Raw genomic sequence first — 57,671 nt, 5'->3', positions numbered from 1 at the left:
TTCTATTTGTCGCTGGATGTCCTCTTTCTCCCTGGCTACGATGTCCTGCTGCTGTTTTACCAGCAGTTTCTCTTGCTGCAGCCGGCTCATATCTTGCATCAGTTTTGCATTGGCCAGACTAAGGTCCTTAATTCTTTCGTTTAACAAATACTCCTCAGACTGCCCGCCAACCTCTTTAAAAGAGTTCCACAATACTAAGCCTGCTATATTTTCTAACTTGATACCGTTTAAATACCCTATGGTAGGAGCAATATCGCAAAGGCTTACCGGAGGAATGACGGCACTCTCCTTAAAAGGCAGCCCCTTCATGATTAAAGGCGGTGCCCCCAGGGTGCCGGTAATGATGATCATACTGTTTTCGTAGCTGTTTTCGTCATGCAGTTTTTTCAACAACCTGCCTATGTGAGTATCTGTTCTGGTCACCGCCGTCTTATATTCATTGCTGTCGGCCCCGTATTTATCCAGTATACCGTGAAGTTCGGGCAATACAACAATGTTTAAGTAGGCTTGGCTCTGGGACCATTCATGTAAAAGGTTATTGATAACCAATTCATCTTTACCGTTAAAGGGACCGCTGCAGTGATAACCACCCCTGGCCAATAAAGGCTTTAATTCATCAGACACACCAAAAAAAGCTGTATTTATTTTTTTTTCTTCCATGATGGCCTGAATAGTTTTTCCTGCCGGACGGCTTCCTGATTTAATAAACTTATGCTGTTCCGGCAGCATTCCCGTTAATATTGATGCCACTGTGGCCTGGCTGGTATCGGGAAACACTGTTACCACTTCGGCGGCTCTCACCCCTGCATTGGCCATTCCGTTGATATTGGGAGCAGAGGTTTTTTGCAATGTTGCCGCCTGCAGGCCATCCACAATGATGAGAAAAATTTTACTGGTTACCCTCGGTGCGTCAAGTTTTTCCGGCACTGCCGGATTGTTGGTCACCGGATTAGCTCTAACCGGTGATGCAGTAATAAAAAATATTAAAAAAACGGTAATACAGTATAACAGTCGTTGGCCATACATAACCTTCCCACCTCCGGGCTGGCAATTTTAATAAAATGTATATCAGAATTTGTCCACATTATGACCATTTTTTTCCTATCTTTCTTGACAAGTTCCCCGTTAAATGAATATATTAATTTTTTTTGGTCAAAAATATTAATACTCCGCTTTGGTGAGTTCTATCTCTCCCCGTCCAGCAATATGGCTGGACTGTTTTTTTATTCTGATTTCACTATTGCCAAAGCCATCATAATTTGTTACAATAGCATTTGTCAGAAAAACAAAATCGGGGTGTGGCGCAGCTTGGTAGCGCACCTGCCTTGGGAGCAGGGGGTCGCACGTTCAAATCGTGTCACCCCGACCAAACGAAAAGACCGTCAGTCCGGTGCGGACTGACGGTCTTTCGTTTACTTGTTAGGTCACTGGGCAACTTGTTGTGGATTGGTTTGTTTGCCGTGAATGGCCTTCTTCTTAAACCTGCCGCCTTGTACGTCATGTACCTCCTCAATGGCCAGAAAAGCCTCCGGATCAAAATCATAAACAATACTTCTTAATTTTGCTATTTCCAACCGTGTAACTACAGTATACAGTACTTCTTTATCCTCTTGAGTATAGCCGCCCTTGGCATAAAAATGGGTAACCCCCCGGCCCAAACGGTGCAAAATGGCTTCGGATATTTCATGTGAGCGATCGGAAATAATCATCACTGATTTGGATTCATCAAAACCTTCTAATACCAAATCAATGGTTTTATAAGCAATAAAATAGGCAATGAGGGAATACATGGCATTTTCCCAGCCGTACACAAAACCGGCGCTGCCTAAAATAAAAATATTAAAAAACATCACTACTTCTCCCACAGAAAAACAAAAACGCGGGCTGATAATAAGGGCAGTAATTTCCGTACCATCCAGTGAGCCGCCATAACGTAAAATAAGGCCCACCCCTACCCCCAGCACAATACCGCCAAAAACCGTTCCTAACAGGATGTCCCTGGTGAAGGCAGGAAACGAATGCAGCACAGTGGTAAAGTAAGCCAAAGCCGATACTGAGTAAAGCGTAGATAAGGCAAAAGTTTTCCCTATGTGAAGATAACCCAGAACTAAAAAAGGTATGTTTAAGCCGACAATAAAAATTGCCAGCGGCAATTTGGTCAAATAGCTGGCCATAATAGAAATTCCAATAATTCCGCCGTCAACTAATTTATTAGGAATGATAAATAATTCAAGTCCGACAGCGGTGATTAATGCGCCCAAAGTTAGGAAAAACACCCTTTTACACAACTTATAGCATTGTTTTCTGACCATAGAACTCTCCTTTCTGTATTATAAGCCCCTTAGAATATTATAAAAAAATTTATCTAAAACATCAATTCAGCCAAAAACAAAAAACACCAGGTCAAACCGGTGTTTAAATTACTTGATAAATTGTAGGTCTTTTAGGCTGCGGTATTTTCTCTTTTGACTTTGAGAAACGGTTTTCTGCTCCTCATAAAGCTGCATGAAAGCGTTAATTTCTTCTTCGGTTATTTTTTTGTTGATTTGTAAATAATTCAAAAAACACATGAGCATGTCTTCATTTTCACTTAGCAGTTCGTGCAGCTTAAAAATGGCCATGACCCCCAATCTATGTCACATAAAATACAAAGTCATTAATAAGACAAATACTACATTTCACAAGCTTTTCCTGCTAAGCTTTGACAAAAAACATTCTATATCGAAAAGTTTTAATTTTCATATAAAATAATTTAAGTTTTTTAATTATCTTCTTGTACATTTTCTTTTACAGATAACCTGCATTGCCTGATAATGCTGATAACCTCATCTTCGGTAAGCCGCCCGGTATCTATTAAATATTGCAAAAAGGCAATAAATTTTTCCCTGTCTTTAGAGATTTGTTCCAGCAAAGCTTGCAATTTGCAAACCTCCCTTGCCCTGCGATTATACTATAGATTGTTTCTACTTTTATCAAAAAACTCCTGCCGCCTATGGTTAACCCTAAAAATAATTTTCAGAATATTGCATTGGTTTAGTGTTTATTTAAAACAGAACAACAAAAGAAGCTGCCCTCAAACAGGTTATTTTGCTAACCTCTTGGGACAGCCTTTAATTTAGCACATGTTTAATTTATAGCCTTCCGATTTCCTTAACCCAGCCAAAGGGGTCCGTTTCTTTTCCATATTGAATGTTTACCAGCTTGTCATACAGTTTTTGCGTTACAGGCCCAACTTGATTATTGTTAATGACATATTCTTTATCTTTAAAGAACAGTGATCCGACAGGTGAAATTACTGCGGCTGTGCCTGAACCAAAAGCCTCAGTAATTTCACCGTTGGCTATTCCCTCAATTACTTCGTCTATGCTGACGGGCCTTTCCTCGGTGGCTAAACCCAGGTATTGGGCCAGTTCCAGAACGGAAGCCCGGGTTATTCCGGGCAAAATAGACCCGGTTAAGGCAGGGGTGACCAGTTTGTCACCAAAAACAAAGAACATGTTCATAGCTCCGACTTCTTCAACATACTTGCGTTCCCGGGCATCCAGCCACAATACCTGGGAAAAGCCTTTCTGCTGGGCCAGGTAGCCTGCCATTAAGCTGGCTGCATAGTTGCCGCCGGTTTTAATATCTCCGACACCGCCCACAGCAGCCCGCACAAAAGTATCTTCTACATAAAGCCTGACAGGTTTAAAGCCCTCTTTATAATAAGCACCCACCGGGCTCAAAATAATGTAAAACAAATATTCAGCGGAAGGATGCACCCCTAAAAACGGCTCAGTGGCAATCATGGTAGGCCGAATGTACAAAGATGTGCCCGGGGCCCGGGGGATCCACCTCTTTTCTGCCACCACCAGCTCAGCGATGGCCTGCAGCATATCTTGTTCCGGAATGGTTGGCATAACCAACCGTTCCGCCGAACGGTTCATTCTTTTAACATTTTGTTCCGGCCGGAACAAAAGAATTCTGCCGTCTTCCGAGGCGTAGGCTTTCATTCCTTCAAATATTTCCTGTGCATAGTGAAATACACAGGCAGAGGGATCCAGGCTGAAGTTCCTGTATTTTTCTATAGTTGGTTCAACCCAGGCTTTATCTTGATACCGCATGGTAAACATACGGTCAGTAAAAATGCGCCCAAAACCCAATTGAGATGCATCTTGAAATAACGGTTTAAGTTCTTGTTCTTGCAGCGGTTGTACTGTGATCTTCATTCTTTCTCACTCCCTGATATTCTGCCAACGGCTAATTTTAAAAACAATATTCGCTTTGCATGTTCATTTATCCTGTTAGCACGGACAAAATAAATTTTTCACAAAAACTTATTGATAATTTATAATCTGTTTATTGCAGTTCCTCTTCCAATACCTGGGTATAAAGTTCACGTAAGCGGTTCACCAGTTTTTTCACCAGTTCCGCATCCTCTTGCAAGGCCGCCCTTTCAATATCCGCGCCCAGGTCTGAAAATTCCGGAAAACCATACGCCCCGCCAGAACCTTTTAAGCCGTGACCGATATACCTGACAGTTGTAAAATCATGCACCAAGGCAGCATGTTTAAGCTTAGCCATTTCTTCCGCCAAATCCTGTAAATACCAGGGCACCAGGGATTCAACCCCCTGCTCTCTGACGCGCTGCTTTTTATCCCTTGTACGGTGAGAAATAAACTTGTCAATGGTGCGCAACAACACATCGCGCTTAACAGGCTTGGCCAGATAGCCGTCACAGCCGGCCGCCAAGCATTTTTCTTCATCTCCTTTCATGGCATGAGCCGTCAGGGCTATAATGGGGATATCCTGATATTTTTTCTGACTGCGAATTTGCCGCGTGGCTTCATAACCGTCCATAACAGGCATTTGCATATCCATCAAGATAAGGTCAAAGCGATTCCGTTCAAGAGCTTGCAGAGCTTGCAAGCCGTTTTCGGCCACTGTTACCTGGAATTCAGCCGCCAGCAGCTGTACCATTAAACGCTGGTTAAAATGGTTATCCTCCGCCAACAAGATACGAACACGCTGCTGCCCCGCCTGTTGCATACTTTTTCCGGCAATGCCGTTTTTAATTAGCTGCGCCAGCTCTTCCAGCAAGATGTCAGCCCGTACAAAACTTTTGTTTAAAATTCTTTCATATTTATCGTTTAATTTTTGGTAGTCAATCTCTGTTAATTCTTTGCCTGTATTGATTAAGACAGGAATATGCTTAAATTGCTGTGCGGCCCGCAGCCTGTTAAGAAACTCAAAACCGTCCACTTGCGGCATCATCAGATCTAAAATAACGGCATGAGCTTTACCGCCGCTAAAAATATATGCCAGAGCCTCCTCAGCATTTAGAAAGCTGTGGGTCTGGTAGCCGGCACGGCCCACCACATTATGCAAAAATTCCAGTACCGGTTTGTCGTCATCAACCAGCACTACATGAGTGTCCTGGATCTGGCGTGACATGGTCAGTTTATTGAGACGCTTGATGAGATTTTGACCCGACACCGGTTTCTGAATAAAATCCACCGCGCCCAGCGAAAAGGCCTTATCCTTTTCGGGCAGCACAGTACAAACAACAACAGGAATATCCTGGGTTTGTTCGTGTCTTTTAATCTTTTCCAATACTTCCCAGCCACTCAGGTCTGGCAGCAAGATATCTAAAATAATGACATCCGGCCGGTAAATCTTGGCCATGGTCAGGGCTTGTTTGCCCTGGTCCGTGGCAATTACCCGGTAACCTGCTTTTTCCAGGTAATTGGCAATTAACTGCTGACTGGTCCAATCATCTTCCACCAGCAGCACAACTCCCATTGTTTCCTGATCCGGTTCTTTTAAAGGCAGCGATCCTTCAACGGCCAGTACAGTTAACGGTAAGGTCAAGGTGAATTGGGAGCCGCTGTTCTCTTCACTGGCAACCGTAATCCGGCCGCCCATCAGTTGGGCAAGGTTCCGGCTGATGGTGAGGCCCAGGCCTGTGCCGCCGTATTTTCTGGTGGTGGAACCGTCGGCCTGAGTGAAGGCTTGAAAGATAAGCTCCAGTTTGTCCTTAGGGATACCGATGCCGGTATCTTCTACAATAAACTTAAGTTTGATTTCATTTTCCTGCACCGGACCTTCACCGGCAACACTAATTTTAACATAGCCCCGGTGGGTAAATTTAGCAGCATTAGACAGCAGGTTGTTTAATATTTGACGAATCCTGGTGGGATCACCCTTAAAATAATCCGGCAGGTCTTGCTGCAGTTGGATGATCATTTCAACATTACGCGCCGCCAGTTTGGGTTCAACCAGGCTGACTGCTTCATGGATGAGCTTGCGCAAACTAAAATCGGTCCTTTCGAGCACCAATTTGCCGGACTCAATTTTAGACAAATCCAATATATCATTAATAAGTTCCAGCAATTGTTCACCGCACTGTTGAATTACTTTAACGCTTTCCGTCTGCTCATGGGTCAGATTTTGCTGCAATAATACCTCGGCAAAACCAAGAATCCCGTTCATAGGGGTCCTTATTTCATGGCTCATGTTAGCCAGAAATTCCGATTTGGCCCGACTTGCCTGTTCGGCCGCCAGCCGTGCTTGTTCTGCCTGTCTTTTGGCTTCCGCTACCTCGGTAACGTCAACCATCATTAATAATATGCCGTCATAGATATTATCACGGTAAATCGGCTGGATACTCATAATCACATCCATATTATTTAACCGTCGGGTAACGGTGGTGCGGGGGTGATCAGGCCGGGTACGATAAAGCTGCACCAGAGATGTAAGTTTTTCCAGGGTATCGCCGCTGTGCAGCTCCCAGATCCTCCTGCCGATCAATTCCTGGCGTGTTTTTCCCATCATCAAGGCACACTGCTCATTAACCTCGGTAATCACATCATCTGCATTGGCCAAGGCAATAGAGGCATTCATTGCCGAAACAATCGCCCTCAGCTTGGCAGCCTCCCGCTCGGTTTCTTCCCGGGCCTGCTGTAATTTCAATTGGGTTAGTTTATGGTTGGTTATATCTCTGGATGCCACATAAAAACCAATAATTTTACCGCCGGGAAGCCGGATGGGATTGGCATGTACATAGAGAATGTGATTTTTTTGGCTTAACTCGCCCCGCCAGGAATCACCCCGCATCAAAGACAGCAGCAATTTTTCCCCGCCCCGGTATACATCTTCAATACCCATGCCATAAATATCCTCTTGACGGCAACCCAATAACCCAAGAGCAGCCGGATTGGCATATATTAACCGGGCGCTTGCGTCAAAAATAGTAACACATTCAATGGAACTGTTATTGGCATGCATGTGTAAACGCAAAGTTTGTTCCATCAGGGTACGCTCGGTAATATCCACAAAAACGCACACACCGCCGGCGTACCGACCGCTTGCATCATGCAAAAAAGAGCCGCTGGTCAGGATGCGCCGGCGTCCCCGCCGGGTATTAACCTCAACCTCAATATCTTTATAACAACCACCTTTTTTCATAGCCTGGTAGAGGTGACAGTTTTCTTTTTGACACCGGCAGCCCAACAGTTGAGCGCAGCTCATGCCAATAATTTCATCCGGTCTGATTTCAAAATAAGCAGCGGCAGCCGCGTTTATTTCGGTAATCTCCATCTTGTCATCAACCACAAATACACACTCGGTCATGCTTTCAAAGATGGTTCTTAGCTTGTTTTTTTCATTGGTTAGGGTGCGGTTGGCTGCCTGCAGCTCAAGCAGCCGGGAATCAGGTCCTTCCCCGACCCATTCACTGCAAAAACTAATTTCAAAGCGGTCAAAAAAAATGTTCAAGGCCTCACCGGCCTGTGCTTTTTCTTCTTTGGACAAATTACTTTCGTTAACAACATCTAAATATGACCGTCGATAATACTTAAACAAACCTAAAAACATGGCTAAGGTAATACCCATGGCTCGGTGAGTTCTGGCACTTTTAATACCCAATTGCACAGCAGGGTGCTCGCTTGCCGTTTCAGCAACCCGGACAGTCTCGGTTGCACAGTTATCAAAGTAATCAGTCAGGCATTTAATTATTTCTTGTACAGAAATACGCCAATTTTCCCGGCGGGTAGAATTAAAGCGCGTAAAATCACCGGCCTTGGCGTAATCAATTAAACTGGCCACAATCTTGTCTTCGTTTTGGGTGAGTAATTGTATTATCTTGTTTCTCACACCGCTACCCCCCACCGTTTTTACTGTCGGTAAACCTGCCGGTGTGTATACCACCCGGCCGACAACCTGTTGATGCACCGGTAACAGCCTTGATCAGCAAAAGAAGCCTTTTCGGCAGTCTGTATCTTTGATGATATCAAATATGTATTGATTTTGCTTAACTTAAATATTACAAAAAAATAAATTTTCCTGTGTCGACCATATGGCATATAACCGGGCCGGCCTGACAATTGTCAGGCCGGCCCGGTTAATCAACTATTTAATAATTGATTTCAGGTTTTCGGTGGCTGCAAAAAGCTCTTGAGAAGCGGCAGCAATCTGTTGGGCCACGGCAGCAGAGGAATTAGCCAGCTCATGAATTTGTTCCGACTCCTGCCGAAGGTTGCTGATTAGTTTTTCCAATTCTTTTTGATGCTGCGCCACCTGCTCTTGATAAGTATGGATAGCCTTTAATTTTTCATGGGTATCAGAAGACAGCTTCATTACTTCGCCGGCCACCACCGCGAAACCCCGCCCGTGTTCACCGGCCCGGGCTGCTTCAATTTGCGCATTAAGACTCAACATCTTGGTTTGGTCCGCAATGGCCGCTATGTTATGTGCTACTTCCGTAAAAAAGCTGAAAGTTTCCATTACAGCCTTTACCTTCTCATGCAGCTGTTTGATTTCCTCATCATGGGTTTCAATATTGCCCAACAGGCGACCGGCCATGTCAGCATTATTCTGGTTCCCGGATACAATCTCGTTAGTTGTTGCAATTAACGCTTCCGTATTGGCAAGCACCACTTCATTTACTTTACGGGCTGCCTCATGCAGCTGTTCGGCCCGTTCCTTTTGATAAACAATACAACCACCCGCTGTGTTCTCCTGGTTATATACGGCTATGGCCCGCTCCCGACAGCTCCTGTAACCGCAGGCCCGGCAATTTAACTCATCCTCCGGAGTAAATTTGCCGTCCTGCTGCAAGATAGCCCTTAACTCCTGTTCGGAGGGCATTTTTCTCATGTACTTGCGGTTTTGCCAGGAGCGCCAAAAGCGTTTTTCTTGGATCAACTTTTCGACAACAGCCAGCCACTCTTTAAATTCCGGAGCCTGGACCGTGTTTTTTACCACAAAACGGTATCCGTTATATTTTTTAAATAAACCTTTTTTTTGCATTTTGGCAAAACGATGCCGGGTATAGTCTGCCACAATTTTTTTGTTTTCCAGCAGGCTGCCTTTTACTCCCATGGCTTTACCCACAATGCAGCCTTCGCAGTACAAAATATCAATTAATAAAGGGTAACCCTTTAAATTATTGTCTTTCTTTTTGTCCAAAGCCATGTGCTTGAGAAACTCAATACTCCTGTCCTCGCCCTCTAAAATTAAAATATCATCCCCGATAGGATTTAATTCCAGCTTACCTGAAAATTGCTCCAGCGTTTTGGTAAGCCCGCCGGAAATGGGAAACCCTGCCCCGTATAAGGCCTCAATGCCGTCACCCTCTATTGGCGGCAGGACGGATGGCTTAATGTTGGCATTATCCAGCCAGTTGCACAGCTCTTCAAATCTCAAGACAGCGTCAAACAATCCCAGCTGTTCATCCAGCAGTTCGGATTTTTTAGCCACGCAGGGACTGGCTCCGATAATGGCCGCCTTATCCTTGGTCCAATGCTTCACCAGTAAGGCCTGGGCAGCCATCGGGCTTAACACCGGCGCAAATTCTTCAATTAATTCCGGCACATGTTTTTCCACATAATTCATCAGGGAAGGACAAGGACTGGTAATAACATGGGTGTTTTCTCTGCCCTTTTCGTTAATTCGTTGTGCAAGGTAATCCAGGTATACTTTGGTTACCACATCGGCGCCAAAACCGGCTTCATACACCAAACTGAAACCTAACTTTTTCATGGCTGCAGCAAATTGTTCCGGCGAGCAGCCATATCTTTTTTTAGCTACAATAACATAAGAGGGAGCCAGCACCAGTGCGCATTGCCTGGCAGCCAGCAATTGCTGTACCGCCTGGGTGCTGTCTAAATATCTTTTGGCCCCCTTGCTGCACACGCCGATACAAAGGCCACAGCTAAGGCAACTGTCAGCAATAATTTCTGCTTTGCCCTGGTCTGTTTTTATGGACTTGGTATGGCAGACTTGCAAGCAGGCAGAACACAGGCGGCACCGTTCTTTATCTGTATAAACCACTTGCTTCAGCATAGTTTCCCCCTTATGACACGAAAGATTATGATGCGAAATACTATTTTAAAGACATCTTAGCACATATTTCCTAATCATTCTACATTATTTTACTAATTAACAGAAAATTAAACATAATAAAGTATTTATCACACTAAAATAACACCCAAATTTTTTTATTAAAAATACTTGCTACAGCCAAAATGTTTTGTTATAATAAGTTTCGTCGCTGGTTAATACCTTACGGCCCCTTGGTCAAGTGGTCTAAGACACCGCCCTTTCACGGCGGTAACACGGGTTCGAATCCCGTAGGGGTCACCATTTTAGCGGAGGGATTCCCGAGTGGCCAAAGGGAGCAGACTGTAAATCTGCCGTCAGATGACTTCGAAGGTTCGAATCCTTCTCCCTCCACCATAATGGGGCGTCGCCAAGCGGTAAGGCACCGGTCTTTGGAATCGGCATTCGTTGGTTCGAATCCAGCCGCCCCAGCCATTTAAAAGACTGTCTTTATAAGATCTTCAAGGATCTTTTAAAGACAGTCTTTCTTTTTAATATAAAAGAGGTGCCGTCATACCAGGCCGGCCCCCTTTGGTTGAAATAAATATCTTAAACAGTCTGAACAGGCCGTCTTAATGTTCCTGCCCTTCTTAAGTGGCGGGTTGATTAATACCGCTGAGGCGCTGTCTTTTCTTCATTTCCCCTGCCCGGCCGGTTTCCCAGATGGCTTGGTAGCCGACGGTTTCCCTCATGCTGCCCACATGTTTGAGCGAACCCCTTATTCTTTTGCGCATGGTTAATTTCCTCCAAGTAGTTTTTAATATTGTTTTCTGTTCCGTTTCATTTTATTTAAGTCTAATATAAATTTAATTTAAAACTAAAGAATTGTCAGTTATCTTTCAGTATAAATCGTCAAAATGTGACATAATAACATTACACTTGAAAGTTAGGCCTCTTTTCCCGGTAAATATGCGCCGGGGCTTTTTTTGCAAAACAAAAGTTTTATAATTTTAGCCCTTGCACAAACAAATAATCTTTGCTATAATCACTATTGCATTGAGCAAGCAGTTTATCAATTATTAAGCGGCAGTGGCGGAATTGGCAGACGCGTAAGATTCAGGTTCTTATGTGCAGTACGCACGTGGGGGTTCAAGTCCCTTCTGCCGCACCAAAAAACACCTCGCAGGTTAACTGCGGGGTATTTTTTCTTTGCTGGTTTCGCCGGAGGAATATTATGCCGGTCGGGTAAAATAAATGTTAAAATTTTATTATATTACTCTTGCATGTTAAATATTATTACGCTATAATAACATTTGTCGGCGGGCAAGGCGCCCGTTGCAAAATAAATATGCGGCAGTGGCGGAATTGGCAGACGCGTAAGATTCAGGTTCTTATGTGCAGTACGCACGTGGGGGTTCAAGTCCCTTCTGCCGCACCAAAAAAACATCCGGCTTATCGCCGGATGTTTTTTGTTGACAACATTACGGCAATTTAAAAATCCCCTGTTGTGATTTGCTAAAGCACCGGCGGCATGCAGCCTTTGCTTAACTTCTGCCAAGGTGTCCGCAACGTAATTAAACGTAATTAATAGATGTAACTGTCTTAAATCAGCCCCTTTACACTTCTACATGTTTTTCTCCGGCACGAATTTTGCTGTTTATAACTTCTACCAGAAACATGGTAGAAAATACATGGTAAAGTTCTCCTACTACGCCTTCAACCGAACCCGGCCGGTCATGCAGAGGGCTTTTGAGAACAATGGCAAAACCATAACGTTCTTCCATGCTGCGGATAAATTCTTTAATTATTTGTTCTCTGCATTCACTGCTGCCGATGTGCTGCCATACTGCCCCGGCATTAACCTGACAACCGGCAATTTCCCCTGCTAAAGCTAAAAAATCCTTGCGAAAGGCTGTAAAGGCAGGCTTTTCAAGCTGACCTATTTTCACTTTGCCACCTCCCGACTTAACGTTAAGATAATAACTGCATAGTTATATTATTTATTATAGGATTAATTTATCTTTTAGCAAGCATGTCCCGGCTGAAGCAGGCTGTTGACAAAGGTATGCCAAAATCTCGAGGCGGCTTTATGATTCCTGGCCGGCAACAAAGCACCGGCCATTGTACTTAACAAAACAGACAGCGGGTTGGCGCCCTCACGTGAACGCCAACCCAACTTACCAATTACCACTTATTTATTTCCGGACACTTCATTTTTAACAGGTTAAAGGAAAAGGGAGCAAAGTATTTTTCCCGGTTGCTGCATTTTTCGTTGGCACAAACAAGAACCGGTATCGATTCAGCATGACAAACCTCCAGGTCATCCTTCACATCAACGTTAACCAATCTCTCTACCAGGTTACAGCCGCAATCAGGGCACTTTTTAATAAATTGGGTCAATTGAATCGCCTCCTCATGGTTAGTGTGAAAAGTATTACCCGGATAATTATTGATTAAATATTCAGTTAGTTTATATTATTTAGTATATTATATTCCTGATAACAACCTTAAAGCAATATTATTATGTCATAAATAAATATATGTTATATACTAATAGTCATAATAAACCGACCCCCGCAAACAAACAGAGGGTCGGCCGGCAAGGCAACCCCTTACCTTGCCCCGGGTGTCGGTTTGTCCAGTGGTTTTGTTGACACCTTTGCCCGTTAACCTTTCCGCGCATCCCACAAGCGACGGGTGGGTTTACTGATATTATGGCCGCTCATTCTTTCATTATTCTGTTATTGTTCCAGGGCGGCGGCAAATTGAGGAAAACTGTTGTAAAACACCAAATCATCCACCCGAAAGATACTCCTATGTTTCTCCAGCAATTTTTTTAACGGATAGCCTTCCGCTGTGTCCACAATAACTACTTTTTGAAGTGATTTATTATTTACCATCGCCTTGCGAAACAGCCAATTTGACCTGAAATCGGTGGCGGGAAAGGAATAACCAATGACAATGATTTCTTTGGCCTGCTGCAAAGCATTTCTGGCTTGCCGCCATAAATGCGGGATAAAGGGAATGGACTGGTAGTTTTTCATTAGGGTGGGTGGGATGATCACCCTGCTTAGCCTGTGGCAGCAGTGAGCAGCCGTGCATTGAATCATATTGGCCATACCATGAATAATTATGCTTTGCCCCTTGGCGTTTCGGTGCTCATAGGCATACAATTGACCGCACTGCGGGCAATACAGCCAGTTTAAGGACCCATGTAATTTTAACAGTTTAACATTTGAACTGCCGGCCGCTGGGTCAGGCAAGCTGCTCCGGCGATGCGCGCTGCTTAAGGAAACACAATTAATTCCATAGCCGTCCTTGATATACCATTTGCTATTGCTGCTAACCAGATGGCGCAAAGCATAATCCATTAATAACTCATAATTAAATGAGATGACGGTATCGCCAGGTTTTAATGATTGGGCAATGCTATGGTGATAGGGGCATGGTTTGCCGTACAAAATCTTATCGAAGGTCAGCGCCATTAATAACAGGTACTCTTCATAGGCCAGCAATAAACTGTCTTGCTCCTCTCTGTCCTCCTCCATTTCAATGTTTAACAGGGTTAGAACTTCTTCCATATCCAGATTGGCCCGGTCAATTTGTTCCCGGTTAATGCCCCAAAATTTTTTAATAAAATTAAATATATGGCGGAAGTCTAATGCCTCATCAGCAAAATAACGGTCTTTAATTTTGTGAATATCAATAACACGCATGGCTTTCTGGAAAAAGTTTTTCGCCACCGGGCTGGTTTCTCTCAGATAAGAACCTGTATAGGCTGCTGCGGCCCCCGCCCCCAAAACATACACTTTGGTCACTGGATGCCTCCTTAAATCCAAACCGTCTTTTTTATTATGAACCGGAATAAAAAAAATAACCGGTCACAGTTTCCGGTTAAGAAATAAAAAACCTGATTATCTGAGCAGCTAAGAATACTCCGCCAAACACACAGATAGTTTGGGCAGTCCTCCTGGCAGCCGGCGTATCTTCATGCTCCAGCCACGCCAACACTTCTTCGGTTAAGGACACTTCCGGCTGAGTGACCTTTGAATCAGCGGCTGCAGGCTGATAAGCCACGGGCAATTGAGCTCCTTTTATCATATTCTAATCACTCCCGAACATTTGTTTTATTAATATGATTTTAATACCAAACAAATGTTCTTGTCAATTACATCTAAAAAATCCTGTCATAATTTAGTGACAGGATTTTTTAGATGGATTACTGTTTACACTTAACGTTGTAAGGGATAATTCGTTTTTCCCATGTGCGCAGGGTTACGTGCGTATTATGGTTTTCTACAATATACTGCGGTAATACCGGCGTCTTACCGTAACCGTTGGGAGCGTTGATAATATAAGTGGGAACCGCCAAACCGGAAGTATAACCCCGTAACTGCTCCATAATATTTATGCCGTCATTAACACCGGTGATAAAATGCCTGGTTCCCTTGACAGCCTTGGCGTGAAAAATATAATAGGGGCGCACCCTGATTTGCAACAGTTTATGGTTTAGCCGTTTCATTACATCCGGGTCATTGTTAATGTCTTTTAACAGGACGGCCTGGTTGCCTAATACTACCCCTGCTTTAATCAACATATCACAGGCTTTTTTGGCTTCAGGAGTAACTTCCAGGGGGTGATTAAACTGTGTGTTAATATAAATGGGCGGGTATTTTTCTAAGACGGCGCATAGTTCCGGGGTAATTCTTTGGGGCAGAGTAACCGGTGTACGGGTACCGATCCGCTTGATTTCAACATGGGGAATTTGATCTAATTGGCTTAACAACCAATCCAGTTGTTTATCTGATAACAGCAAAGCATCGCCGCCGGTAATTAATACATCTCTGATTTCTTTATTCTCCCGCACATATTGCAGGGCGGCTTCTAATATTTTACGTGGTTTGTGTAAATCAAGCTCACCGATATTGCGGCGGCGCTGGCAGTGCCGACAGTACATGGCACACTGGTTGGTAACATTAATAATTAAACGGTCTGGATAACGCCTGGTGACTGCCGGGGCAGGCGAGGTAAATTCTTCCCCCATAGGATCTTCCAGACCCGAACGATCTTGCACTTCCTCAATACTGGGTACAGCCTGCCGCCACACCGGTCCGTTTATACCACCGGCCATGGCCAAAGCCATATAGTAGGGTGAAACCGCCCACCTGTACTGACGCCCTACCCGTTGAACAGCTTGCAGTTCTGCAGCATCTAAATTAAGCAGTTGACTTATTACGGTGACGTCGCTGATGCGATTAGCCATTTGCCAGTGCCAGTCATGCCATTGGTCTTCAGTGGCCTGCAAAACCTGCAGCAGCTTGTGTTTTGCCTGTTGATATGCTTCCTGCACCTCAAAGCCACTGGGGATGTTAGCTTTGTTTTTTAAATAACCGTCAATACGAGATCTCAGTTCTTTTGCCCTTTGCAATGCAATAAGCCTTTTCTTGCTCTCCAGTTGCACTTCTTCCTGCCGTAAATTAACAGACACTTGCATCCTCCCTTTCTTTATAGCTTACGAAGTTAGCTGACGGGTTCGGGTCGAAAGGTTAAAACCCTACCTGCACACAAGCACAGGATTCACCCCATAAATGGTTCCTCCGCTCCCATCCCGGGATTAAGCTATTTTTTTCCAGGCAACGCCATTAAAAAAACAAGTTGCCTGTTCCATTATATCATAAAATGACTGTTACAACAATAAAAACGAGGGCTAATCATCCCCCGTTTCAGAATACGGCAAACCATGTCTGCCCTGCCGGCACAAAAATTCTTTATGTTTTTCATCCGGTGCGGTGGTCCTGGCTAAACCCGGATTAATCCCTGCCGGAGAGCAGGATCCAGGCGGCCATAAATGGTTAAAATATCACCCGCTTGAATGACGCTGTCTGGCTTGGGGTCCAAAATATCTTCCTGGCCCACACGCTGGATCGCCAGCACTTTTTGGTTGCATAATTTGCTTTGGGACAAAGTTTGTCCAACTAAAGGCGAATCCGGCACCACTTTCCAATCTTCTATTTTATACAACTTGGTTTCCAAAAGAAGTGTGTGTTCCATTAATTCTTCTGTCAACCGTGAGATTTCATGATTCAGTCGATCTCTTTCCTTGACCAGTTGGTGCAATCTCTCGTGAATACTAACCAATGCCTGCCGTTGATCAAAATCATCCAAATATTTTCCGGCCGCCGCCACTGACTTTACCACCACCCCTACGCCGGCAGCCACTTCAACAATTCCCGCTTCCTGCAAGAGAGTTAAAGCCCGCCGAATGGTTTCCGGCGATACGTTATATTTGCCTGCCAGGGTAGACCGACCAAAAATTTTATGTCCTTCCGGATATTCGCCCCGTACAATGCGGTCTGCCAAGTCTGCTGCAATGGTCAAATACCGCGCCACATGCACCTCGTTGTTTGACAAGAGAAAAACCCCCTGAAGTATTATGCTAAGTTAATATTATAACTTGCCCGCAAAAAATACAAAAGTGGGTAAATCACCCACTTTTCAGACTGTAGACAAAGGTTGTAAAACAAAGTAAGGTGATTTATGATCCCCTGTCGGCGACTTGTCGAAGCACCGGTTACAGCACTTGATGAGCGAAAGGAGCCATTGGGGTGGCGCCCACAGGACGTGGGCGCCAGCCGAACCGGGCCAGGAGGGCCCGTTTGAGGCGACCCCAATGGCCACCGTAGCGAATCATAGTGCTGTCGGTGCGTAGACCGGAGCCAAAGGGGATCATAAACCACCGCTAATATTTGTTGACACGCTGAAAAGTGGGTAAATCACCCACTTTTGTACGCACTTAGAAATTGCCTAGAAATACAGGTCTCTTTCCCCGGCTTCAATTTGTTTAAGACGTTCTTCTGTAATTTTTCTGATTTGCGGGTTGCTGATTTCGGCCAGGTGCCGGCGAATGGTTTCTTCTCCCACTGCCCTGGTCTCAGGCGAAGCATAGTCAAGCAGGTATTCTTTAAAGGTAAGGATAGCATTGGGCTGGCAAACGTTTTGAATTTCACCGCTTTTGGCCAGGGCCATGAACCTGTCGCCGGTGCGCCCTTTACGGTAGCAGGCTGTGCAGTAGCTGGGCAGCCAACCGGATTGGCAGACGCTGCGCAATACCTCATCCGGTGTACGGTGGTCATCCACGCTGAACTGCGGGGCATCTTGTTCGCCGCCGCACCGGCTGCCACCCTCAGCCAGGCATTGCTGACGCTGCAGTTCCCGTTTGTAGCCGCCTACGCCGGTACAGGAGCCGGCAGAAATTTGTGATATGCCGTAGTTCAACAACATATCACGATAAGCGGGCCGTTCCCGGGTGGAAATAATCATGCCGGTATAGGGAACTGCCAGGCGAATAATAGCTACCAGTTTCATAAACTGGTCGTCATTTACTAAATAGGGGAAGCTGTTGTAATCCACTCCCAGGGCCGGCCGTAAGCGCGGCACCGAAATGGTATGCGGACCTACACCGAAACGTTCTTCCAAATGCAAAGCATGCATCAACAGACCCAAAACTTCAAATTTGTAATCGTACAGGCCAAACAGTACACCAAAGCCAACATCATCAATACCGGCCATCATAGCCCGGTCGTGGGCGGTGGTATGCCAATCATAATCAGCCTTGGGGCCGCTGGGGTGCATCTTTTGATAAGTGGCCCGGTGATAGGTTTCCTGGAATAAGATATAAGTACCAATGCCGGCATCTTTCAGTTTCTTATAATCTTCAATAGTGGTGGCGGCAATATTGACGTTGCAGCGGCGGATGCTGCCATTGTCAAATTTAATACTGTAAATTGTGTTTAAGCATTCCAGCACATACTCAATCGGACATTCTCCCGGGTGTTCGCCGGCTTCCAAGGCCAACCTCTTGTGTCCCATTGATTCCAAAATTTTTACTTCTTCTGCCACTTCCTCCTGGGTTAATTTGCGGCGTTTAAACTTGTTATCCCGGCGGTAGCCGCAATAAACACAGTTATTGACACAGTGATCACTGATATACAGCGGGGCAAACAAGACCAGACGTTTGCCGTAAATCTTCAGCTTTATTTCCCTAGCCACTTCATACATTAAAGACAGCAGTTCTTCATCTTCATTTTGCAGCAAAACGGCTACTTCTTCCGGCGTCAGCCCCCGGGCCTGCCGTGCCTTTTCAATTATCTCTCTGACGCAGGCCGCCGGAGCTTGTTTAGCTTCCTCCAGCATACGGTTGATTTCTTCTTCCTTAATAAAATCTGCCGGTTCCCACTGGTTATGATAAATCTCCGCCTTGTTAATTGCCATCAGGCTCACCTTACCTTTCTCCGGCCCAAGTGTCCGGACTTTTTTTAAATATTTCCTTGGGGCTGTCGCCCCGACCCGTACTAATATACCGCCCCGCTTCTTTTACCAGCCTGGCTATCTTTTCGTGAGATTCCTCCGGGTTTTCTTTACTCCCGGCCTTTTCCGGATAAATTTGATACAATTGGCGATAGCCGGCCGGTGACAAATTAGGCATGATTACATTGGCACCGCAGGCCAGGGCCATCCGGCGTCCTGCCGGGTGCAAGGTGCCGATGGCGGTGGTGGCCGGCAGGTGGGTTTGCGGCAGGAGGATTCTTGCCACTGCCAGGGTTTTTAGGGTTTGCTTTAAATCTCCGGCCGGACTGTCCTTTAACGGTGTCTGGTGATGGGGAATAAAAGGTCCGATGCCGGCCATTTCCACATCCAATTCCTTTAAGAGCAGGAGGTCATCCGCCAAAGTTTCCACCGTCTGTCCCGGCAGCCCTACCATATTGCCGGAGCCAACCTGGTAACCCAATTCGCGCAGCCATTTCAGCCGCTTGATCCGTTCTGCCAGCGAGGTGCCCGGCCGCAGGCCGGCAAACAACGCGGCATCCGCTGTTTCGTGTTTTAGCAAATAGCGATCCGCACCTGCTTCTCTCATGAGTTCATAATCACGCCGGCTGCGTTCGCCCACACAAACGGTGACAGCAAAGTCACCTGCTTCCTTGACTTGGCGGATCATCTCAGCCAATTGTTCACCTGAATAGGCGGGATCCTCCCCGGCCTGTAAAACGATGGTACCGTAACCTAAATCAGCAGCATATTTGGCGGTAGCCACAATTTCCGGCAGCGGTATGCGGTAACGGCGAATGGCCCGGTTGCTGCGCCGCAATCCGCAGTAGTGGCAGTCGTTACGGCAGAAATTAGAAAACTCAATAATGCCCCGCAGGTGTACTGCATTACCAAAATTTTTCTGCCGCACCGCATCGGCCAGTTCAAATAATTTTGCTTCCTCTTCTCCCGCTTGGGCTTGCAGCAGCACTGTAAGATCTGCTCTGGTTAGTTGGCTGCCATCGGCTGCCTTGTTAAATGCTTTGATAAAATCTTGCCGCACAGGCAATCCCCCTTTGTGGGCAAATTAATCTAAATCATCCAGCATCTCTTGTAACACCGGGAAGGGGGACAGGGCCCGTCTGAGAATGCCTTGCACATAGGCTATGCACACCCCGTAATTAACAATAGGAACACCCGCCTGTTGCACCTGCATAATGCGGGACAGCATTTCCCGCCGGTTAATCATACAGGAGCCGCAGTGCACCACCAGCTTATATTCCGACAGATCCGCCGGGAACCGGTGCCCGCTGCACCAATGAAAATCCAAATCACCGCCCACAATCTGGCGCAGCCAGCGTGGTATCTTGACGGTACCGATATCGTCTTCCATCCGGTGATGGGTGCATGCCTCGGCTATCAGCACTTTATCACCCGGCTTTAATTTTTCAATAGCTTTTGCCCCTGCCACCAGGGTTTCTAAATCCCCTTTATAACGGGCAAACAGGATAGAAAAGGAAGTTAACAGGACATCCGGCGGCGTATCAGCATCTGCTTTGAGAAAAGCCTGGGAGTCGGTAATCACAATCCTGGGTTTTTTATTTAAAGATGCTATACACTCCTTTAATTCCCTTTCCTTTACTACATAGGCCATGGCATCGTGATCCAAAATATCCCGGATGGTTTGCACCTGGGGCAAAATTAACCGCCCCTTGGGCGCCGCCAGATCAATAGGTACAACCAGTACAGCCACGTCCCCGGGATTCAGCAGGTCACCTACAATTGTCTGGTCATCCCAAGCGGGGGGGGCGGCTTTGATTATTGCTATTTTCAATTCAGAGATACCGGTACCGGTAAGAGCGCTCACCGCCACCGGTTCCAGTGCCAGTTTTTCTTTAATTTCATCAACTTGCTGCTGATTTACCGGATATTGGTCTGTTTTATTCAGTACCGCCACTACCGGCAGCTTTTTGGTTTGGCAGCGGGATACAATGTCCTGTTCAAATTCGCTTAGCCCGGCGCCGGCATCCATTACCAGCAGTACCAGGTCAGCTTTATTTAATACTTCAAGAGACCGCTGTACTCTAAGTTCGCCCAGTTGTCCGGTATCATCAATGCCCGCAGTGTCAATAATTACCACCGGACCCACCGGCAAAATCTCCATGGCTTTGTACACCGGGTCAGTGGTGGTACCTGGCACATGGGATACAACAGCAATATCCTGGTTGGTCAGTGCATTTATCAAACTGGACTTACCGGCGTTGCGCCGCCCGAAGATAGCTATATGAAGCCGATTTCCTCTTGGTGTGCTGTCCATCAGGTTACCCCCTTCAGATTATACTGGCTTTTGGCTTTGCGCTTGCCCGCCATCCCCGGCCGGGTCACTTCCTCCGGTCTTAGCAGTTGATCCAATTCAGCTTCTGTAAATAAGCCCGCTTGCAAAATCACATCCCTCACCGGGCGACCGCTTCTTAAAGCGGCTTTAGCCAGTTCAGAAGCCGTATCATAGCCCACCAGGGGCATGAGGGCGGTAATCACGCCTACACTGTTGTGCAGGTGGGCCAAACATTTTTCAGGTACCGCTTGAATCCCTTTAATACAACGTTCCGCTAACAGGTTTATGGCCTTGCTGAGGGTTTCCAGGGCCGGCAACAGATTGGCAGCCACCAGGGGCAGGAAAGCATTCAGTTCCAACTGCCCCGCCTGTACCGCCAGGGTAATGGCCAAATCCTGAGCCATGGCCTGGTAGGCCACCTGGGTAATCATTTCCGGCAATACCGGGTTTACTTTTCCCGGCATAATAGAGGAACCGGCTTGCAGGTCCGGCAGTCTGATTTCTCCCAGGCCCGCCCGGGGACCGGAGGCCAGGAGCCGCAAATCCCCGGCTATTTTAACCAGGCTGGCAGCATTAGCCTTGACCAGTCCCGCCACCTCTACAAAAACATCAGCATTTTGCGTACCGTCAATCATATTTTCGTTACGGGCCAATCCCAGTCCGGTTAAGGCCCTGAGCCGTTCAATCACCGAGTAGATGTATTTGCGCTCGGCATTCAGCCCGGTCCCTACCGCTGTGCCGCCCAGGTTAACTTGCCGCAAACGTTCTTCCACCTTGTATAAGCGCCAGCGATCCCGGGCAATGGCTTCTGCCCAGGCGGCAAACTCCTGGCCCAGGGTAATTGGCACGGCATCCTGCAACTGGGTGCGGCCAACCTTTAATACCCCGGCAAATTCTGCCTCTTTTGCCTGCAGGGCCCCCTGCAAATTGGCACAGGCCTGGGAGAGGCGTGCCAGCAAACGGATAGCGGCAATCCGCAGGGCGGTAGGGTATACATCGTTGGTTGACTGGGACATGTTAACGTGATTTACCGGGTGCACCAGAGAATAATCGCCTTTCCTGCCACCTAAAATTTCGATGGCCCGGTTGGCAATTACTTCGTTAACATTCATGTTAGTGGAAGTACCCGCTCCTCCTTGCAGGGCATCCACAATAAACTGATCGGCCAGTTTCCCTTCTGCCACCTCTGCCGCCGCCTGAAAAACAGCGCTGCCCAGGTTGGGCTCCAACAAGCCTAGTGCTATGTTGGTTTCGGCAGCTGCCTGTTTTACCACAGCCATTGCTTTGATAAGTTCAGGATGCACCCTTTGCCCTGATACATTAAAGTTTTCTGCTGCCCGTGCCGTATGAATACCATAATAGGCTGCCGCCGGAATTTCTTTGGGGCCGATAAGATCTTGCTCAATGCGGTACTGCAGCTTGCTCACCCCCTAATATTTTGTGCTGAGGGCAGATTTTACCTGAACTCCCTTGATATTGCCCAACTTGCCTGTCATGGCCCCGATTTCATCATTGGTGCCTTCCACGATGAGGGAAATAACAGAAAGGCCCCTTTCTTTATGGGGTATGCCCATGCGGCCGATAATAATTTCTGAGTACCGGCTCAGAATGTTATTTATCTCCGGAGCTTTGTTGCGATCTTCAATCACAATGCCCACCACCCCGATACGACGATGCAAAGCAGCCACCTCCAAAAATAAAACCCGTCACATGCCGGAGAAAGGCAGAGACGGGTAGTGTACACCCCAAAAGGCGTACCCCTTGGTCCAAGGCCGCCGGCCTTTCTCCTCAGGGAAACACTATGCGTTGTCATACCCTCCAAACCGGGTTAACCCGTATTTGTCAGGTGTTAATTTAATTATACTTATATAAAATTATCAGTCAATTTATTTTAGCTATTTTAGCAAGAATTTAATTTTTTTGTAATAACACAAAACAAAAAAATACAAAGTTTGACATTCTGGCTAACAAAGGAATATTTTACCCCGGTGTAGAATATCTAACTAACCGTTTTAGGACAGACACCTGTTATTGATAAAGACGTTAAAACTTAGGCTCCAGCCCAAGTCCAATTTAACACACGAGGAGTGATTTTAATGGCCGTTGGTCAAGAAGAGCAGCTGGTAGTGTTTCAACTTAACGATCAGCAATATGCCCTTCCTATTCACGAAACCCAGGAAATTATCCGCATGGCGGAAGTGACCCGCCTGCCCAATACCAGTTATTATATTGAAGGCATTATTAATTTGCGCGGCACCATCCTGCCGGTAATCAGCCTTAACCGCCGCCTTGGCCTGCCGGAAACCGAACAAAACGAAGATACCCGGATCATTGTGGTGGAAAACAAGGGCAATAAGGTGGGGATGATTGTAGACAGTGTTCTCGAGGTGGGACGGTATACGGAAAATGAAGTGGAACCTCCCAACATGATCGGGGACAATGTGGATTTCCTTAAGGGTGTCGTCAAGAAGGGGGACCAGCTCTGGCTGCTGATAAATTTAGATACGGTACTGTAATCCGTCTAAAAGCACAGCCAGGGCTGTGCTTTTCGAGTGTCGACAAATATTATCGGTGGTTTATGATCCCCTTTGGCTCCGGTCTACGCACCGACAGGGGATCATAAAACCACCTCGCTTTGTTTTACACCTTTGTCTACAGTCTGAAGCACAGCCAAGGCTGTGCTTTTGCTCAGGTAGCTAAATTGTAACTGCTGTGCCGCTGGCGGTTACCATCAGCATGCCTTCCCGAATTACTTCATAGTCCAGGTCAACACCTACCACCGCATTGGCCCCTAAGCGGCGGGCCTGTTCAGTCATTTCTTCCAGGGCCAGCTGCCGGGCATGGGCTAATTTGCCTTCGTAGGCACCGCTGCGTCCGCCCACAATATCCGTAATGCTGGCAAAAATATCCCTGACTATGTTGGCCCCCATAATGGCTTCCCCGCAAACCAAACCATAATACTGCCGGATTGGTTTCCCTTCAACAGTGGGGGTAGTGGTAATAATCATGTCAAAAACCTCCTCTTATTTTTTTAAACAAAGGACAGGTTCGCTGTCCCAACCTGTCCTTACATTTTGGCAGTATTATTATATTTGAGACGCCGCTTTAAATGCATGGTAAGCTGCTTCTACGGTACGTTCAATATCGCTGTCGGTATGGGCGGTGGAAATAAAGAGTGCCTCAAACTGGGAAGGAGCTAAATAAATACCTTGTTCCAGCATGCATTTAAAGAAAACGGCGTAACGCTTGGTATCTGAAGTGGATGCGCCGGCAAAATCACGCACCGGCTGCCCGGTAAAGAAACAGGTTTGCAGCGATTCTACCCGGTTAAGGCAGGCAGGCACCCCGGCCGCCTGAGCGGCCTGGCTTAAACCCTGGGCCAGCAAGCCAGACTTACGGTTTAGTTCCTCATAAACCCCCGGCTGCTGCAACTGTTCCAGGGTGGCAATACCGGCTGTCATAGCCAGCGGATTGCCGGACAGTGTACCGGCCTGGTAAACCGGACCGGCGGGTGAAACCATTTGCATGATTTCCCGGCGACCCCCGTAAGCGCCAACCGGCAACCCGCCGCCAATGATTTTGCCCAGGCAGGTTAAATCCGGCAGCACGTTATAATATGTTTGGGCCCCGCCATATCCAAGACGGAAGCCGGTAATTACTTCATCAAAAATTAACAAAGCACCATACTTATGACAAAGATCACGCAATCCCTGCAAGAATCCTTCGGCAGGCGGCACAATGCCCATATTGCCGGCCAATGGTTCCACAATTACCGCTGCAATTTCAGAACCTGCTTCAACAAAAATTTTCTCCAGCAGGGCCAGATCATTATAGCGGGCATTGATAGTATGCCCGGCAAGTTCCAGGGGCACACCCGGGCTGGTAGGCACGCCGTGGGTTAGGGCTCCCGATCCGGCCTTAATTAACAGGGAATCATGGTGGCCATGATAACAGCCTTCAAATTTAACAATTTTACTGCGGTTGGTATATGCCCTGGCTAAACGCAGGGCACTCATGGTGGCTTCCGTACCGGAATTGACCATGCGCACCATTTCCACCGAAGGTAACGCTTCCACTACCATTTGGGCCAGGGTTAGCTCTAAATCGGTAGGAGCCCCGTAGGTGGTGCCCCTTTCCAAACAGCGCTGAACCGCATGCATTACAGCCGGGTGACGGTGCCCCAAAATAAGGGGCCCCCAGGAGCAAACATAATCAATATACTCGTTGCCGTCTACATCCCACAGGCGGCAGCCGTTAGCCCTGGCAATAAAGGGAGGGGTCATGCCCACTGACTTGAAAGCCCGCACCGGACTGTTGACCCCGCCTGGAATCACCATTTGAGCCTGGGCAAACAACTCGTTGGATTTTTGATAACTGGGAGCCATGGAAATCCTCCTAATCCATGAAATATTTCATACTGCTTTTCTTCAGTTCAGCAACACTATATAAAAGGCGGTAGTTATCTACGCCTGCTATATCAGCCAGCTTCTTGGCAATCTGCCGGCAGGCTTCCCGGCTGCGACCATGAATCATTGTATAAAAATTATAGGGCCACTGGGGTAAAGCTGCGCGCTGGTAACAGTGGGTTACTTCAGGCAGCCGGGCCATGCGCTCCCCCACTTCTGCTATTTTTTCCTCCGGTATCTGCCAGACAATCATGGCGTTAGCCGTATAGCCTACCCGGTGATGCCGCAGGGCAGCTCCAATGCGTCTCATAATGCCTGCTTGTTGAATGGCATGAACCCTGGCCAAAAATTCTTCTTCTGTAATGCCCAGCCTTTTGGCCAATGCTTCAAAGGGTCGGCTGACCAGCGGCAAACCCGCCTGCAATTCCATTATGATGCGTTTATCCAGCTCACTTAAGGTCATATTCTCCCTCGCCTAATTTAGTCTTCATCAGTAACGTCAAATTTTACCAGCACTTTAAAAAATCTCTGGGACGGTAGGTTTATAATTTCTTCTATACCCGTCTTGGCACGGATTTCACTAAGAATTTGCTCCACCTTGGCTGACGACCGGGCCAAAATGGTAAACCACATATTGTATTCGTGATCCCGCAAATAATTATGGGTAATTCCTACATAACTGTTAATGACGGCCGCAACTTCGTCAATACGTTCCGGCGGCACCTTAATGGCACACAGGGTACCCTTGTACCCCAGTTTACGGGAATCAAAAACCCCTCCCAGGCGTCGCAGCACATCCTGCCGCATTAACCGTTCCAGGCGTTGCAAAACCTCCTGCTCAGTAATCCCCAATTTTTCAGCCAACGCCAGGTAAGGCTGCGGGCAAATGGGGAATTCTGTCTGTACCAGATTGAGAAGTCGCCTGTCCAGATGATCCAGCTGCATTTAATACCCCTTTCGACCGTGGTATAAGCACCATGGTTCCTCAGCCATATAATCTCCGTGATAAAAATAAGCCCTGGCCCGGCAGCCGCCGCAAATTTTTTTGTAGCCGCAGGTACCGCAGCCTCCTTTATACTCAAGGGAGCGCAGTTCCTTGAGTACAGGGCTGTGCTGCCAGATATCCACAAAGGAAGTTTCTTTTACATTACCCAATGGAATATTTAAATAGGCACAGGGCTGTACATCCCCCTTAGGGCTGATAATGCAATAGGAGGTACCGGCCAGGCAGCCCCGCTGAAAACGCACCGCAACCCCCATTTGTCTGGCAATGCGCATAAACTGAGGGGCACAGGTAGGCTTCAATTCAATGTCTACTTGCTTTTGTTTTTCCATAATGCGCTGCAGCAAACCCTCGTACTGTTCTGCCCGCAGGGATTCCTCTTCAATATTAACCGCCCGTCCGGTAGGTACCAGGAAGAAAAAGTGATGGGCCACAGCCCCCTCACGCACTGCCAGGTCGGTTAATTCCTCCGCTTCGTGATAATTCCAGTCCAGTACCGTGGTATGAACCTGAAAGGGCAGACCGGCCCGGCGGCAATTGCGCATCCCCTCCACCGCCGCCTGCCAGCAGCCTGCCTGCGCCCGAAAGCGGTCATGTTTTTCCGGGTCGGCGCTGTCTAAACTGATCCCAATGCCGGCCGCCCCGCATTCTTTCAACTGCTGCGCCGCTTCGAGAGTGATCAGGGTGCCGTTGCTGCCAAGCACCGGACGCAGCCCCTGCGACTTGGCGTAAGCCACCAGTTCATATATATCCGGCCGCATCAAAGGTTCCCCGCCGCTAAAAATCATAATCTTAAAGCCTGCAGCGGCAATTTCATTGATTAATTTTTTACCTTGTTCTGTATTGAGTTCTTCCTCCGCCCGTATGCCGGCATCCCGGTAGCAGTGAGCGCAATAAAGATTGCAGGCATTGGTAGTATTCCAGGAAATAATCAAATTGTTAAACCCCCTTTAACCAGCGGGCAACCTCCAGGGCATGATAAGTTATGATAATATCTGCACCGGCTCGTTTGAGACCGGTCAATGTCTCCAGGACAATTCTCCGTTCATCAAGCCACCCCTTTTGGGCAGCTGCTTTCACCATAGCGTACTCACCGCTTACATTATAAGCTGCTACAGGATAGCCGGTCTGCTCTTTAATACGGCGAATTATATCCATATAAGCCAGTGCCGGTTTCACCATAACAATATCCGCCCCTTCTGCAATGTCCTGGGCGGTTTCCCGCAGGGCTTCATCTCCGTTAGCCGGGTCCATTTGATAGGTTTTGCGGTCACCAAACTGCGGGGCAGAACCGGCCACCTCCCGGAAGGGGCCGTAGTAAGCTGAAGCATATTTGGCCGAGTAAGCCATGATCGGAATATCTGAATAGCCCTCAGCATCCAAGCGGGCCCGGATAGCTGCCACCCGCCCGTCCATCATATCGGACGGGGCCACCATATCTGCCCCTGCCTGCACATGCGACAGGGCGGTTTGGGCAAGCAAAGCCAAGGTAGTATCGTTGTCCACCCTTTGTCCTTTAATTAAGCCGCAGTGACCATGACTGGTATATTCGCACAGGCAAACATCGGTTATCACCAGCAGGTTGGGAAAGGCCTGCTTAATGGCGCGTACCGCCTGCTGCACAACACCGTCGGGATCATAGGCGCCTGACCCCACCTCGTCCTTGGTTGCCGGCACGCCAAACACAATCACACCGGGAATGCCCAGCTCCTGCACTTTTTTTACTTCTTCCAGCAGCAGATCCACAGAAAGATTATAAACACCCGGCATGCTGTCAAAGGCCCGGCGCACCCCCTGACCACAGGTAGCAAACACCGGGTAGATGAGATCATCTACAGTTAAGCGGTTCTCCCGCACCAACCGTCTGACCTGTTCGTTCATCCTTAAGCGACGGTGCCTGACATGAGGAAAAACAGACAAGGTAAAAACACCCCCGTTAGCTTGATTTAAGCGTGACTTATTTCTTCATCCGTTAGGTAACAAGCCGGATCTTCGGCCCAAAAATCGCCGTAAACCGCCTCTGCCCGGGCCCGGAAATTACCGTTGCATAAATCCAACCATTTGCACCTGGCACAGCGCCCCTTTAATAAAGGCTTGCGGTTCTTCAAACCGGCCAGGATGGGATGGCTGAGGTCCGTCCAAATATCACTGAATTTTCTTTGCCGCACATTGCCAAAACAGTGATTGCGGGAAAACTGGTCTGCATGAACATTGCCCTCCCAGTCCACCTCGCCTATAGCAATACCGGTCCGGTTACCGCCATTGCAGGATAACAAACGGTAAACTTGCCGGGCTCGTTCAGGGTCATCCTGAAGCAATTTAAGATAAATATAGACGGCATCAGCATGGTTATCAACCGTTAAGATTTCTTTATTAAAACCCCGGCGGTGCAAGTCAAGGGTGCGTTCAATAATTAAATCAAGGGCAGCTCTGCTCTCCCCATGAGTTAGATCCTCCTTAACCATTTCACTGCCGCGACCGGTATAAACTAAGTGGTAAAAACATACTCTGGGAATGTTTTCTTTTTCTACCAGATCAAAAATATTGTTTAATTCCCGGTAATTATGACGGTTGACCGTAAAACGCAGGCCCACCCGCTGGCCTACGGCCAGGCAGTTGCGGATACCCTGCAAAGCAGCTTCATAGGCGCCCGCCCGCCCCCGAAAGCGGTCATTAATTTCCCCGATGCCGTCTAAACTTATGCCCACATAGCCAACCCCGACCTCTTTAAGCTGCCGCGCCACCTCGGGACTGATCAGGGTGCCATTGGTAGAAACGGTAATGCGAATGCCCTTCTGCCTGGCATACCTGGCCAGTTCAAAGAAATCCGGCCGCAACAGGGGTTCGCCTCCGGAAAGCAGCAGCACCGGCACCCGAAAGGCCGCCAGATCATCAATAAACTGCTTGGCCTCCCGGGTGGATAGCTCGTCATATTTTTTATGGTCAGATTCAGAATAACAATGGCGGCAGCGCAGGTTGCAAGTCCGAGTGGCATTCCAAACTACCACCGGACCATGACCCGCCACTGCACCGTGTACTTGCCCCTTGGCGCCATGAGCATAGCGCAGGTGATCGCCAAAGTTTTCTGTACCACAAAGCAATTTGCTGATACTTATCATAATACTCCCACTTTTCTGCGCAATTTTGGCATTAGTTTAATGTTAGAACAATTTTCAGCTGTCTATTATAAATTTAATCCGGTCGGGAGGTGTCAGGCACTCTCCCGGCCGGCAAAATAATCTGTGATGGCTTGCACCAACCCGTTAATGGTATACTCACCGGCTTCAATGTCAACCGACATGCCCAACTCCCTGGCCGTCTGGGAAGTAATGGGGCCGATACTGGCCACCACAACTTTTTCCATCAACTGCGGCAAACCTTCTTCTCCTATTAGTTTAACAAAATTTTTAACTGTAGACGAGCTGGTAAAAGTTACTACATTAACTTCTCCGGCTGCCAGGGCCTGGCGAATGGCAGCAGCATCACCGCTGCCCAAAACTGTACGGTATGCTGTCACTTCGTGGACCACCGCTCCCAACTCGGCCAGCGCCCGGGGCAGCAGTTGACGGGCAATGTCCGCCCGGGGCAGCAGCACCCGGTCACCGGGCAGTATCTTGCTTTTTAAGCCCTCGACTATTTCTTCCGCCCGGTATTCGCCCGGCACAAAATCTACTAATAAACCGCGTTTTTCTAATTCTTCCCTGGTGCGCGGCCCAATGGCACACAGCCGAACATCGCTTAAATCCCGGATGTCTTTTTTATTGACCCGCATACGGTCAAAGAACATTTTAACACCGTTAACACTGGTAAAAATCACCCAGCGATAAGAGCGAACATCTGTAATGGCATTATCCAGCACGGTAAAATCGTCCGGTGGCTCAATTTGGATGGTGGGAAACTCCCAAGCTTCCCCCCCCAGCGCTTCGATGGCAGCAGACAGGGCACTGGCTTGTTCCCGGGAACGGGTGACAATAATCCGTTTCCCAAACAAAGGCCGGTTCTCAAACCAAGATAGTTTTTCCCGCAGCTGCACCACCTCTCCCACCACAATCACGGCAGGATTTTTAAAGTTGGCTGCCATTGCCTTGTGGTAAATGTTTTCCAGAGTACCGGTAACGGTTCTCTGCTCCGGTCGGGTACCCCAGCGAATTAACGCCACCGGCGTAGCCGGTGAGCGGCCAAACTCGATCAGTTTTTGGCAGATACCCGGCAGGTTTCCCATACCCATTAAAAAAACCAGTGTACCGGCGCCGGTGGCAATTTTATCCCAGGCTATGCCGGAATCTTCTTTATGGGGATCTTCGTTGCCGGTGATAATGGCCAGTGTGGAGGTGTAACCCCGGTGGGTAACCGGAATACCGGCATAGGCCGGTACGGCAACGGCAGAAGTAATGCCGGGTACCACTTCAAAGGGAATGCCGTTTTCCACCAGAAGTTCCGCCTCTTCGCCACCCCGTCCGAAAACAAAGGGATCACCACCCTTTAAGCGGGTTACCAGCTTACCCTCTTTGGCTTTATCCACCAGCAGCCGGTTAATCTCTTCCTGCCGCATTGCATGCCTTTCCGGCGATTTGCCAACATATATGAGCTCCGCATCCGGACGTGCATAGGCCAGCAGCCGCTGACCTGCCAGGCGGTCATAAACCAGCACGTCTGCTTGCCGAATACAATTTAAACCTTTTACAGTAATTAAACCGGGATCGCCGGGGCCGGCTCCCACCAGATAAACATAACCTTTGTTCATATTCATCATTCCCCTGCCCTGACTTGTTGCAATATTTTTTTACCGCCCATCGCCAACAATTTTTCTGCCACTTCAATACCCAACTGATTTGCCTGGTCCGGCAATGCTTCGCCCCCGGCCCGAATTACCTGACTGCCATCCAGCGTAGCCACAACTGCGGTTAAATTTAGTTTGCCGCTAACAACTTCCCCATAGGCGCCAATGGGAATCTGACAGCCCCCTTCCAGGTGCCGCAGCAAAGCTCTTTCTGCATTGGTGGCGGCCCGGGTAGCAGGATGCTCCACACCCTGCAAAAGCTTCAGTATATAGTCATCCTCCGACCGGCATTCTACAGCAATGGCGCCCTGTCCCACAGCAGGCAAGCATATATCAAAAGAAATAATTTCCGCAATCATGTCCTGCCAGCCCAGCCTGATAAGGCCGGCGGCCGCCAGGATAATGGCATCCAATCCTTCGGCTGCCAGCTTCTTCATACGGGTATTAAGATTGCCCCGCAAAGATACCGGTTGAAAATCGGGCCGGCAGTTTAATAACTGGGCACACCGGCGCAACGATGAAGTGCCGATGCGAGCCCCTCTGGGAAGTTCAGCCAGCTTGCGGCCATCCCGGGAAACCAGTGCATCTCCCGGGTTATCTCGCTGACAAACCGCCCCAATGGTAAGGCCGGCGGGTAAAACAGTGGGCAAATCCTTTAAGCTGTGCACAGCAAAATCAATTTCCCCGCACTGCATGGCCACTTCCAATTCCTTGGTAAAAAGGCCTTTGTCCCCAATTTTGGCCAGGGCCACATCCAGCATTTTGTCCCCTTTGGTCTTCATGGTAACAATCTCAAAGGTTACATCAGGGTTCTGCTGTTGCAGTTGTTCAACCACCCAACGGGTCTGCCACAAAGCCAGAGCACTGTCCCTGCTCCCTACGGTAATTTTACGTTTCATGGTAGCCTCCCCATTTTTATTCGCTCGGCCTGCTGTCTGCCGCCACTGCAGTAATTCCCTTGTCCCAACCGGTGGCGGAACAGGCTGCTACCTTTTTCTTTCTTTGCAAAGGCTTCCCTTCTACATTTAAATTGAATATGTTTTGGGCAATCTCGATATATAAATGTCCTTCCGGTGTGAGAGCAGCTTGCTTTAATTTAATAACCGGGTGGTGGAGTAATTGATTGACAATTGAATTTGCCAGGGAACCAATAACTTTTCTTTCCCGCTCTGTTAAGTCACCCAAACGGTTAAAGGCTCGCTGCAACTCTCGCTGCTTGATTTCTTCCCCCAGCTTTTTCAAAGCACTGATGGTCGGCACAACATAGCGGGTAGAAAGCCAGCACATAAATTCGTTTAATTCTTCTTCAATAATTCCTTCTGCCTGTACGGCCGCCTGCCTTCGCTCGGCTAAATTAGCATCCACCACGTTTTGCAAATGGTCTACATCATATAAATTAACTCCCGGCAATTGACGCACTGCCGGATCAATATCCCGGGGGACGGCAATATCTATCATCGTAATGGTTTTGCCGGCCCGGCGCTCCGTAACCTGCTTCATATCGGCATATTTTATCACGTAGTGTTGGGCTGCCGTACTGGAAATGACAATATCTGCTTTATTCATATATTCAAAAAGCCGGTCAAATTTAACCGCCGACCCGTTAAACTTTTCTGCCAGCTGCACCGCCCGGTCGTATGAACGATTAGAAACAATCACACTGGTGACTCCGTTGGCAACTAAATGAACAACTGTCAGTTCGCTCATTTCGCCGGCCCCCACCACCAACACGGAACGACCCTGCAGCGAGCCCAAACTTTGCTTAGCCAGTTCTACCGCTGCGTAGGGGATGGAAACCGGATTTTGGTCAATACCGGTTTCTGTCCTCACTCGCTTGCCGGTGGTAATGGCCTGTTGGAATAAAGTATTAAGCACCACATTAGTGCTTTGGGCCGCCAAAGCCAGCTCGTAAGCCTTTTTTACCTGGCCCAAAATTTGGGTTTCCCCCAAGATCATGGAATCCAAGCCGGATACTACCCGGAACAGGTGACGGATAGCATCATATAAAGTATGACAAAAAGTGTAGTTTTTAATCTCAGATATATCCAGGCCAGACTTTTCGGATAAGAATGACCATACGGAGCTCATACCCGTATCCAGCTCCAGCGGGGCAATATAAATCTCGGTTCGATTGCAGGTAGAAACGATAGCACATCCCTCTATACCAGGGTAGGATAACAGTTTGCACAGCCAATCCTTAATTCCCCATTCCGGAAAAGCCAGTTTCTCCCGCACTTCCAGCGGTGCTGTGCGGTGGTTAACGCCGATAACCGCAATAAGCATTTTTAATGCGCTCCTTTACCTGGTCGTACTCCTTGTTTCTTAAAAGCTCAATTATATCTGATTCCACCAGGTGACTGAAGATCTTTCTTCTTTGCTCAATATCTGTTACATCCTGCAGCACCTGACTGCGCACATCAGCCAGTATTTCCATAAATTCCTGGTACTCGGGACCAAACTGCCGTTCCAGCAGACGCCTAATCCGGGCAGCCAAAGCCGGGCTGGCACCGCCTGTGGAAACCGCTATGGCCAGTTTGCCCCGCCGGATAACTGAAGGTACATAAAAATTGCAAGCATCGGGATCATCCGCAACATTGACAGCCAGATTGCGGGCTAAACAGTCTTCAGTCACCTGCCGGTTAATTTCTGACCGGTTGGTGGCAGCAAACACCAGAAAAACACCTGCCAGGTCAGAAGTATGGTAGGCTCGCCGGCGCAGTTCCAATTTGCCCTGATCTGCCCATTCTTTAATGGCCGGGGTAACCTCCGGACTCACCACTATTACCCTGGCCCCGCACTCCAGCAGCGAACCGACCTTCCGTTCCGCCACTTGGCCGCCGCCCACCACCAGACAAAGCCGACCGGCTAATTTAACAAAAATAGGGTAAAGCATTTCCATGTATCGCTGTTTTTAGAACCTCCTAATGCCAATAAAGTCTGCAATCTCATAAAAGGCCTGTTTAACCGGCCGGTCCGGCAGTAATGCCAAATTGTTTTTGGCTTTGTCAATATACCGGCGGGCTACTTCAAAAGAAAATTCGATACCCCCGGCTTCCTTAATAATATCTATAGCTTCTTTTACCTGGTCATCAGTTTTGTTTGGTATCTCCACCAGCTCCCGCAGGCGCCGGCGCTGCGGGCTTTTCTCCAGCGAATAAAGCACCGGCATGGTTAATATGCCCTGGCGCAGGTCGCCCCCCAGGGGTTTCCCCAGCAAAGACTGGTCAGCTACCATATCCAAAACATCATCAGTAATCTGAAAAGCCATGCCTAACTGGTGGCCAAACCTTCTTAAACGCTGCCGGTCCTGGACCGGTGCTCCGGCGGCCACAGCTCCCAGCTGGCAACTGGCCGCAATTAACAAAGCCGTTTTACGTTCTATGCGGTAAAAATAGTCGCGCCAACTTTGATCCGCCTTGAAGGCGGTAGAAATTTGGTGAATTTCTCCTTCACACATTTTTACACTGGTTTCTGCCAACACCTTGGCAATTACCGGGTTCTCATATTGTGAAATAAGCACCAGAGATTTGGCAAACAGATAATCTCCTGTGTGCATGGATATGGCATTGCCCCAATTGGCTTTTACTGTGGGAGTACCCCTTCTGGTCTGCGAATTATCCACCACATCGTCATGTACCAATGATGCCATATGAATCAGTTCTAAAGCCACGGCCAGGGGCAAAAGTTTTTCCAAGCTGTAGTTGTATAACTTACCTGCCAAAAGCGCAAAAGCCGGACGTAAACGTTTTCCTCCGGCATTCAATAAGTGCATGGATGTTTGAGTTAGCAGTGGATCACGGGATTGAACAACCGCTTTAATTTCCTGTTCAACTAATTCCAGGTCTTCCCTAACCTGTCTGAAAAAATCCAGCATATTGCAAACCGTCACCTACTTGAGAGTATCTTTCCACCATAACAGGTACTTATTCGCCAATAGTTAAAAAATTCCTCTATTTTTAGCTTAACCTTCAGCCGGCATATTTTTGTTATACCGGCAAATCTTGATCCTGCAGGAAAATCCCTCTGGGCGGTGAAATTACCAATATAAATATTTTTTAGGAGAGATCACGATGACAAAAAGATTTATTCCCCGCCGGGATCTCGTGGATCTGCTTGATACTGAAACCATGCGCAGTTTTCTTCTGCAAGTTTTGCAGCATATCGATGACAGCCAAACTCTTCCTTATTATAATCCGAAACTGGATAAGCTGGGACACGAAGTTCTCAAAACAGCTTTTCAATTCGGCCTGGTCAATCTTAACGGTGGGTGCCCCGGCTGTGGAGGTTGCTCCGCTGAGACGCAGGCTGATCATCCAAAACCGGATCAAACATCTGAAAAAGGAAAAATCATTCCCTTTAAGCGGGAATAGCAAGCTAACGGCTAACATAAAAAACAAGCAGGTTGACCGGCATAGCCGAGGCGGGCAAACAAAACCGCAAGTAACATATTTGCCGGCGACAATTTATTGTCTGCGAACCTTTACTATGTTATAATAAGACGGAAATTAATAACTTTTAGATATACCTTGGGAGTGGATGGTGCCTGGTGGTGCTCCTGGTCTTCAAAACCAGTCGTTGGGCAGCGCTCCTGTCCATGGTGGGTTCGATTCCCACACACTCCCGCCAGTAATTTGAAGGCTTCCGAGCAATCGGAAGCCTTCAAAATTTGGTGGTTTGCTGATTCCCGGCCGGCCACTTGGTAACCCCCTGCATTTGCAAGGAGAAATCGGGCCGGCTCACGTTATACTTATTTACCCGGTTCACTTGCTTCTTTTCCTGCGTCCGGAGAAAAGAGAGATTCGCCGTATTTCTCCCGACCAAACTCCCCGATTATTTTTTGAGTATCAGGATTTATCATATACTCCACAAACGCTTTAGCCCCGGCAGCGTTAACTTTGGAAAATTTATTGGGGTTTACTTGCATGACATGGTAAATATTAAGCAAATCTTTGTCACCCTGGGAAACAATAACAAGTTTAAGATTTTTCTTCTGGGCAAGATAAGTGGCCCTGTCGGTTAAGGTATAACCTAATTTTTCATTGGCGATGTTCAATGTTTGACCCATGCCGCTGCCGGATTCCTGATACCATTTCTGTCCTTGCGGATCAATTTTGGCCGCCTCCCAGAGAGCGAGCTCTTTTTTATGTGTGCCTGAATCATCCCCTCTTGAAACGAAAATCGCACCCTTTGCTGCTATTTTTTGAAAAGCTTCCTTACTGCTCCTGGCTTGTTTTACACCGGCCGGGTCATTCTCCGGCCCGACAATAATAAAATCATTGTGCATCACTAACCGGTAATTAATAACCGCTCCGGCATCTACCAAAGGTTTTTCAGACTTGGGAGCATGGGTTAACAGCACGTCGGCTTCTCCCTTTTCCCCCATTTTCAAGGCTTGTCCGGTTCCTACCGCAACAGCCTTAACCCGGTAGCCGGTTTGTTTTTCAAAATCCGGGATGAGAATATCAAGGAGTCCGCTGTCCTGGGTGCTGGTGGTAGTTGCTAAAATTACATCCGGCGTTTCCGGCTTGGCTGCCTCATTACTGTTCTCCTTGGGCTCGCTTTTACCCTGACATCCAACCATAAATGCAGCAAGCAGTGCAAAAATTACAGCAATAGTACTTATTTTACGCATCATGCAATCTCTCCTTTAAAACAGAGCAATTTGAACTAAATTACTTAATCAACCTGTTAAGACAAAACGCAGACCATGGGCATGAAACAACAGCAGTATTGCAGGCTTTGGTAAGGCAATTAAAAAACCGGGCTTTATCCCCGGAAAAGGAAACAAAGCTCGGCATTACCTGTCGTCTATCATCTCCTTTCCGCAACGGGAGGCATGCCGGTTTCCCAACATACCCTGTCGGTCCAAAAACCATAACAATGTTACAAGAATTTATAACAGTGTCTACAGGTTATTGGACTCGGAGTTTTAATTTTAATGCTTAATTCTGCAAAATTATCGGTAATCCTTTTTATCTGACAGAAAAATTTAAAAACTAAGCCGGTTTTTGACCGCTAATTATATAGCTGACTTCCCGGCTGTTTTACGCAGAAACCCCTGCCGGTTCGCCAAATTTGCAAGTATTGCGGATTGCTGTAATCATCTTCCATAATTATCCACATTATCCACTGTTTTATCCCCAGTTTTTTCCATGACACATGTTAATCCGGCAAATGACCCTATTCGCGTAAAATGTTGGGCCGGTCTGACCAAGCTAATTCTTTGGTCAAATCTCTAATGGCATTTTTCAACCGCTCTTCTTCAATCTTCAACCTTTGGATGTCTGACCTGACAAGCATTAATTGTTTGATCAGCTCATTGATATGGGCTAATTTTTGCTTATGCCGGTAAGTTCGAATATCAGTTACCATAAATTTATTATTCCCCAAATTTTAACAAGTTATCCAAATCGTCAGAAGCTTTTTGGATAGCTTTTTTTAAAGCTGCTTCCCGTGCTTTAAGCTCAAAATAGCCATAATATGCCAAGGACTGCCGCTGCTGTAAACGAATTAGCAAGCCCGGCTCAATGCCCTGTGGTAATTGATCAATCATCGCTTGGTAATCCGGCAGGTTAAGGTTATCAAAGTATTTTAAAAACTGTCTGACTTCCAAAATTTCCTTTACCAAGGCGTTTAATTTTTTTAATTGGTTACGCTTGCGAATTTCTTTAATTTGTGTAACCATGCCGATCACCAAATTAAAATTTTTCTTATTTTAGGGCTTATATAATTTGCTCCACAGCTTCCGGCTGCAAATATCCGCTAAAAGAACCTGGCGGTAACTGGTTTTATCGGTAAAGCCATTGGCTGGATAATCGGCCAGGTTGGGGTTAGGGTTGTGTGCTTCATGCGCAACCGGCTTACGCCCTGCTTGGCGGCTTTGCCACAGCCACTGGCGCACCAGTTCATCCATGCCTGCATTTACCAATTCTGAGCGCAACTCCTGTGCCCTTAAGGTACTCTCCAGGCAAATAAAGCTCTGGCAAACCAGGGAACGGCATGCATAAGCGGAACAAATTCGCTCTTGTTGATTGAGAAAAATACAAGCCCCTTCCAGGGTGAAGCCCAGGCTGATATCAACCGCACCGCCTTCCACATATACATAGCAATACTTTTCCAGAAAATCCAGCAGCGGCCGGCGTTTATCCAGTTGTAACAGGTTAGCTTGTTGCAAATAATTATAAACATCAATACTGGTCAGGGGTATACGTTCCCAACAGCATTCATCGCAACCCCGGCAAGGAGGATCAGTATTTTTTTCTATAAATTCGTTAACCGCATCCAGATAGTCCTGCACAGTGGCCCTTGGATGTAAAACTTCAATATCATACAGGTTACCCGTCTTTTTATATACGCGTATTTTCACGTCTTTCCCTTACTTCCCTCAGAAAAGTTTGCAAGATTGTTTTACAAGAAACACAAAAAGCAGGGTTTCCCCCTGCTGGATACAGCTGGAGCGGAAGACGGGATTCGAACCCGCGACCCTCGCCTTGGCAAGGCGATGCTCTACCACTGAGCCACTTCCGCATCAACAATGTTAATATAGCATAAATCTTAAAGTTTGTCAAAAGCAAATATTTTAAAATACGAACTTTTACCTGGTTTTAGTCCTGCATACAAGTATTCCCTTCTTAAACATTATTCTAAACGGGCCCATTCATTCATAAAGTATATCAGGCAAACATGAAGGGGGTGATGAAGATCAGTCAGCGCATATCCTCCCCAAAATAGCAGGAATTTTTAATATTTAAGAGAACTACACCTAAAAACAAGGAGGATATGCTATGTATAAAAAAATTTTGGTACCCTTAGACGGCTCTGAACGTGCCAGAAAGGCCCTGTCCCATGCTGTTGAGTTAGCGGCAAAACTGGCTGCCAAGATAACTTTAATGCATGTGGTGCCCAGTTTACCTCCCTATGTAAATACGGCCGTGGATCGTTTAGGCCAGGCGCAGCAAGCCATTGTTGAAGAATTAATGAAAAACGGCCAGGAATTACTTGATCAATATATTTCTATGTTTAGTGGTAATAACATAGCTGTTGATACATTTATTGTCATGGGGCAACCGGCAGACGAAATCTTAGAAAAAGCCCGGGCCGAAAATTACGATTTAATCATCCTGGGAAGCCGTGGTTTAGGAGAAATAAAGGGCTATTTAATGGGAAGTGTCAGCAATCGTGTCTCTCGACACGCCTCCTGCCCGGTCTTAATTATCCGCTGACGAAAACTCCATACAACAAATAAGGCTGCTGCACTACGAACAGCTTAGTTCATGGTGCAGCAGTCATTTTAAAGCAACGTAAGATCAGGGAATTTTATTATGTTAAGAATAACAAAAAGGGATAATTGCAACTGCGAAAATGCAGTATTGCAACCTCCCTTTGAGTTGATAAGAATTACAATTTGTTTAATTTAATATTTAACACTGCCGGATAGTTAACCGGAATAGGTTTGCTGTCTTTCGGCTCAGTAATTACTGTCGAGTTATAAGAACCCGGCAAAGGTTCTTTAGTTTGATAATTAACCGTTAATACATTGCCTTCCAACTTAATATCCACAATGTAGATTTCATAGCCGCTGGAAGGCTTTTCGCCCCAGGAAATTTCTAATACTCTGTCGCCTTCCGCCCCGCTAATAATTTTGGCTGTCACGTCGTCATCGCCTGCACTGACCAGTTGCCTCACTTCTTTTAAGGCAGCAACCACTTCTTCTGATGTAACACCCTGTTTGGGCAGAAAACTGCCATCACGGTTTAAACTCATAATATTTAAACCTACTACCAATTTTATATCGTCCACTGCCCGGCTGCCGGCAGCAGCCAGATCTTTAATCGGCGGCAGGGCAGCAGGCGGTTCTATCTGTTCGGCAGCCTTTTGACGCAACAAAGAGCTTATCACTTGCGCCATTTCTTCCCTTGATAATATTTCCGCCGGACGGAAAAGCCTGTCGGTGGTTGGCAAAGCACCGTTGTAAGCTAAAATCATAACGGCATTGGCCTGTGGTGAACCAGCCGGCACGTCATCGTAAAAGTCTGAAACTTCGGGTGCTTTAAAAAAGCGAAAATTATCAAGGTTTAACCCCAAATAATTTACCAGCTTTACCGCAAATTCGCCCCTGTTTACATAGGATACCGGCTTATTTGCTTCATTACATAACGACTTGCCGGCAGGGGTTTCAATTTTAGGCACAAATTTGATTTCATCGGCTTGCCCCGGGCCCATCGGCCAAAAAAAAGCAGCACCTATAATTAAAGCACTAATTATATAACTACCTGCGGACTTATGCATAGAATTCCCTCCTGTTACTTAATTGACGTAACGCCATAACAGAAAGTTCCAGCCAGCCGCCGGTATTAACAAAATTACCCCGGTTGCTGTTTCGCTCATTAAGCGGTGCTAAGACAAGTGTCCGGCAGAGTTCAAAAGACCGTTTGAAACGTTAAAGCTTTACAACATGCTTGCCCTGCCGGCAGGCCGGCCTTATTCTTCTAAATGCAGCTGTTTATTCTCCATACTTTTAATTCTAATTAAAGACTCAATCCTGACGCCCTGTTCACGCAGGGCTTTACCCCCACCCTGAAACAGTTTTTCAATTACTATACCCACCCCCGCCAGATGAGCACCCGCCTGTTCAACCAGTCTGATCAATCCTTTCAGTGCCTCGCCCCGGGCTAAAAAATCATCAACTATCAGCACCCGATCGTGACAACTTAAAAACTGACTGGCAACATAAATATCTACCGACTCGTTTTTGGTAAATGAGTAAATATTAGCAAGATAACAGTCCCCCTGTAAAGTGGAGGGTCTTTTTTTCTTGGCAAACAACAGCGGAACTTCCAGGGTCATGGCCGTTGCCAAACCCACCGCAATGCCCGATGCTTCAACCGTTAACACTTTGGTAATCTGCGTACCGGAAAAACGGCGGGCAAACTCCTGTCCGATTTCCTGCATCACAGCGGGGTCAATCATATGATTGATAAACGAGTCTACCCTTAATATATGATCGGAAACCACTTGACTGTTATGTAAAATTTTCTCTTTTAAAAGCTGCATAAAAAACCCCCTGATAAATCAGCGTTCTTCACGGTCGTAGGGCAAACCAAGGGCACCCGGCGCACCCACCCGGTTGGCCATCGCTTTACGAGTCACCATCACCAGAACCAGGATGGTAAAGATGTAGGGCAACATTTTTAAAAAGAATGAAGGAATCATAATCCCCATGGCCTGGGCACGAAAACCCAGCGCATCAATACCGCCGAAAAGATAACTGCCCAGCATGGCCCGCAAAGGATTCCAAATAGCAAATATCACCAGTGCCACCGCAATCCAGCCTCTGCCGGCCGTCATGTTTTCCAGCCAGGCGGGGGCATAAGCCAGAGAAAGATAAGCCCCGCCTACTCCCGCCAGGGTACCGCCCAGAAAAACATACAAGTACCTTAATTTATAAACGCTGACACCCATGGCATCAGCAGCGGCCGGGTTTTCTCCCACCGCCCGCAGGTGCAAACCGGGACGCGTATAGTAGATAAAAAACCAAAGCAGCGGCACTAAAATATATGTGATATAAACCAGCATATCATGGTAAAAAAATACCGGCCCCAGAAAGGGTATATCGCTAAGAAAACCCAGGCTTACCGGTTTGAAAGAATTTTCCACCGGTATGCCGATATAGGGTTTGCCGATAAAACCGGATAACCCGGTACCAAACAAAGTTAAAGCCAAACCGCTGACCACCTGGTTAGCTTGCAGTGTGACTGTCAAAAAAGCGTGGATTAAAGCCAGACAACCGCCTCCCAGCATGGCTGCCAGCACCCCCAGCCAGGGATCGTTAGTGCGGACAGCAAACACAAATCCGGTTACGGCACCCACCAACATCATGCCTTCGACACCCAGGTTAAGAATGCCGCATCTCTCTGCCAGCAGCTCGCCCAGCGCAGCGTAAAGAATGGGAGTGCCTGCCGTAATGGCGGTGGCTAAAATTGTTATGACAAAGTCCTGGGTCACCGGCTACACCTCCACCTTTGTTTTGCCTTGCAGGACAATTTTATAGCGGTTAAAAAACTCGCCACCCAATATAAAAAACAAAAGCGCGCCTTGAATCATAAATACTATGGCAGCCGGCACACCAATGGATTGTACGCTGTAACCTCCCACCTGCAAAGCGCCCAGCAAAAAGGATACTAAAATAATGGCAAAGGGATTTAATTTAGCTAACCAGGCAACAATAATGGCAGTATAGCCATATCCCGGGCTCAAGCCCTGCTGCATTCTTTGCGCAATGGCCGAAACCTCAGCCATGCCTGCCAGGCCTGCTATGGCGCCGCTCAGGAACATAACCAGCAAAATGTTTTTGGTGATATTCATGCCGGCATAACAAGCTGCTTTAGGGCTTTCGCCAATCACAGTAATTTCATAACCCCAGCGGGATTGCCGCAAGGCCAGCCAGAGCATAAATGCCAGCAACAGGGCAAAAACCAGGCCCAAATGTACCCGACTGTTACCGAGAGTAGGCAAAACCGCCGCCGCTGTAAAAGGTTTGCTGAGCGGAAAATTCATTCCTTGGGGATCCTTCCAGGGACCAAAAACAAGGTAATTTACCCATAAAATGGCTACATAATTCAGCATCAAGGTGGTTATGGTTTCGTTAACGCCCAAGTATGCTCTGGGAATAGCAGGTATAAGTCCCCACAGGCCGCCGCACAGCATACCTGCCAAAACCATGGCCGGCAGCATCACATAAACAGGCAAATCAGGGAAACTCAAGGCCACCCAGGCGGCCGCAAAAGCGCCCATATAAAATTGCCCTTCGGCTCCGATGTTCCATAACTGCATACGGAAAGCTATTGATACGCCAAGACCGCACAACATTAAAGGAATTGCCTTAACAATTGTTTCCGACAGGCCATAGGCAGAACCAAATGCTCCCTCCAGCATCCCTGCATAAACCGCGGCCACCTGTCCCAAGCCTACACCCCGGGAAGAGTTTATTCCGTTAATATAAAGAAAAACAGCACCCGTTAAAAGGGCCAGGATAATCGCTGTTAAAGGTATTAAAACCATTCCGGCCGTCGAGGGTGCTGAACGTTTTTCCAGTCTGATCATGAAGCCAAAACCTCCCCCGGTCGGACTCCCAGCATCATCAATCCGATTTTTTCCGGTTCTGCTTCCTCCACCGGAAGCACTCCCATCAAGCTCCCCTTATATAAAACCCCAATGTTGTCCGAGAGCTTTAAAAGTTCTTCCAAATCTTCGGAAATCAGCACAATGGCTGCCCCTTTGCTTCGCTGCTCCAGCAGCATTTTATGCACTGCCTCGGACGCCGCAATATCTAAACCACGTACCGGGTAAACAGCAACAATCACTTTGGGTGAGGAAGCCAGTTCCCTGGCTAACAAAAGACGCTGCAAATTACCTCCGGAAAGTTTTTTCACCGGGGCATCCAGACCGGTAACTTTTACACCCACCTCATGGATCAGACGGGTGGCAAATTGCGCAGCCTTGCGCCGGCAAATAAAAGGTCCCCTGCTTAGCCAGGGCCGGCGGTATTCCTTTAAAATCAAATTATCCACCGCTCCAAGGTTGGGAACCAACCCGGTACCCAGGCGGTCCTCAGGAATATAGCTAACCCCTTCCTGTATAATTTCCATGGGTGAGAGATTGGTCACATCTTTACCGCAAATATAAATTTTACCGCCATCCAGGGGACGTAACCCGGCAATCACCTCTGCCAGCTCGCGCCTCCCATTGCCGGCAATACCGGCAATGCCCAGTATTTCACCCTGTCTGACGGTTAAAGTAATATCCTGCAAACCAGGTCGCCGGCTGTCACTGGCAGCAGAAGCTCTGTCCAGCCGCAATATTTCCTCACCGAATTGCCCTGGTTGTTTTTGGCTGGGAACAACAACATCCTGGCCCATCATCAGCCTGGCCAGTTCCCGTTGATTTACCTGTTTTCTTTCCCTGGTGGCCACCGCCCTGCCGCCGCGCAAAATGGTAACCCGGTCTGCCACTTCCATCACTTCGTTAAGCTTGTGAGTAATTAATATAATAGATTGACCCCGGGCAGTCATCTGGCGGATAACCTGAAACAGTTCCCGGGCCTCCTGAGGTGTAAGTACCGCAGTCGGCTCGTCCAGAATTAACACCTTGGACCCTCGATAGAGCATCTTAACAATCTCTACCCGCTGGCGTTCGGCAATGGATAACTGCCATATTTTTGCGGTTGGCTCAACTTGCAGGCCATATCCCCGCGAAATTTCTGCAATTTCTTTTTCTGCTTTACCTGCCTGTAACAGGCATTTTTTTTCTTTGCTGCCCAATATAATATTTTCAGCCACCGAAAAAGTATCTACTTGTTTAAAATGCTGGTGTACCATGCCAATGCCGGCATCAATGGCATCGCGAGGAGATTTAAAGTTTACTTTTCTGCCTTCAATATATATCTCACCGGCATCCGGGCGGTAAAGCCCAGACAATATAGACATCAAAGTGCTTTTGCCCGAGCCGTTTTCACCCAATAAGGCCAGGACTTCGCCTCTCTTTACCTGCAAATCGATACAGTCGTTGGCCAACACGCCAGGAAATCTTTTGCTGATTTGCTTCATTTCCACCAGAAAATCGGCAGTCACAACCCTCTCCCCTTAAATTCAGCTGCTGGCAGGACATGCCTGCCAGCAGCAATTATTTTTATTTGGGTATGGTACCTTCTACACCTTCCACAAACCAGTCAAAGGAAAGCATATCTGCATCCGACATTTGCTGGCCGGCGGCTACACGCTCCTTGCCGGTTTGGTCTTTGATGGGGCCGGTAAATACGTCAAATTTACCGGAAATAATCTCTTGTTTTTTATTTTCTACCAATTTTTTTACATCATCCGGAACCATCGGGCCAAAGGGTGCCAGGTCAACAATTTGATCAGACATGGGCCCCCAGTACTGGTTGCTCTTCCAGGTTCCTTCTTTAATGGCTTTCACAGTTTCCACATAGTAGGGACCCCAATTCCAGACGGCAGAAGTCAATACTGCCTTGGGTGCCATTTTGCTCATGTCGCTGTTGTACCCTATACTGAACTTACCTTTTTCTTCAGCCGCCTGTTGGGGCCCGGGAGTATCCTGGTGCTGCGTAATTACATCCGCCCCGGCTTCCAGCAGACTCTTGGCTGCTTCTTTTTCAGCGGCGGGATCATACCAGGTGTTGGTCCAAACCACTTTTACCTTGGCGTTGGGGTTAACAGAACGTACCCCCAGAGTAAAAGCATTAATGCCACGAATTACTTCGGGAATGGGGAAAGCAGCCACATAGCCGATGACATTGCTTTGGGTGGTTTTACCGGCTACAATACCCGTAAGATAGCGGGCCTGGTACATACGACCAAAATAAGTACCAACATTTTCGGCGGTTTTGTAACCGGAGCAATGCAAGAACTTTACATCAGGATATTTTTGTGCCACCTTAATCACACTGTCCATAAAGCCAAAACTGGTAGCAAAAATAATTTTATTACCCTTTTCAACCAGTTCGGTAATTACCCGTTCAGAATCAGCACCTTCAGGTACAGACTCAATGTAAGTGGTTTCCACATCCGGTATTTGCTGTTCTAAATACTTGCGCCCCTGGTCATGGGCATAGCTCCAGCCGCCATCACCCACCGGCCCCACATAAACAAACGCAATTTTCAGTTTTTCAGACGATGCAGCTTGCTTTTTATCATCTTGCACCTGGGGCTTCTCGCCGCCACAGCCAGCCAAATTAAAGGCAAGCATTAACATTAAAACAAACCATAAAATTTTTTTCACCTTTTACCCTCCTTACATTTTAAAGACGTAAATCTTAACTGCTCTGTTATGACCTTTCTCACCCCCTGGATCAGAAACCTCTTTGAAACCTGTTAAATATTTTAAAGACAAGGAATAGCTTGGCATTTTATTGCCCATACTTTAAGGTAGAAGCAGTTTTGCTTTATATAATTTTGAGGAGGAAATAAATTGCAAGGTAAGGTTAAATGGTTTAACGCAAATAAGGGGTACGGATTTATCGAAGCCGAATCCGGCACGGATGTTTTTGTTCATTATTCTGCTATTCAAACCGATGGTTATCGCACACTGGAAGAAGGTCAGCCGGTAGAATTTGATATAGTAGAAGGTACTCGCGGCCCGCAAGCGGCCAATGTAATCAAACTGTAACTTAATATCAAAACAATGCCAAAAAGCCCAGGCAGATAGGCTTCATCCTCAATAGCAGAGTGAAACCTACCTCCTGGGCTTTTATCCCTATAGGTGTAGCGCAAAACGCCTGTACCGCTTGGACCAACCCAACCCAACGGTTGTGGAACCCTAGGTACACTTTCCCTCCGTAGTCAGGCAATTACGGTTGCCCGGTAGAAACACTTGGGCCAATTCCCAAGCATATACGGAAATTTTTCACTTGTCTAAATTTATACTACCAAGACTGCAAACTTTTGTCAACGAGCAAAAAACAAAAAACACCCGGTTATGGCCGGGCGTTTAGTTTAATTAAAAGAAATCCTCATAATCATCATCTTCTTTTTGACCCGTTAACTCCAGCAGCGGTTCGTAACCGATTATACCTACAGCTGCCGTCTTTACTCCCAGGAAAGTCATACATTTTCCCAACAGGGAGTGACGCAAGCTCTCAGAACGCCCTAAACCGGCAAAAGCAAGGCCTCCCACAACACTTAACCATCGCTCGGCAGGGTTTAAATTTTGCCGCATTATTTTCACCTCCATAATAATATTATGGTCGGTGAACAGAATTGTCTAACGACTTAATATTTGTTAACTCTGGCATTTCATTGCTATAGTTCTGAAGCGGCAGCCGCTTCAGAGCCCGAAACTCACGAAACCGGCAACATGGGCAGGCCAGCAAATGGACACAACACTCTTCTGTGTAGCCTCTGTAACCGTCCTCAAATACCGTCTGATCTTCATAGGGGCTGTAAGAGTCATAATAATCCTGTATCAAACCCTGATCACTTAAATCATTCCCACAGTTGGGGCAGCTGGCGGTTAGTTGAAAGAGTTGGTTGCACAATACGCATAATTTTTCCATTTTGTCACCCCATTATTTTACTGGGGTTATTGTGTCCCTTTCCGGATGATTTAAAAACTGCTCTACTGCTTGCCGGCAGTGACGGCACAGCAGCTGTATTTCCTCTGCCGTGGCTTCATCAATATGGAGGCCGGCCACCAATACCACCGGCTGATTAAGTTGCCTGGCTAATTCTTCCGCCAGCGGTTTGGCTATTTCATCATCTTTATGTCCCAACCTGGGCAGGACACTGGAATTACAACTTATTAGGCGTGAATTTTGCAAACTGGGTCGAGGCAGAGAAAGAACCACTGCCCCCACATGCGGTTTGGTACCGCCATACAGCTGGCAAACCACCCCGTCTGCCGTTATACCGGCATAAAGTTCAACCCGGTACCTGCCTTCACCGACTGTGACAGATAGGTTTTTTATCACAATGTTTCATCCTTTCCGGCAATGCGTACAACGGGGAACATCAATGCTGCCGCCCAATATTCTCTCCAGCCTGTTTAACCCTTGCCATCGTGATAAAAAATAGGTTACAACCAGAGCTAAGATAATTCTGCCAAGCAAAATAACAGTACCGTCGGCTCCCACCGCGATAAAAAGGGCTGTATCCTCCACCACCGAATGGCACAAAATCAAAAATACATTAATTATAAACAAATCCCGCCAGGACAGCCGTCCGGTCTTTACGCTTTCAATAATTAAGCCGGCACCGTATGCTAAGCCAAAGGTTAAACCGATTAAAACAGGAAAAGCACTTTCCGGGGGAAGTTTAAAAAACCTCATGGCCGGTGCCAGCCGGTGGGCTATCCTGTCCATTAGCTGTATTTCTTTGGCAATTTCCAGTATTACCATTAAAGGAATAATAATCAGGGCCATTTGCCCTACACTACGCAGACTGCCACTAACAGCAGTTTTAATAAATTCTGACCAATCCATTTTGAACATCCTCTGAAAGTTAATCTGGGTTAAATATTTTCAAAGCACTTGATTTAAGAATACCCCCACTGTCACTGAAAAAACAAAGCGACAACCGCCGACAACCCAAGGGTTAATACCGCATTTACCGGCTACCGCACTTTCAACAAAAATTGTATGGGAAAGCAGCAACATCATCGCTATAATGGTGACCTCCCGTGATGTTAAAGGCAACGAAGCCATTGCCCCCAGGGCTGCATAAAGATTCACCGCATTGCCCAGCACTATGGCCAGGGATGCCTCTCCCGGCAGCCCCAGGTATTTCATTAAAGGAGCGCACAGGGTGGCAAGTTTATTTAACAAAGGTGTAAAGCTTAAAAAAGTAACCGCCAGATAAACCGGCACCACCACTTTGGCTAGCAGCCAGGTGGTGGTTATTCCTTTATATAACCCCCGCTTGATAACGTTAACACTGACCATTATAAGCCTCCTGCCGGTTTTTTACTGAATCAGCACCCGGTTATCGCCAACCCGTCGGGTTACCCTTTCACGGTCCAGCGATTCCAACAAGGGCAGGGTGAACTTGCGGGAGGTATGCAACAAATCTCGGGTTTGCGCAACCGAAATTTCTTTATTATGCCGCAAAAAATCAACTATTTTTTGGCGAGCCTGCCGGTAACGTGCAGCAGAATAATACAGCTCTTCATCTGCCAGTTTCACCAGTTGGCCTGTTCGCAGCAGGTATTGCAAATATTCCTGGGCCTCCGGTTCTTTTAATTTATGGCTTTTTATAATATCATGCCAGGCAGGGGGTTGAAACTGCCCGTCATGCATAGCCTTAACCAAAGCATCAACCAACCTTTGCTGTTCGGCGGTCAACCGGCCGGTTAGCCTGGGACTGGCAATCGTTTTGTCGTATAGTGCAATAAGTCCCGCCGCCTCCAAAGACTGTAAGAGATGCTGAAAGTTTTTTGTATTAATGAAGGAAAATTTTCGGGAACGCAGTTCTTCTTTAGGCAAACCCTCTCTTAAGGGATATTGCTGCTGGTAGTTTTCTGTCATCGAGATAATTTCCCGACTCCAGTTATCATAAACCTGCCGGGATACCACCAACTCTTTTTGATCCGCCGGCACCACTTTAATTTGCCGGTCGGCAGCCAGTTTTTCTATAGCTAATGCAACTTCCGGCGCCGGCAAACCGGTACCTTTGACAACTTCTTCAACAGAAAATAAGGCCTGTCGGCCGGCCAAAAACTGGTTCACCAATTCCTCCGGGGTACCCAGCTCTTTGGTGGCCAGTGCCTCCAGCACGGCCGGCTGGAATCTTTTATGTTTTGGGGCATTGGCATCTAAAATAACTCCTCCGCCAATGGTTCGCATAGGCGAATAAGACCGGATTACAAAACGGTCACCTTTGCCAGCCACCGCCTGTTCCTCCAGCTCTAACTGGGCATAGACCTCTTGTCCCGGTTCCAGTTCCTCCCTGTCCAGCAACCTGACCCGGCCCAGTATTTCATCGGTACCCAGGTAAAGCCTAACCCTGGCCCGGTTTTTCAACTCTTTGGGAGCGTTGGCCAGCAGCAGCAGCCGGACATCCATCCGGTGAGAAGGCTTGACTGAACCCGGGGTAACAAGAACACTGCCCCTTTTTATTTGTTCCACTTCCACCCCTGATAAGTTTACTGCGGTACGCTGCCCCGCTTTGGCCTGTTCTACCTTTCGGCCGTGCACCTGCAGGGAGCGCACCCGGCTTACCAGGCCCTGCGGCATAATTTGCACACTGTCCCCCACTGTAATTGTACCGGTTCGCAAAGTGCCGGTGACCACCGTACCAAAACCGGTAACGGAAAACACCCTGTCCACCGGCAATCTTAACTGGCCGCCGCTGTTCCTTTCCTCGGTGTCGTCTACCAGCTTATCAATGTACTGCAATAACCGGGAAATCCCTTGCCCCGTAAGGGCGGATACCGGCACCAGCGGGGCTTGACTCAGCACGGTAGGCCGGAGAAATTCTTTTATCTCCTCGGTAACCATAGCCAGCCATTCATCATCCACCAGATCTGTCTTGGTTATCACTACAATGCCCTTTTTAACCTGCAGTAACTGGATAATATCCATGTGTTCCCGGGTCTGGGGCATCACACCCTCATCAGCGGCAATAACCAGCAAAACCAGGTCAATGCCGCCCACCCCGGCCAACATATTTTTTATAAAACGCTCATGCCCCGGCACATCAACAATGCCTGCCTGTTTGCCGCTGGGCAGCTTGAGCTGGGCAAAACCCAATTCTATGGAGATGCCTCTTTCTTTTTCTTCCTTTAGCCTGTCTGTATCGGTACCGGTTAAAGTTTTAATTAATTGCGTTTTGCCGTGATCCACATGACCGGCGGTACCAATTACAATATATTTCATAACCGGTTTACCCCCCTGCAGAATTTAATATGTCTGCCATCACTGCCGCCAGCAGGTCTATCTCATCAGGCTGCACCGTTCTTAAATCCACCAAAAAACAGCCGTCTTGCAAGCGTCCCACCACAGCAGGATCCGTCTGGCGCAAACGTTGCGCCAGTTCATCCGCTGACATCCGAGCCGGTAAGCAGGACATTAAATATGTCGGCAGTTCAGCAGTGGGCATGGATCCCCCGCCCACCTGGGAATAACCCTGCATAATCTTTAACTCTACCCTGGTTGTTAGCTTAGGGCGCAATCCGTTAACCAGCGCTTCCGCTCTTTCGTATATGGTTTGAACCGGTTCCGTCAACATTTTAAGGGTGGGAATTTTTTCAAGCACCCGCTCTGCATCCAAATAATCCCTGAGAGTGGCTTCCAGGGCCGCGACGGTAAACTTATTAATACGGACCGCCCTGGTAAGGGGATTTTGTTTCATTTTTTCGATATGCTTGCGCTTGCCTACAATAATGCCTGCCTGGGGCCCGCCCAGCAATTTATCGCCGGAAAAAGTTACCACATCAGCTCCCGCTGCTACCGTATCCTGCACGCTTGGTTCCACCGGCAAACCGTACTTTGCCAGATCAACCAAAAATCCGCTGCCCAAATCGGACATTACCGGCAAGTTATATTCCCTGCCGATTTCTACCAGTTCGGCAACTGTTGTCTCCCGGGTAAAACCCACAATACGGTAATTGCTGGTATGTACATGCAGCAGCAGAGCAGTGTTTTCCGAAATACTGTTGCGATAATCCCGGGGGTGGGTTTTATTGGTGGTACCCACCTCAACCAGACTGGCCCCGCTTTGTTCCATAACATCAGGAATTCTAAAGGATCCCCCTATTTCCACCAGCTGCCCCCGGGAGACAATTACTTCTTTTCCCCTGGCCAGGGTACCCAACGCCAGCAGCACTGCCGCAGCGTTGTTGTTAACCACCAGCGCTGCTTCAGCGCCGGTTAAGCGTACCAGCAGCTCCTCCAGGGGCTCATAGCGGGAACCCCTTTTACCTGTTGCCAAATTAAATTCCAAGTTGCAATAGACCGCTGCCACCGCATCAACTGCCTGGCGGGCAGCTTCAGAGAGCAAGGCTCGTCCCAGGTTGGTATGCAATACCACGCCGGTACCGTTGATCACCCGGCGCAAATTGGGTCTGGTGGCCGCCGCCACCTGCTTAAGGGCCCGTTCAATCACCAGATCAAAGAGATTAGCCGGGTCACTGTTAAAACTTCCTTTTAAAATATCTTGCCGTATTAGCTCTACAGCTTCCCTGATCCCGTCCACCACAATTGATCTGGGATGCATCTCCAATAAGCGGTTTACCTGATGCTGCTTCATCACTTCATCAATTTTGGGCAGCGCCCTGAGCAAAGTTTTATCAATAGCCGGACCCATTTTATACCCCCGTACCCAGTTTCTTTGTTCATTATATGGCATAAAAATGCTGAAAAGCAAGAAACCCAGCCGAGCCGGGTTATGATTAAGATTTTACGGTTATGTTCATATTTTGTATAAGACCTTTTTCGGCCCTGTTTAAATGCATGAGCATGGCTTCCCGGGCTTTTGCTTCATCACCGCTTACTATGGCATCATAAATAATCAGGTGCTGCTCATACAAGCTTCTGGGAGTACCCGGGGTTAAATATAACTTTTGTCTGACAACTTTCATTTCTCTTTTCATGGTTTCAGATATAGAATTCATAATTTTCATCAGCAAAGAATTGTGAGCTGCAGCTGCGATAGCATAGTGAAATTTTATATCCGACAAATCACCTAAGCTTCCTTGATTTATATCTTCATTCATTTTATCTAACCAATATTTAATATTTTTTAAGTCTTCTTTGGTTCTGCGCATAGCTGCCAGGGCAGCAGCCTCAGTTTCAATGATTTTTCTTAATTCTAACAGTTCAAACAAAGTATCTTTGCCGGTAGAAACAGCCAAAGACATGATATCGGTCATACATTTGGTACCCAGTTCACGCACAAAGGTACCCTCGCCCGGTCTGATCTCAATCACGCCAATGGCTTCCAAGGCCCGGTAAGCCTCGCGCACCGCCGAACGTCCCACCTGAAGCCGGTCGGCCAGTTCACGTTCCGGCAACAGCTTATCACCCGGGGTAAGCTCACCCCGAGCAATCATTTGCTTAATTTGTTCAACAATTTCTTCATATATTTTTTTGGTTTTTATTGGTCTAAATTCCACAATAAACACTCCAAAATACAATTTGCCCAACTTAAAATAATCATAATGTAACTAACAAATAATTGTAAATACTTTTAGAATAAGAAATTTTTCATTTAGACCCGGAAAACTTGACTTTAAAATTTAAACCCGGTATTGGCACCGGGTTCAAACCTTAGTCAATAATTTTTGGCCAGTTATGATTTCTTTTAAACGCTGTTCAGCGCCGGACAGATGAGTAAACATAGAAGTGCGAGCAGTTTGCTGATTGCCGTTATAAATAGCTTCATAAATTAACTCATGCTGCTGGTATAGTCTTTGGGGTGTGCCGGGGGTCAGGTAAAGATGTCCTCTGATGGTCTTCATTTCTTTTTTCATGGTTTCTGTAATGGAATTCATCAGTCGAGTCAGCAGTGAATTGTGAGCTGCGTCCGCAATGGCATAATGAAACTTAATATCGGATAAATCCCCCAGGTTACCGCTTTCAATATCCAGTTTCATTTGATCAAGACAACTTTTAATTGCCTTTAAGTCTTCTTCCGTCCTTCTGGCGGCAGCCAGGGCCGCTGCTTCTGTTTCAATAATTTTTCTTAATTCCAGCAATTCAAAAAGCGTATCCTTACCGGTCATGACCGCCAACGACATAATATCAGTCATCGGTTTATTGCCCAATTTGCGGACAAAGGTACCCTCCCCCGGCCGGATTTCTATAATGCCAATGGCTTCCAAAGCCCGGTAGGCTTCACGTACCGCCGATCGTCCTACCTGCATGCGCTCTGCCAGTTCTCGTTCCGGAAGAAGTTTGTCGCCTGGATTGAGCTCACCCCGGGCAATCATGCCTTTAATTTGCTCGACAATTTCTTCATAAATTTTTTTAGCTTTAATAGGTTTAAATTCCACAGGCAGCACTCCAGGTCTTTTATTAAATTTATTAAATTATCATAACACACAATAAGGAAAAAAAGCACAAAAAACTGTTTAATAATAGAGAGTTATGGGGTTATACCCCATAACTCTCTATTTATTTTTTAGTGAACGCTGATCTTGGCACTTTCTTTGCCAAATTTGCCGCCGCCCACTTGTTTGTAGGCGTATACGGCAATACCCAGAACCACTACAGCGGTTACGGCCAGAATCAACATACCCTGGCTGCGCAGAGCAGCTTCCGCGGCTGCGGCAGCCTGGGGAGAAGCGTTAGCCACAGCCTGCTTGGCTGTTTCATATACCGGAATCATCCAGGTTAATACATAAGCCTGCAAGTATGTGATGACGCAAATAATAGCGGTAAAGAACAAACTATGCAGCACGGTAAAGCGGAACAGGTCGCCTTCTTTACCCACCAGGTTGCAGGCAGCGGTTGCCACAGCAATGGACTGGGGAGAAATCATTTTGGCAGCCACACCGCCGGAGCTGTTGGCAGCCACCGTCAGCACAGGATCCACTCCGATGTCAGCCGCTGTTACCGCCTGCATCTTACCAAACAAAGCGTTGGCAGAAGTATCAGAACCGGTTACAAACACGCCCAACCAACCAAGGATGGGGGCTACCAGCGGGAACAAAGCACCGGTAACGGTAAAAGCCTTACCCAGCGTGGGTGTCATACCTGACCAGTTGGCAACATAAGCAAAGGCCAGTACGCAGGCAATGGTAATTAACGGGAAGACCAGGCTTTTTACGGTTTCCTGGAAAGTCTTAATAAAATCACCGAAGCTAATCTTAAGAATAAAGGCCGTGATAATGGCGGATATTAAGATGGCTGTGCCGGCAGCAGACAGGTAGTTAAATTTATAAACCACCTCGATGGGCTTGCCGCCTGCAATAATCATTTTGTTAACGGCATCAAAGGGAATTTTAACGGTTACTACATCCAGCAATGTTTTTACCGATTTGAGACCCCAGTCTCCGATCAAAATAGTTAATACAATAAAGGGCGACCAGGCTTTTGCAATCGTACCGAAGGAGTGTTTCCTTACTTCAAGTGTTGCAGGGGGTTCATCCTTAAAACGCCAGATATTTTGGGGCTTCCATTTTCTCAAGAAAAGCACCATCGCAACAATGGATACCAGCGAGGAAATAATGTCAGGCAACATGGGGCTCATGTAGTTGGCGGAGAACCACTGGGCCGCAGCGAAGGAAACACCGCACACCAGGATAGCAGGCATAACTTCCTTGGCACCCTTCCAACCGGCCATAATGAATACCAACCAAAACGGTACAAAAACAGACAGGAAGGGCAGCTGACGACCAACCATTTGGGAGATGGCCATGGTATCCACGCCGGAAACAGCACCTGCAGTGATAATGGGAATGCCGATACCGCCAAAGGCTACCGGGGCTGTATTAGCAATCAAGCAAAGACCGGCAGCATACAGGGGGTTAAAGCCCAGGCCCACCAGCATACCGGCGGTAATGGCCACCGGGGTGCCGAAACCGGCCGCACCTTCCAGGAAGGCGCCGAAGCAGAATGCTATTAATAAGGCCTGCAAACGGCGGTCATCGGTAATGGCGGCAATGGAATCTTTAATAATTTCAAACTGCCCGCTTTTAACAGTTAACTGATAAAGAAAGACCGCTGTAAGAACAATCCAACCAATGGGAAACAGACCATACAAAGCCCCGTAGATGGAAGACCAAATGGCTAACTGAGCAGGCATGCCATGTACAAACACTGCTATGCCGATAGCTAACAGCAAAGTGATACTGCCTGCTATATGCCCTTTCATCCTGGCAATAGCCAGGGCATAGAACATAAATAAAATAGGAATTGCCGCCACCAGGGCTGACAGGAACAAGTTGTCAAAGGGATTTATGACTTGGGTCCACTCCATAGTATCTTCTCCTTTGCAATTAATAAAAAACGTTAATCAGACATAAGCACAAAGTAAGCAAAACAAAAATACAAGCAATACAAAACAAATCAAAAACTGATACAATTGCGATAATATAAAACATCTAAATTTTTTGAATTTTGATTTTCTACCACCCCCATTCACTTATATTTATTAGCCTGCAGGTTAAATAACCTGTTGGCTTAATGGCTTGACCAATGATGAGTAAATGTTTTGTTGAACAAGCAAATACACCAAATTATAATTCTTCAATTTATTTAGTTATCTTTGCAAGATTTTAAATTGTTAATTAATTAATGCAATTCTTATTATAGGGTCTTCTGGTTGAGTAGTCAACCATTGTGATGGTCTGACCATTTAGTTAATCATAATTTTTCGACATCTAGCGATAAATTCCTTCGTATTTGGAACTATTTTTTAAAATATTTAAACTTTATCTTAAATTGAGAATAATCAATATTTCAATTTGGTTTTTATTAAGAATCTTTTTCTAATATTAGCTAAAAAAAGACCGGTACGATTGTACCGGTCCAGCTTGCTTTTGAGTTTTTTGCTTTTTCTTTCTTTAGATGTTTTATATTATCGCAATTGGCTTAGTCCCGGTAGGAACGGGCTTGACGAGCTGCCACAATACCAAGACCAACCATAATGAGAACCGAAACTGCCAGAGCCACCAGGCTGAACCCGCTGTCAGGCGCCGTGGCCGCCGCAGCTGCAGCGTGAGCTTCTACCATTTCAGGCACCATCCCCCTTAAATAATATGCCTGGGCATATACTACAATACCCATAATGGCTGTAAAGATCAGACTGTGCTTAACGGTAAATCTGAACAAATCACTTTCTTTGCCGACCAGGTTAACCGAAGCACAGGCTACAGCAATACTCTGAGGTGAAATCATTTTGCCGGCTACCCCGCCGCTGGTGTTGGCAGTTACAGTTAAAACAGGGTTTACGTCAATTTGCTCAGCAGTAATACGCTGCATATTGCAGAACAGAGCATTGGCAGAAGTATCACTGCCTGTTACAAAGACGCCCAGCCAACCCAGGAAAGGCGATACAAAGGGAAAGAAAGAACCTGTTACCGTCAGGGCTTTGCCCAGAGTGGGGGTAATGCCGGCAAAATTAGCAATATAGGCAAAACCCAACACACAAGCAATAGTAGTTAAAGGAAACTTCAGGTTATTTAAAGTTTCGCCAAAAACAGAAACATAAGTACCAGGACGAATTCTTAAAATCAGGGCAGATATAACAGTCGCCAGCAGAATAGCGGTTCCGGCAGCCCCTAACCAGTTAAACTTGTACACCACTTCCAGCGGCTTATCGCCTACAATAATTGCGTTATGCAAGCCGGCAATGGGGATTTTAACCGTAAGCTTGTCTAACATGTACTTAATACCGCTGATGCCCCAGTCGCCGATCAGAATTGTTAAAACAATAAAAGGTGTCCAGGCTTGGATTACACGTCCGATGGGATGTTTTTTAACTTCCATGCTGGCAGCCGGCTCATTGGGGAAGCGCCAAATGTTTTTGGGTTTCCAAACCTTTAAGAAAGCCACCAGAACAACAATGGAAATCAAGGCCGAAAGAATGTTGGGGAGCTCCGGGCCAATCTTGGCTGCCACAAACCACATGGTTAAGCTAAAGCTGGCAGCGGTGACAAAAACAGCCGGAAACACTTCTTTAGTACCCTTCCAACCGGACATAATAAATACTAACCAGAAAGGTACAATAAAGGAAAGCAACGGCAACTGGTTAGCAATCATTTGGCTGACCACCATAGGATCCAGGTTGGATACCTTACCGGCTGTAATAATAGGAATGCCGATACCGCCAAAGGCTACCGGAGCTGTGTTTGCAATCAAGCACAGACCTGCCGCATAAAGGGGCTGAAATCCCAAGCCCACCAGCATACCGGCGGTAATGGCCACCGGCGCCCCAAACCCGGCAGCACCTTCCAGGAAAGCCCCAAAACAATAGCCGATTAATAAAGCCTGCAAACGGCGGTCTTCCGTAATGGAAGCAATTGAATCTTTAATAATGCCAAAGTAACCGGTTTTTACCGTCAGGTTATAAAGAAATACCGCACAGAGAACAA

At 47.1% G+C, this 57,671-nt stretch carries 56 protein-coding genes, 8 tRNA genes and 3 riboswitches (2 of these 67 only partly in view); of the genes, 11 read left to right on the top strand and 53 right to left on the bottom strand.

What is annotated here, in order from left to right; genetic code table 11:
- A protein-coding gene (locus DESHY_RS00925) for an alkaline phosphatase family protein (protein ID WP_008409718.1) crosses the window boundary here: on the bottom strand, positions 1-1,026 show its 5' portion. 138 nt of this gene lie to the left of the window's left edge; only the first 1,026 of its 1,164 coding nucleotides appear in the window; it begins with the start codon at positions 1,024-1,026; the stop codon falls past the left edge of the window.
- Positions 1,027-1,292: 266 nt separating this feature from the next.
- Here DESHY_RS00925 and DESHY_RS00920 point away from each other — a divergent pair.
- Positions 1,293-1,369: transfer RNA gene (locus DESHY_RS00920), tRNA-Pro, on the top strand.
- A gap of 55 nt (positions 1,370-1,424) precedes the next feature.
- Here the strand turns inward: DESHY_RS00920 and DESHY_RS00915 are convergent.
- From DESHY_RS00915 to DESHY_RS00890, 6 genes are all read right to left on the bottom strand, one after another.
- The gene (locus tag DESHY_RS00915) at positions 1,425-2,312 is read right to left on the bottom strand and encodes a YitT family protein (protein WP_008409717.1); all 888 of its coding nucleotides are present in this window, start codon (positions 2,310-2,312) and stop codon (positions 1,425-1,427) included.
- Positions 2,313-2,420: 108 nt separating this feature from the next.
- On the bottom strand, positions 2,421-2,621 hold the full coding sequence (locus DESHY_RS00910; RefSeq protein ID WP_008409716.1) for a hypothetical protein: 201 nt from the start codon (positions 2,619-2,621) through the stop codon (positions 2,421-2,423).
- A 140-nt stretch (positions 2,622-2,761) separates the two neighbouring features.
- Complete coding sequence (locus DESHY_RS14175) at positions 2,762-2,920, bottom strand: hypothetical protein (RefSeq protein ID WP_008409715.1); 159 nt, start codon at positions 2,918-2,920, stop codon at positions 2,762-2,764.
- A 211-nt stretch (positions 2,921-3,131) separates the two neighbouring features.
- The gene (locus DESHY_RS00905) at positions 3,132-4,208 is read right to left on the bottom strand and encodes a branched-chain amino acid aminotransferase (protein WP_008409714.1); all 1,077 of its coding nucleotides are present in this window, start codon (positions 4,206-4,208) and stop codon (positions 3,132-3,134) included.
- Positions 4,209-4,338: 130 nt separating this feature from the next.
- Positions 4,339-8,133 (bottom strand): PAS domain-containing hybrid sensor histidine kinase/response regulator, encoded by a 3,795-nt coding sequence (locus DESHY_RS00900; RefSeq protein ID WP_048817758.1) that lies wholly within the window; start codon positions 8,131-8,133, stop codon positions 4,339-4,341.
- Between the two features lie 255 nt (positions 8,134-8,388).
- Entirely contained in the window at positions 8,389-10,323 is a 1,935-nt protein-coding gene (locus DESHY_RS00890) for a [Fe-Fe] hydrogenase large subunit C-terminal domain-containing protein (protein WP_008409712.1), read from the bottom strand.
- 224 nt (positions 10,324-10,547) lie between these two features.
- On the opposite strand from DESHY_RS00890, the gene DESHY_RS00885 reads away from it, so the two are divergent.
- From DESHY_RS00885 to DESHY_RS00875, 3 genes are all read left to right on the top strand, one after another.
- Positions 10,548-10,623: transfer RNA gene (locus DESHY_RS00885), tRNA-Glu, on the top strand.
- Between the two features lie 7 nt (positions 10,624-10,630).
- A tRNA-Tyr gene (locus DESHY_RS00880) sits at positions 10,631-10,716 on the top strand.
- Between the two features lie 3 nt (positions 10,717-10,719).
- A tRNA-Gln gene (locus DESHY_RS00875) sits at positions 10,720-10,794 on the top strand.
- A 155-nt stretch (positions 10,795-10,949) separates the two neighbouring features.
- Here DESHY_RS00875 and DESHY_RS13960 read toward each other — a convergent pair.
- A complete protein-coding gene (locus DESHY_RS13960) occupies positions 10,950-11,093 on the bottom strand; it encodes a hypothetical protein (protein WP_008409711.1) in 144 nt (47 codons plus the stop codon).
- Between the two features lie 289 nt (positions 11,094-11,382).
- Between DESHY_RS13960 and DESHY_RS00870 the strand changes: the two genes are divergently transcribed.
- Positions 11,383-11,470: transfer RNA gene (locus DESHY_RS00870), tRNA-Leu, on the top strand.
- Positions 11,471-11,649: 179 nt separating this feature from the next.
- Positions 11,650-11,737, top strand: a tRNA-Leu gene (locus DESHY_RS00865).
- 178 nt (positions 11,738-11,915) lie between these two features.
- On the opposite strand, the gene DESHY_RS00860 is transcribed toward DESHY_RS00865, so the two are convergent.
- From DESHY_RS00860 to DESHY_RS00810, 12 genes are all read right to left on the bottom strand, one after another.
- Positions 11,916-12,248, bottom strand: a complete 333-nt coding sequence (locus tag DESHY_RS00860; protein WP_008409710.1) for a hypothetical protein — start codon at positions 12,246-12,248, stop codon at positions 11,916-11,918.
- 235 nt (positions 12,249-12,483) lie between these two features.
- Positions 12,484-12,699, bottom strand: a complete 216-nt coding sequence (locus DESHY_RS00855) for a hypothetical protein (protein ID WP_008409709.1) — start codon at positions 12,697-12,699, stop codon at positions 12,484-12,486.
- Between the two features lie 341 nt (positions 12,700-13,040).
- Positions 13,041-14,117, bottom strand: a complete 1,077-nt coding sequence (locus DESHY_RS00850; protein ID WP_008409708.1) for an SIR2 family protein — start codon at positions 14,115-14,117, stop codon at positions 13,041-13,043.
- Positions 14,118-14,193: 76 nt separating this feature from the next.
- Positions 14,194-14,400, bottom strand: coding sequence for a hypothetical protein (locus DESHY_RS00845; RefSeq protein WP_008409707.1), 207 nt, complete (start codon positions 14,398-14,400; stop codon positions 14,194-14,196).
- A gap of 118 nt (positions 14,401-14,518) precedes the next feature.
- Entirely contained in the window at positions 14,519-15,787 is a 1,269-nt protein-coding gene (gene eam / locus DESHY_RS00840) for a glutamate 2,3-aminomutase (RefSeq protein WP_008409706.1), read from the bottom strand.
- Positions 15,788-15,793: 6 nt separating this feature from the next.
- Positions 15,794-15,930: riboswitch (cyclic di-AMP (ydaO/yuaA leader) on the bottom strand.
- A 168-nt stretch (positions 15,931-16,098) separates the two neighbouring features.
- A complete protein-coding gene (locus DESHY_RS00835) occupies positions 16,099-16,710 on the bottom strand; it encodes a GntR family transcriptional regulator (RefSeq protein WP_008409705.1) in 612 nt (203 codons plus the stop codon).
- A 160-nt stretch (positions 16,711-16,870) separates the two neighbouring features.
- Complete coding sequence (locus DESHY_RS14170; protein WP_162829789.1) at positions 16,871-17,029, bottom strand: hypothetical protein; 159 nt, start codon at positions 17,027-17,029, stop codon at positions 16,871-16,873.
- Between the two features lie 74 nt (positions 17,030-17,103).
- Positions 17,104-18,570 carry a [FeFe] hydrogenase H-cluster radical SAM maturase HydG gene (gene hydG, locus DESHY_RS00830; RefSeq protein ID WP_048817778.1) on the bottom strand — a complete coding sequence of 489 codons (1,467 nt, stop codon included), beginning with the start codon at positions 18,568-18,570 and terminating at the stop codon, positions 17,104-17,106.
- 10 nt (positions 18,571-18,580) lie between these two features.
- On the bottom strand, positions 18,581-19,666 hold the full coding sequence (gene hydE, locus DESHY_RS00825; RefSeq protein WP_008409703.1) for a [FeFe] hydrogenase H-cluster radical SAM maturase HydE: 1,086 nt from the start codon (positions 19,664-19,666) through the stop codon (positions 18,581-18,583).
- Between the two features lie 24 nt (positions 19,667-19,690).
- Positions 19,691-20,920 (bottom strand): [FeFe] hydrogenase H-cluster maturation GTPase HydF, encoded by a 1,230-nt coding sequence (gene hydF, locus DESHY_RS00820; protein WP_008409702.1) that lies wholly within the window; start codon positions 20,918-20,920, stop codon positions 19,691-19,693.
- Positions 20,920-22,365, bottom strand: coding sequence for an aspartate ammonia-lyase (locus DESHY_RS00815; protein ID WP_008409701.1), 1,446 nt, complete (start codon positions 22,363-22,365; stop codon positions 20,920-20,922). Before DESHY_RS00815 ends, hydF begins: the two co-directional genes overlap by 1 nt.
- Positions 22,366-22,368: 3 nt before the next feature.
- The gene (locus DESHY_RS00810) at positions 22,369-22,617 is read right to left on the bottom strand and encodes a TM1266 family iron-only hydrogenase system putative regulator (RefSeq protein ID WP_008409700.1); all 249 of its coding nucleotides are present in this window, start codon (positions 22,615-22,617) and stop codon (positions 22,369-22,371) included.
- A gap of 417 nt (positions 22,618-23,034) precedes the next feature.
- Here DESHY_RS00810 and DESHY_RS00805 point away from each other — a divergent pair, with 417 nt between their 5' ends.
- Complete coding sequence (locus tag DESHY_RS00805; RefSeq protein WP_008409699.1) at positions 23,035-23,454, top strand: chemotaxis protein CheW; 420 nt, start codon at positions 23,035-23,037, stop codon at positions 23,452-23,454.
- 180 nt (positions 23,455-23,634) lie between these two features.
- On the opposite strand, the gene DESHY_RS00800 is transcribed toward DESHY_RS00805, so the two are convergent.
- From DESHY_RS00800 to DESHY_RS00745, 12 genes are all read right to left on the bottom strand, one after another.
- Positions 23,635-23,946 carry a YbjQ family protein gene (locus DESHY_RS00800; RefSeq protein ID WP_008409698.1) on the bottom strand — a complete coding sequence of 104 codons (312 nt, stop codon included), beginning with the start codon at positions 23,944-23,946 and terminating at the stop codon, positions 23,635-23,637.
- A gap of 78 nt (positions 23,947-24,024) precedes the next feature.
- The gene (gene hemL / locus DESHY_RS00795) at positions 24,025-25,323 is read right to left on the bottom strand and encodes a glutamate-1-semialdehyde 2,1-aminomutase (protein ID WP_008409697.1); all 1,299 of its coding nucleotides are present in this window, start codon (positions 25,321-25,323) and stop codon (positions 24,025-24,027) included.
- A 10-nt stretch (positions 25,324-25,333) separates the two neighbouring features.
- Positions 25,334-25,807 carry a siroheme decarboxylase subunit beta gene (ahbB, locus tag DESHY_RS00790; RefSeq protein WP_008409695.1) on the bottom strand — a complete coding sequence of 158 codons (474 nt, stop codon included), beginning with the start codon at positions 25,805-25,807 and terminating at the stop codon, positions 25,334-25,336.
- 17 nt (positions 25,808-25,824) lie between these two features.
- The gene (ahbA, locus tag DESHY_RS00785; RefSeq protein ID WP_008409694.1) at positions 25,825-26,289 is read right to left on the bottom strand and encodes a siroheme decarboxylase subunit alpha; all 465 of its coding nucleotides are present in this window, start codon (positions 26,287-26,289) and stop codon (positions 25,825-25,827) included.
- Entirely contained in the window at positions 26,290-27,282 is a 993-nt protein-coding gene (gene nirJ2 / locus DESHY_RS00780) for a putative heme d1 biosynthesis radical SAM protein NirJ2 (RefSeq protein WP_008409693.1), read from the bottom strand.
- Positions 27,283-27,286: 4 nt separating this feature from the next.
- Positions 27,287-28,267, bottom strand: coding sequence for a porphobilinogen synthase (hemB, locus tag DESHY_RS00775; protein ID WP_008409692.1), 981 nt, complete (start codon positions 28,265-28,267; stop codon positions 27,287-27,289).
- A gap of 26 nt (positions 28,268-28,293) precedes the next feature.
- Entirely contained in the window at positions 28,294-29,466 is a 1,173-nt protein-coding gene (gene nirJ1, locus DESHY_RS00770) for a putative heme d1 biosynthesis radical SAM protein NirJ1 (RefSeq protein ID WP_008409691.1), read from the bottom strand.
- A gap of 92 nt (positions 29,467-29,558) precedes the next feature.
- Positions 29,559-31,091 carry a uroporphyrinogen-III C-methyltransferase gene (gene cobA / locus DESHY_RS00765; protein ID WP_048817776.1) on the bottom strand — a complete coding sequence of 511 codons (1,533 nt, stop codon included), beginning with the start codon at positions 31,089-31,091 and terminating at the stop codon, positions 29,559-29,561.
- 5 nt (positions 31,092-31,096) lie between these two features.
- The gene (gene hemC, locus DESHY_RS00760; RefSeq protein ID WP_008409683.1) at positions 31,097-32,026 is read right to left on the bottom strand and encodes a hydroxymethylbilane synthase; all 930 of its coding nucleotides are present in this window, start codon (positions 32,024-32,026) and stop codon (positions 31,097-31,099) included.
- A gap of 16 nt (positions 32,027-32,042) precedes the next feature.
- On the bottom strand, positions 32,043-33,410 hold the full coding sequence (gene hemA, locus DESHY_RS00755) for a glutamyl-tRNA reductase (RefSeq protein ID WP_008409681.1): 1,368 nt from the start codon (positions 33,408-33,410) through the stop codon (positions 32,043-32,045).
- Positions 33,385-34,020, bottom strand: coding sequence for a precorrin-2 dehydrogenase/sirohydrochlorin ferrochelatase family protein (locus tag DESHY_RS00750; protein WP_337999080.1), 636 nt, complete (start codon positions 34,018-34,020; stop codon positions 33,385-33,387). Before DESHY_RS00750 ends, hemA begins: the two co-directional genes overlap by 26 nt.
- A gap of 18 nt (positions 34,021-34,038) precedes the next feature.
- Positions 34,039-35,001 (bottom strand): polyprenyl synthetase family protein, encoded by a 963-nt coding sequence (locus DESHY_RS00745; protein ID WP_008409678.1) that lies wholly within the window; start codon positions 34,999-35,001, stop codon positions 34,039-34,041.
- A gap of 196 nt (positions 35,002-35,197) precedes the next feature.
- Between DESHY_RS00745 and DESHY_RS00740 the strand changes: the two genes are divergently transcribed.
- Both DESHY_RS00740 and DESHY_RS13825 read left to right on the top strand, forming a co-directional pair.
- Positions 35,198-35,497: a hypothetical protein gene (locus DESHY_RS00740; protein ID WP_008409676.1), complete on the top strand. Its 300-nt coding sequence runs from the start codon at positions 35,198-35,200 to the stop codon at positions 35,495-35,497.
- 158 nt (positions 35,498-35,655) lie between these two features.
- Positions 35,656-35,753, top strand: a tRNA-Sec gene (locus tag DESHY_RS13825).
- Between the two features lie 121 nt (positions 35,754-35,874).
- Here the strand turns inward: DESHY_RS13825 and DESHY_RS00735 are convergent.
- The 5 genes from DESHY_RS00735 to DESHY_RS00715 form a co-directional block, all read right to left on the bottom strand.
- Positions 35,875-36,759, bottom strand: a complete 885-nt coding sequence (locus DESHY_RS00735) for an ABC transporter substrate-binding protein (RefSeq protein ID WP_008409674.1) — start codon at positions 36,757-36,759, stop codon at positions 35,875-35,877.
- A 167-nt stretch (positions 36,760-36,926) separates the two neighbouring features.
- Positions 36,927-37,066, bottom strand: a riboswitch (molybdenum cofactor riboswitch).
- Positions 37,067-37,307: 241 nt separating this feature from the next.
- Positions 37,308-37,499, bottom strand: a complete 192-nt coding sequence (locus tag DESHY_RS00730; protein ID WP_008409672.1) for a hypothetical protein — start codon at positions 37,497-37,499, stop codon at positions 37,308-37,310.
- Positions 37,500-37,506: 7 nt separating this feature from the next.
- Positions 37,507-37,812 (bottom strand): hypothetical protein, encoded by a 306-nt coding sequence (locus tag DESHY_RS00725; protein WP_048817755.1) that lies wholly within the window; start codon positions 37,810-37,812, stop codon positions 37,507-37,509.
- Positions 37,813-37,842: 30 nt separating this feature from the next.
- Positions 37,843-38,493, bottom strand: coding sequence for a YkgJ family cysteine cluster protein (locus DESHY_RS00720; protein ID WP_008409668.1), 651 nt, complete (start codon positions 38,491-38,493; stop codon positions 37,843-37,845).
- Positions 38,494-38,579: 86 nt separating this feature from the next.
- Positions 38,580-38,654, bottom strand: a tRNA-Gly gene (locus DESHY_RS00715).
- Positions 38,655-38,911: 257 nt separating this feature from the next.
- Here DESHY_RS00715 and DESHY_RS00710 point away from each other — a divergent pair.
- On the top strand, positions 38,912-39,349 hold the full coding sequence (locus tag DESHY_RS00710; RefSeq protein ID WP_008409666.1) for a universal stress protein: 438 nt from the start codon (positions 38,912-38,914) through the stop codon (positions 39,347-39,349).
- Between the two features lie 175 nt (positions 39,350-39,524).
- Here the strand turns inward: DESHY_RS00710 and DESHY_RS00705 are convergent, their stop codons facing one another.
- The 6 genes from DESHY_RS00705 to DESHY_RS00680 form a co-directional block, all read right to left on the bottom strand.
- Complete coding sequence (locus DESHY_RS00705; RefSeq protein ID WP_008409664.1) at positions 39,525-40,415, bottom strand: S-layer homology domain-containing protein; 891 nt, start codon at positions 40,413-40,415, stop codon at positions 39,525-39,527.
- A gap of 192 nt (positions 40,416-40,607) precedes the next feature.
- Positions 40,608-41,180 carry a xanthine phosphoribosyltransferase gene (locus tag DESHY_RS00700; RefSeq protein ID WP_008409662.1) on the bottom strand — a complete coding sequence of 191 codons (573 nt, stop codon included), beginning with the start codon at positions 41,178-41,180 and terminating at the stop codon, positions 40,608-40,610.
- A gap of 18 nt (positions 41,181-41,198) precedes the next feature.
- Entirely contained in the window at positions 41,199-42,131 is a 933-nt protein-coding gene (locus tag DESHY_RS00695) for an ABC transporter permease (RefSeq protein ID WP_008409660.1), read from the bottom strand.
- A gap of 3 nt (positions 42,132-42,134) precedes the next feature.
- Positions 42,135-43,229 carry an ABC transporter permease gene (locus DESHY_RS00690; RefSeq protein ID WP_008409658.1) on the bottom strand — a complete coding sequence of 365 codons (1,095 nt, stop codon included), beginning with the start codon at positions 43,227-43,229 and terminating at the stop codon, positions 42,135-42,137.
- Positions 43,226-44,755 (bottom strand): ABC transporter ATP-binding protein, encoded by a 1,530-nt coding sequence (locus DESHY_RS00685; RefSeq protein ID WP_008409656.1) that lies wholly within the window; start codon positions 44,753-44,755, stop codon positions 43,226-43,228. The genes DESHY_RS00690 and DESHY_RS00685 overlap by 4 nt, the downstream gene beginning before the upstream one ends.
- Positions 44,756-44,813: 58 nt before the next feature.
- A complete protein-coding gene (locus DESHY_RS00680; protein ID WP_008409654.1) occupies positions 44,814-45,923 on the bottom strand; it encodes a BMP family ABC transporter substrate-binding protein in 1,110 nt (369 codons plus the stop codon).
- Between the two features lie 189 nt (positions 45,924-46,112).
- Between DESHY_RS00680 and DESHY_RS00675 the strand changes: the two genes are divergently transcribed.
- Complete coding sequence (locus tag DESHY_RS00675; protein WP_008409652.1) at positions 46,113-46,310, top strand: cold shock domain-containing protein; 198 nt, start codon at positions 46,113-46,115, stop codon at positions 46,308-46,310.
- A 150-nt stretch (positions 46,311-46,460) separates the two neighbouring features.
- A riboswitch (purine riboswitch) is annotated at positions 46,461-46,560 on the bottom strand.
- A gap of 80 nt (positions 46,561-46,640) precedes the next feature.
- Here DESHY_RS00675 and DESHY_RS00670 read toward each other — a convergent pair.
- The 10 genes from DESHY_RS00670 to DESHY_RS00625 all read right to left on the bottom strand — a co-directional run.
- Entirely contained in the window at positions 46,641-46,859 is a 219-nt protein-coding gene (locus DESHY_RS00670) for a hypothetical protein (protein ID WP_008409650.1), read from the bottom strand.
- Positions 46,860-47,208: 349 nt separating this feature from the next.
- Positions 47,209-47,610: a prenylated flavin chaperone LpdD gene (lpdD, locus tag DESHY_RS00665; protein ID WP_008409646.1), complete on the bottom strand. Its 402-nt coding sequence runs from the start codon at positions 47,608-47,610 to the stop codon at positions 47,209-47,211.
- A 6-nt stretch (positions 47,611-47,616) separates the two neighbouring features.
- A complete protein-coding gene (locus DESHY_RS00660; RefSeq protein WP_008409644.1) occupies positions 47,617-48,120 on the bottom strand; it encodes a nucleoside recognition domain-containing protein in 504 nt (167 codons plus the stop codon).
- A gap of 39 nt (positions 48,121-48,159) precedes the next feature.
- A complete protein-coding gene (locus tag DESHY_RS00655; RefSeq protein WP_008409642.1) occupies positions 48,160-48,579 on the bottom strand; it encodes a nucleoside recognition domain-containing protein in 420 nt (139 codons plus the stop codon).
- A gap of 21 nt (positions 48,580-48,600) precedes the next feature.
- Positions 48,601-50,511 (bottom strand): selenocysteine-specific translation elongation factor, encoded by a 1,911-nt coding sequence (gene selB / locus DESHY_RS00650; RefSeq protein WP_008409640.1) that lies wholly within the window; start codon positions 50,509-50,511, stop codon positions 48,601-48,603.
- 7 nt (positions 50,512-50,518) lie between these two features.
- Positions 50,519-51,940: an L-seryl-tRNA(Sec) selenium transferase gene (gene selA / locus DESHY_RS00645; RefSeq protein WP_008409638.1), complete on the bottom strand. Its 1,422-nt coding sequence runs from the start codon at positions 51,938-51,940 to the stop codon at positions 50,519-50,521.
- An 85-nt stretch (positions 51,941-52,025) separates the two neighbouring features.
- The gene (locus DESHY_RS00640; protein WP_008409636.1) at positions 52,026-52,748 is read right to left on the bottom strand and encodes a FadR/GntR family transcriptional regulator; all 723 of its coding nucleotides are present in this window, start codon (positions 52,746-52,748) and stop codon (positions 52,026-52,028) included.
- A gap of 147 nt (positions 52,749-52,895) precedes the next feature.
- Entirely contained in the window at positions 52,896-53,627 is a 732-nt protein-coding gene (locus DESHY_RS00635; RefSeq protein WP_008409635.1) for a FadR/GntR family transcriptional regulator, read from the bottom strand.
- Positions 53,628-53,755: 128 nt separating this feature from the next.
- A complete protein-coding gene (locus DESHY_RS00630) occupies positions 53,756-55,555 on the bottom strand; it encodes an L-lactate permease (RefSeq protein WP_008409634.1) in 1,800 nt (599 codons plus the stop codon).
- Positions 55,556-56,169: 614 nt separating this feature from the next.
- Positions 56,170-57,671, bottom strand: partial view of an L-lactate permease gene (locus tag DESHY_RS00625; protein WP_008409633.1) — the 3' portion only. It continues 241 nt past the right edge of the window; the window shows 1,502 of its 1,743 coding nt (coding positions 242-1,743); its start codon lies beyond the right edge, outside the window — the gene reads right to left on this strand; its stop codon occupies positions 56,170-56,172.

The organism is Desulforamulus hydrothermalis Lam5 = DSM 18033 (genome assembly GCF_000315365.1).
Lineage (GTDB): Bacteria > Bacillota > Desulfotomaculia > Desulfotomaculales > Desulfotomaculaceae > Desulfotomaculum > Desulfotomaculum hydrothermale.
This window is presented reverse-complemented; position numbering and strand designations above follow the sequence as displayed.

What these genes read in the sequence shown, in the direction of transcription:
- DESHY_RS00915 (WP_008409717.1), bottom strand. Translation starts at nt 2,312, where the DNA reads ATGGTCAGAAAACAATGCTATAAGTTGTGTAAAAGGGTGTTTTTCCTA.
- DESHY_RS00910 (WP_008409716.1), bottom strand. Translation starts at nt 2,621, where the DNA reads ATGGCCATTTTTAAGCTGCACGAACTGCTAAGTGAAAATGAAGACATG.
- DESHY_RS00905 (WP_008409714.1), bottom strand. Translation starts at nt 4,208, where the DNA reads ATGAAGATCACAGTACAACCGCTGCAAGAACAAGAACTTAAACCGTTA.
- DESHY_RS00890 (WP_008409712.1), bottom strand. Translation starts at nt 10,323, where the DNA reads ATGCTGAAGCAAGTGGTTTATACAGATAAAGAACGGTGCCGCCTGTGT.
- DESHY_RS13960 (WP_008409711.1), bottom strand. Translation starts at nt 11,093, where the DNA reads ATGCGCAAAAGAATAAGGGGTTCGCTCAAACATGTGGGCAGCATGAGG.
- DESHY_RS00845 (WP_008409707.1), bottom strand. Translation starts at nt 14,400, where the DNA reads ATGATAAAAGGAGCTCAATTGCCCGTGGCTTATCAGCCTGCAGCCGCT.
- DESHY_RS14170 (WP_162829789.1), bottom strand. Translation starts at nt 17,029, where the DNA reads ATGATCCCCTTTGGCTCCGGTCTACGCACCGACAGCACTATGATTCGC.
- hydG (WP_048817778.1), bottom strand. Translation starts at nt 18,570, where the DNA reads ATGGCAATTAACAAGGCGGAGATTTATCATAACCAGTGGGAACCGGCA.
- hydF (WP_008409702.1), bottom strand. Translation starts at nt 20,920, where the DNA reads ATGGACAGCACACCAAGAGGAAATCGGCTTCATATAGCTATCTTCGGG.
- DESHY_RS00805 (WP_008409699.1), top strand. Translation starts at nt 23,035, where the DNA reads ATGGCCGTTGGTCAAGAAGAGCAGCTGGTAGTGTTTCAACTTAACGAT.
- DESHY_RS00800 (WP_008409698.1), bottom strand. Translation starts at nt 23,946, where the DNA reads ATGATTATTACCACTACCCCCACTGTTGAAGGGAAACCAATCCGGCAG.
- hemL (WP_008409697.1), bottom strand. Translation starts at nt 25,323, where the DNA reads ATGGCTCCCAGTTATCAAAAATCCAACGAGTTGTTTGCCCAGGCTCAA.
- ahbB (WP_008409695.1), bottom strand. Translation starts at nt 25,807, where the DNA reads ATGACCTTAAGTGAGCTGGATAAACGCATCATAATGGAATTGCAGGCG.
- ahbA (WP_008409694.1), bottom strand. Translation starts at nt 26,289, where the DNA reads ATGCAGCTGGATCATCTGGACAGGCGACTTCTCAATCTGGTACAGACA.
- nirJ1 (WP_008409691.1), bottom strand. Translation starts at nt 29,466, where the DNA reads ATGATAAGTATCAGCAAATTGCTTTGTGGTACAGAAAACTTTGGCGAT.
- cobA (WP_048817776.1), bottom strand. Translation starts at nt 31,091, where the DNA reads ATGAACAAAGGTTATGTTTATCTGGTGGGAGCCGGCCCCGGCGATCCC.
- hemC (WP_008409683.1), bottom strand. Translation starts at nt 32,026, where the DNA reads ATGAAACGTAAAATTACCGTAGGGAGCAGGGACAGTGCTCTGGCTTTG.
- hemA (WP_008409681.1), bottom strand. Translation starts at nt 33,410, where the DNA reads ATGCTTATTGCGGTTATCGGCGTTAACCACCGCACAGCACCGCTGGAA.
- DESHY_RS00750 (WP_337999080.1), bottom strand. Translation starts at nt 34,020, where the DNA reads ATGCTTTACCCTATTTTTGTTAAATTAGCCGGTCGGCTTTGTCTGGTG.
- DESHY_RS00745 (WP_008409678.1), bottom strand. Translation starts at nt 35,001, where the DNA reads ATGCTGGATTTTTTCAGACAGGTTAGGGAAGACCTGGAATTAGTTGAA.
- DESHY_RS00740 (WP_008409676.1), top strand. Translation starts at nt 35,198, where the DNA reads ATGACAAAAAGATTTATTCCCCGCCGGGATCTCGTGGATCTGCTTGAT.
- DESHY_RS00735 (WP_008409674.1), bottom strand. Translation starts at nt 36,759, where the DNA reads ATGCGTAAAATAAGTACTATTGCTGTAATTTTTGCACTGCTTGCTGCA.
- DESHY_RS00730 (WP_008409672.1), bottom strand. Translation starts at nt 37,499, where the DNA reads ATGGTAACTGATATTCGAACTTACCGGCATAAGCAAAAATTAGCCCAT.
- DESHY_RS00725 (WP_048817755.1), bottom strand. Translation starts at nt 37,812, where the DNA reads ATGGTTACACAAATTAAAGAAATTCGCAAGCGTAACCAATTAAAAAAA.
- DESHY_RS00710 (WP_008409666.1), top strand. Translation starts at nt 38,912, where the DNA reads ATGTATAAAAAAATTTTGGTACCCTTAGACGGCTCTGAACGTGCCAGA.
- DESHY_RS00705 (WP_008409664.1), bottom strand. Translation starts at nt 40,415, where the DNA reads ATGCATAAGTCCGCAGGTAGTTATATAATTAGTGCTTTAATTATAGGT.
- DESHY_RS00700 (WP_008409662.1), bottom strand. Translation starts at nt 41,180, where the DNA reads ATGCAGCTTTTAAAAGAGAAAATTTTACATAACAGTCAAGTGGTTTCC.
- DESHY_RS00690 (WP_008409658.1), bottom strand. Translation starts at nt 43,229, where the DNA reads ATGATCAGACTGGAAAAACGTTCAGCACCCTCGACGGCCGGAATGGTT.
- DESHY_RS00670 (WP_008409650.1), bottom strand. Translation starts at nt 46,859, where the DNA reads ATGCGGCAAAATTTAAACCCTGCCGAGCGATGGTTAAGTGTTGTGGGA.
- DESHY_RS00660 (WP_008409644.1), bottom strand. Translation starts at nt 48,120, where the DNA reads ATGGATTGGTCAGAATTTATTAAAACTGCTGTTAGTGGCAGTCTGCGT.
- DESHY_RS00655 (WP_008409642.1), bottom strand. Translation starts at nt 48,579, where the DNA reads ATGGTCAGTGTTAACGTTATCAAGCGGGGGTTATATAAAGGAATAACC.
- selB (WP_008409640.1), bottom strand. Translation starts at nt 50,511, where the DNA reads ATGAAATATATTGTAATTGGTACCGCCGGTCATGTGGATCACGGCAAA.
- selA (WP_008409638.1), bottom strand. Translation starts at nt 51,940, where the DNA reads ATGGGTCCGGCTATTGATAAAACTTTGCTCAGGGCGCTGCCCAAAATT.
- DESHY_RS00630 (WP_008409634.1), bottom strand. Translation starts at nt 55,555, where the DNA reads ATGGAGTGGACCCAAGTCATAAATCCCTTTGACAACTTGTTCCTGTCA.